The following is a 56709-nucleotide window of genomic DNA, read 5'->3' as shown; positions in this document are numbered from 1 at the left end:
ACATAACTCCAGGACTTGCAGTTATTCTTGTAGGAAACGATGCAGCAAGTGCAACTTATGTTGCAAGCAAAGCAAAAGCTTGTAAAGATGCGGGAATTTATTCAGTTGTACATGAAATGCCAGATAGCATAACTCAAGAAGAGTTACTTCAAACTATAAGTATGATGAACAATAATCCAAAACTTGATGGTATTTTAGTACAGCTTCCACTTCCAAAACATATAGATACAACAACTGTTTTAGAAGCAATTAATCCACTAAAAGATGTTGATGGTTTTCATCCATATAATGTTGGAAGAATGGTTTCTAACTTAGACTCTTTTTTACCAGCAACTCCATTTGGTGTTATGAGAATGTTTGAAGAGCACAATATTGAATTAAGCGGGAAAAATGTTGTAGTTATTGGAAGTAGCGATATTGTTGGAAAACCTATGGCATCTCTTTTAATAAATAAAAAAGCAACAGTAACTGTTTGTAATAGTAGAACAAAAGATTTAAAATCTCACACTTTAAAAGCTGATATTGTAATTATTGCTGTTGGAGTTCCATATTTACTAAAAGAGGATATGATAAAAGATAAAGCAATTGTAATTGATGTTGGAATTAATAGACTTGAAACTGGTAAGCTTGTTGGTGATGCTGATTTTGAAGGACTTAAAAATAAATGTTCTTTTTTAACTCCAGTTCCAGGAGGAGTAGGACCTATGACAATTGCAATGCTTTTAAAAAATACTATAAAAGCTGCAAGACTAAGAGATAAAAGAGAATCAAAATAGATGTTAAGAAAAATTTATAACTGGTCATCTTCTTGGACTGGAACAATTATAATTGTATTATCAATTATTTTTTTTATTGCACAAGCATTTGTAATTCCAAGTGGTAGTATGAAAAATACACTTTTAATTGGCGATATGCTTTTTGTTAAAAAATTCTCTTATGGTATTCCAACTCCTACAATTCCTTGGCTAGAGATTAAAATTTTGCCAGATTTTAACAAAAATGGTCACTTAATAGAGGGTGAACGACCAAAAAGAGGAGATATTGTTGTATTTAGGTATCCTCATAATCCAGATATTCACTATGTAAAAAGAGCTGTTGCAACAGAAGGTGATACAATTTTTATAAAAGATAAAGCAGTTTATCTTCATCCAAAAGAGGGAAACTCTTATGTAATTCAAAACTTTAAAGATTATGAAATAGTTGATATAGATAACACTTTGTTTGTAAAAAATCCATACTCTAAAGAGTTTAAGGGAATTCATAATGACCCTGAAGTTACAAAATATACAAGCTCTTATAAAGAACTTTTTGAAAAATCAAAAACAGTAATTGCAAAAGATGAAACATTTATGATGGGAGACAATAGAGATCACTCAAATGACTCAAGATTTTGGGGAAGTGTTCCATATAAATATATAGTTGGAAAACCTTGGTTTGTATATTTTTCTATTGATGATGATTATAAAGTTAGATGGGATAGAGTTTTTAAAACTGTTGATACTCTACAAAAAGAGGCAACAGGTGAGATAAAAGAGAGAAGTAAAGAGGGAATTTATTAATATGAATTATTATATTGCAAGTGATCATGCTGGAGTTGTATTAAAAGAGTTTGTTGTAAATCTTTTAAAAAAAGAAAAAATAAACGCAGTTGATTTGGGTCCAAAGACAAATGATAGAGTTGATTATCCTGATTTTGCAAAATTAGTTTGCGAAAATGTACAAAAAGATAGAGGCTCTTTTGGAATTTTAATTTGTGGAAGTGGTATTGGAATGAGTATGGCTGCAAATAAATTTGATGGTATAAGAGCGGCTTTGTGTCACAATATTTATAGTGCAAAAATGGCTAGAAATCACAATGATGCAAATGTTTTATGTCTTGGTGAGAGAGTTTGTGGAGAGGGACTTATTGAAGAGATAATTAAAGCTTGGCTTTCAAACTCTTTTGAAGAGGGACGGCACACACAAAGAGTTGAAAAGATAAATAATCTACTCTCTTGTAGAGTTTAGTTTAAAATATAAAAGGAAGCACAAAATGGCTGATTGGCAAGTATATTTAATGATGACTATTATAGTTGCAGCAATGCTTCTAGGAAAAAAACTTATGTTTTTTGATAAAAAAGATGAGGACAAGAAGTGATAAACCCCAAAATTATAGAGTATATTTACTCAAGTGCATCTATTCAAAGATGGAATGACTATCCAAGAATGGTTGAACTTGTAGAGCTTGATAAACAAGCTCACAAGTTTGTTATAGCATATTTTATAGCAAAATTAGAAAAAGATATAAACTTCACACACTTAATCGAAGCTGGTATTTTTGAGTTTTTAAGACGAGTTGTTGTAACTGATATTAGACCTGATGTTTTTAGAAAAGCTTTGCAAAAAAAGTCAAATGAGATAAACTCTTGGGTTGTTGAAAAACTAAAAATTTCACTTCAAGATATTGATGGTGGAAATTTTTTACAAAAGTTTGAAGCATTTTTAAATGACTCATCTATGTACAAAAAAGAGAGATTTATACTTAAAGCTGCTTCATATTTATCTACAAAATGGGAGTTCTCAATTGTATATCAAACAAGTCAATTTTTAAGTGATATAGAGGAAGTTAAAAAAGCTGTTGATGCTGAAATTGAAGATTACTATGAACTTGTTGGAGTTCAAAAAATTGCTTTAAATAAAAAGTTAGCAAAAATTGTTGATTTAAGTGGAAGATTAAGATTCCAAAAACGATGGGCTCAAACTCCAAGAATTCCTGAAACTTCAGTTTTAGGACATATGCTTACAGTCGCATTTTTCTCATATTTTTACTCGATTAAACAAAAAGCTTGTGATACTAGAGTTCAAAATAACTTTTTCACAGCACTATTTCACGACCTTCCAGAAGCACTTACAAGAGATATTATAAGTCCTGTAAAATATAGCGTTGATGAGCTATCAGATATTATTGCTGAGTATGAAGTTGCTAAAATTGAGGATGATATTTTACCAAATGTTCCAGAGTCTATTCAAAAAGAGTTCTCTTATATTTTAGGAATTAGTGATGGAATAAAAGAGGAGTTCGCAAATAAAGTTAAAATAGATGGAAAAATTTGTGAAGTTGAAGATATCAATAAATACAATCTTGATAAATATGAAGCAATAGATGGAAAAGCACTAAAACAGTGCGATAAACTATCTGCTTTTGTGGAGGCTAGTTTATCAATATCTCATGGTATAAAATCAAAAGAGCTGATAAATGGTAAAAAAGAGATTTTAAAAGGTTTAAAAGAGATAAATGGGGTTGATTTTAGACAAATTGCTCTTGAGATCGATACTGAATTTGGAAGTAATGGTCAAGTTCAAACTACTCTTGATTTTGATTAAATTTAAAATTTTTAAAGGAAAAATATGCAAATTATTGTAGGTATTGCACTTTTTATTGTTATTGTTACAGTTATAATTTATAAAGTAAATGATAAGTTTGAAAAAAGAGAGTTTTTAATATTTTTAGCTATTACATTTTTTGCAATTTTAGTTGTTCTGTTTTATGAAAACTACTCAAAAAATCAACTTCCTACTATGTTCAAAAAGAAGTATGAAAAAGAGAAAAATATTGAGATTAGAAGTTTAGATAGTGAACTTTTAAACAATAAAGTGGTATCAAGTAAAGATAAATTTATCTATAAATTTACATATACTATCTCAAAAGATGACTCTGATTATCTATGTGCTATGAATAGTGTAGAGATACATAAAATAAAAAATGAGTTTATATTTATTAATTTTGATGATATAAAAGAAGAGTGCATCAAAAAATGAGAAAAGCCACAAAAGCTGATATAGAGATTATTAAAAAAGCTTTTATAGAGAACTATAGCGATGCTGTTACAGAGCTTAATTATAGAAATGATTATGAATTACTAATAGCAATAATTTTATCAGCTCAATGTACAGATAAAAGGGTAAATTTAATAACTCCAGCTTTGTTTGAAAAGTATCCAACTGTTTTTGATTTAAGTTGTGCAAATCTTGATGATGTAAAAAAACTTATAAACTCTTGCTCTTTTTTTAATAACAAAGCACAAAATATTATCAAAATGGCAAGAAGTGTTGTTGAAAATTATGGAGGAAATATTCCTCATGATACAAAAGAGCTTATAAAACTTGCGGGTGTTGGAAATAAAACTGCAAATGTTTTTATGATTGAGTATAAACAAGAAAATCTTATGGCTGTTGATACTCATGTTTTTAGAGTTTCTCACCGCTTAGGTTTAAGTGATGCAAAAAATGTAGAAAAAACCGAAGAGGATTTGGTAAAAAAACTAAAAGGTGATGATTTACATATTTTTCATCAAGCTATGGTTTTGTTTGGAAGATATATTTGCAAAGCTATTAAACCCGATTGCGATAAGTGTTATTTTCCAGAAGTTTGCAAAAGTAAAAGTGGATTTAAGCCTAGTTAATATTTCCACTTTCTATTACATTTTTTAAAATTTTTATAGCCTTTTCATACTCAAAATCATCTATCTCTTTTTCTAAACTGTTTAAAATAGATGAATCTTTTGTTAGTATAAATAAATTATCATATAAAATTTCCAAATCATCTTTGCTTAACATATCACTATCTTCTAATTTTTTTATAAAATTTTTTATAACTAAAACTGATTTATTCTTATCAAATTTATCACTATTGATAATTTTATTTGACTCATCTTGAAATATGTTATCTAAAAAATTCAACTCATTTTTTATATTTTCAATTTCATCTTTTAGTATCTTTATATCATTTGGATCAATTGATACAGCTCTTTTAAATTTATTATCAATTTTTACACAAATTTCAAAAAGCCTATTAGCACCAATATTTCCACTAAGTCCCTTTAAACTATGAACTAAAATTTTTGCTTTTTCATTTGAATTTAAAAGATACTCAATAATATCTTTAAAATACTCTTCAAGCTCTTCTGTAAATTTTCTTAAAATCATCTCAATTTTTTTATTATCAGAGATTTTATTTTTTAAAACATTTAAATCTAAAATATTATTTAAAGGTTTATTTTTTATAGTTTTATACTCAATCTTAAGCCCTTTTAATTTTTTAATATATTTGATTAAAACATTATATAAAATCTCTGTATCTATTGGTTTTAATAAAAAATCATCCATTAAAACTTCATTCGCTTTTTCTCTATCTTCTATTAAATTTGAAGCTGTTAATGCAACTATTGGTATTTGTTTATCAATTTCTCTTATTTTTTTAGTAGCATCAAATCCACTTAAAACTGGCATTTGTAAATCCATAAGAATTAAATCAAATCTATTTTTAGAGAAAAAATCAACTGCTTCTTTTCCATTTTTTGCCAAAGTAACTTTTATATTTGCTTTTTCTAAAATTATTTTTATGAGCTCTTGATTGGTAATATTATCTTCAGCAACCAAAATAGATATATCTTCAAAAATTGGATACTCAATGATTTTTTGATTATCTTCTTCATTTATCTCAACATCAACTATAAAATAAAACTCACTACCTTTTCCCAATTCACTCTTTAACTCTATTTTTGTATTCAATATTTTTGCAATATTTTGACAAATAGCAAGTCCTAAACCAGCACCAGAATAATCTCTTGTATTTGAAATATCTGTTTGAAAAAACTCCTCAAAAATTCTATTTTGAAACTCTTTTGATATTCCAATTCCAGTATCACAAACACTAAATCTTATTGTTGCAGTATTGTTAGATAATTCAACTAAACTAATATCTAATTTAATAGAACCTTTATTTGTAAACTTAAAAGCATTTGATAAAAGATTTGATAGGATTTGAAGAATTAAGGCTTTGTCACTTATTATCTCTAAAGGTAATTTTTCATCTATTTTTATCTCAAATTTATTATCACTATTTATTGCAAGTTTTATATAAATATCTTCTATATCTTTTTCTAGCTCTAAAAAAGAGAATATATTTTTCTCTATTTTTATAGATTTATCTTCAATATTTGCAAGAGTTAAAACACTTTGTATTGTATTTACCAAAATATTTGAAGAGTTATCTATTTTTTTTAAAAGTTTATATTGATTTTCATCTAAATTTGTATCAAAAAGAAGCTCTGTAAAACCAACAATCGCATTTAATGGTGTTTCTTAATTCATGACTTATATTTGCAAGAAATTGAAGCTTTAATCTATTGATATTTTCAAGTTTCTCTTTTTGATGCTTTAATTTTTCATTTACTCTTAACTCTTCAGTTATATCTTCAAAAGTAACAACAACTTCAATATTTTCAAAATCTTCTTCACCATCTATTTTTTTTGCAAAAACTTTAAAAATATGACTCTCTTTAAAATTTACAATTTTAGCAAGATGATTTAAATTTGGATTTTTTAAAATATACTCTACCCAAGTTATTTCACCCATTTTTGTTTGTAAAAATCCATCCTCTTTTACAAAATGGTCACAAATACAGTTATAATCTTTTTTAAAATCTTCTACTGTATTGTATGAAAAGAAATCAAGAAATGCTTTATTTGCCGTTATTAACTGTTTTCCATTTGTAACAATCAAAATATTTTTTTGAGAGTTTAAAATTTTCTCTATTTTTTCTGTATGGAGTTTAGTTTTTTTAAAAAATATTTTTTTAAAAAATTCCATCATATCTCTTTTATTAAAAAGTTATCTCTACTTTTTTGTTTAACTTCATAAAGAGCTTCATCGGCACTTTTCATAATTGAAGCAATACTTAAATCATTACTACTTTTATATAAAACTGCTCCTAAACTAATTGTTAAATAAGGAGCTATTTTTGAAAATTTATGCTCTATATTTGCATCTCTTATTGCTTTTACAAGTCTATTTGAGATATATTCTAGCTCTTTTAATTCTATATCTGAAAGTAAAATTACAAACTCTTCTCCACCATATCTTGCTACTAAATCATCTGTTCTATCTAAGGTATTTAAAATTGTATTTTCTAAAGTTTTAGCAACTATTTTTAAAGCTTCATCACCTTTTCCATGACCATAATTATCATTATAAGGTTTAAAAAAATCTATATCTATCATCATAAGTGCTAAATTTATATTTTTTATGCTACTATCTTTATAAACTTGATTTAATCTCTCATCAAAATATCTTCTATTTTTAATATTTGTTAATCCATCATAGTTTGATAATTTTTCAAGAAGTTCAGTTTTTTGTTTTAGTTTTATCTGATTTTTAACTCTAGCTTTTATTATAACTTTACTAAAAGGCTTTGATATATAATCAATTGCACCAAGATTTAATCCATACTCTTCATCTTCTTCGCTATTTTTAGCACTTACAAAAATTATTGGAATATTTTTTGTTTTTTCATCATTTTTAAGATTCTTGCAAACTTCATAACCATTCATTATTGGCATCTCAATATCTAGTAAAACCAAATCTATATCTAATTTTTTACAAAGTTCTATAGCTTTTTCACCAGTTTTTGAAATTTTGATATTGTAATCATCTTTTAAAATATCGCTTAGCATCATTAAATTTGTGCTCATATCATCTACTATAAGTATAGTAGCCCTACTCTCTTCTACCATCTAGTCTCCAAATTTTTATATAAAGTGTGTAGTATCTAATAATAACTTATTATAGCAAGTAAGCAATTAATAAAAACTTCTTAGATAATATATTTTCTTATAATTTATAGTTATAAATCCTTAATCTTAGCAATCTCATCTCTTAATCTAATTGCCTCTTCAAAGTTTAATTCGCTTGAAGCTTTTTTCATCTGCTTATTAAGTTCAACTAATAGTTTTTTTCGCTCTGCTGCTGGCATTTTTTCAAGTCGTTGTTTTTTTAGAGCAACTGTATCATACTCTTCAAGCTTAAGATTCTCATCAAGTTTTCTTTTTGTTGATTTTGGAGTTATGTTGTTTTTTATATTGTGCTCTTCTTGAATTTTTCTTCTTCGATTTGTCTCATCAATTGCAAACTGCATAGAGTCTGTTATCTTTTTAGCAAAAAGTATTACTCTACCCTCTTCATTTCTAGCAGCTCTTCCAATTGTTTGAATAAGTGAAGTACGACTCCTTATAAACCCTTCTTTATCAGCATCTAAAATTGCAACAAGTGAGGTTTCAGGAATATCAAGCCCCTCTCTTAAAAGATTTATTCCAATTAATACATCAAAAGTTCCAACTCTAAGCTCTCTTATTATTTGATTTCTCTCAATCGCATCAATTTCACTATGCATATATTTTACTTTTATTCCTAAATCTGCATAATAACTAGCTAACTCTTCAGCCATCTTTTTAGTTAAAACTGTAACTAAAACTCTTTGATTTTTTGCAACAGTTTTTTTAATCTCATCGTGAAGTTTTTCAACTTGAAACTCACTATCTACTATCTCAATAACTGGATCAAGAAGTCCTGTTGGTCGAATTATCTGTTCTGCTACAACGCTACTAAGTTCAAGTTCAAGCTCATTTGGAGTTGCGCTTACAAAGATATAATTAGGAGCTTTATTTATAAACTCATCAAATTTAAGTGGTCTATTATCCAAAGCACTTGGAAGTCTAAATCCATACTCAACTAAAACCTCTTTTCTACTTCTATCAGCTGCGTGCATTCCACGAAATTGAGGAAGTGATACATGAGATTCATCAACAACAAGTAAAAAATCCTTATCCATTTGAGCAAAATAATCTAGTAAAGAGTATGGAGTTTCACCTGGTTTTAAACCTGTTAAGTGTCTTGCATAGTTCTCAATTCCTTTACACATTCCAGTTGCTTCAATCATCTCTAAATCAAACTCAACTCTTTGTTTAAGTCTTTGATACTCTACAAGTTTTTGCTCTTTTTGGAAAAAATCAAGTCTGCTTTCAAGCTCCTCTTCTATCTGTTTTACAGCATTTGCAAGATTTTCTTGTGTTACAACAAAGGGATTAACAGAGTAGATAATCACCTCTTTTAAATCTTTTATTTTTGTATTTGTCAAGTACTCATGCAAAGTAATGCTCTCAACCTCATCACCAAAAAACTCAACTCTTAAGAACTCATCTTCATAATAGGCTGGAAAAATATCAATTACATCGCCATTTACTCTAAAATCAGCTCTATCAAAAAACTTATCATTTCTTTTATAACCCATCTCTATAAGTTTCAATAAAAACTCTTTTTGAGAGTATGAAAATCCAACTTCAACTCTTTGAACCATCGCTTTATATTCACTTGGATTTCCCAAACCATAATTTGCAGATACTGATGCTATTACAATTACATCATCAAAAGATAGAAGTGATGCAGTTGCACTAAGTCTTAATCTTTCTAACTCATCATTTATTGAACTATCTTTTTCAATAAATAGATCACTTCTTGGAATATAAGCTTCAGGTTGATAGTAGTCATAATATGAGATGAAATATTCAACATGATTATTTGGAAAAAACTGCTTAAACTCTGAGTATAACTGAGCTGCTAATGTTTTATTGTGAGTCATTATAAGTGTTGGTTTTTGAACTCTTTCAATTACTTTTGCAATAGTATAAGTCTTTCCACTTCCAGTAACTCCTAAAAGTGTGTTGTACTTATTGCTTGCTTCAATACTTAAGCTTAAAGCCTCTATTGCCTTTGGTTGATCACCACTTGGAAAATAATCACTTACTACTTCAAATTTTGCCAAAATAAAATATCCTTTTAATCTTCTAATTTTTCATTTAAAAATTTACCATCTTTAAATCTTGTAAAACTCTTTTGACAAGCTAAAGATGGAATATTTATATACTCTTGATCTCCTATTTTGTAAGATTTTGCTTGATGAAAGTGCCCCTCTATAATAATATCTTCTTTATAGTTTTTTACTCTTTTATTTGCCAACTCTTCAAAATAGTCTAAAGTGTGACAAATATTTTTATTATCAAGTGCTTTTTCAATTCTTTTGCTTATAAAAAAGTTTATATCAATAAAATTTAAAAATTTAAGTAGAGAACTATTTCTAATAACCTTGCAATACAAATTATAGTGCCAATTAACAAAATTATCTCCATGAGAGATAGCTATTTTTTTATCTTTATAGTTTAAAATTAAAGGTTGTTTTTCTCTTTTTAGAACTTTTATATTTGGAAAAAGTGTTTGTAAGTTATAATCATGATTTCCCTCTAAATAAAAAATTTCATGATTTTTTGAAAGAGTGTTTATATTATCTATTAAATTTTGATATTTTTTTACAAAATATCTTGACTCACCAGAGATAAAATCAAAATTATCTCCCATTAAAAAAATTTGATTAGCCTCTATTTTTTGGCTTATCAAATCTTCTAAAATAGTCTTAAACTCTTGATTTTTTAAATTGTAGTGTGAATCTGCTATAAAAATGGCTTCATCTTCTAAAAATAGCTTCAAACTATAGCTCTATCTCTTTATAAAATATTGCATAAACCTCAAAAGTTTTATCTCCACCTGGAAGCTTTGCAGTAAACTCATCTCCTTCAACTTTTCCCATAAGTTGTTTTGCTAAAGGTGAATTAAAAGATATAAATCCTTTTTCAACATTTGACTCAACTCCACCAACAATAGTATAAGTAAACTCTTCATCACTTACTACATCAAATAGTGTAACAGTTGATCCAAAACTAACTCTATCATGTGGTAAAACAGAAGGATCTACAATAACTGCTTTAGAGATAATATTACTTAATTCAGCAACTTGTACATCTATTAGTTTTAGTTTCTCTTTTGCACTATGATACTCAGCATTCTCCTTTAAATCTCCCAATTGTCTAGCTTCATCAAGAGCAATAACAGTTTGGGGTCTTTCGATGCTTTTTAAATAGTCCAACTCTTTTGTTACTTTGTTGTAACCAGCAAGCGTCATTGGCTCTTTATCCATATCATAACCTCTTTTAATAAATATTTTTGTGTTATAATAGCCAAAAATTTGTAAAGAAGATTTAAATATGCAATATAATAGAACAAAAATGCTTTTTGGAGAAGAGGCTTTTAATAAATTTCAAAATACAAAATTAATACTTTTTGGTGTTGGAGGAGTGGGAAGTTTCGCACTTGATGCTTTATATAATACTGGTATTACAGATATAACAATAGTTGATTTTGATACCTATGAACCATCAAATCAAAATAGACAATTGGGAAGTCATGGAAATATAGGAAGAAAAAAAGTTGAAGTTATGAAAGAGAGATATCCAAATGTAACTCCTATTTGTGTAAAAATAACACCTGAGTGGATTGATAACTTTGATTTTTCATCTTATGATTATATTTTAGATGCAATTGATGATGTAACTCCAAAAGTTCATTTGATAAAAAAATATTTTACAAAAGTAATAAGTACAGGTGGAGGAGCAAAAAGAATTGACCCTCTTCAAATTACTTATGGCTCTATTTGGGAGACAAAAAATGATAAATTTATAAAAAAAGTAAGAGAAGAGCTTAAAAAACAGGGTTTCAAAAAGAAATTTAAAGTTATTTATTCAACAGAGACTCCACTTTGCATCGATAAAGGTAGTTTTGAAGGAGTAACTGCTAGTTTTGGGCTTATGATGGCATCTGTTACTATTCAAAAAATAGTAAGAAAGTTAAATTTAGTTAAAGATAGTCAAAGTAAAAAATTTATATAATATCCAACATTCTAAATAAAGGATCTACATGGGTGGTATTGGTGGTAGTGTTGAACAGATGACACAAGGACATTTACGAAATGTTCAGCAATTAGCAGTATTTTACACTGGTCATAATAATATTTACGCAATAAATATAGCAAAAGTTAAAGCATTTATCATAACAGAAGAAGTTGCTATAAATGATACTCCAAAAGATACAAACATCATAGCAGGAATAGCTACAATTAGGGGTGAACCTGTTACTTTAGTAAACCTTGATGCTTGGCTTGGACTTAAACCTCTTGAGATAAAAGATTACAAGTTAATTATTTTTTGTGAGTTTAATCATAAAAAAATAGGTTTTTTAGTTAAAGATATGCTTGATATTGTAGAGAAAACAACTCAAGAGTTAAGACATACAGAAGAGACAAACTCAAAAATTACATATACAACTTATGTAAAAGTAAACAACAAAGATGAACTTTGTACAGTTTTTAATGCTGAGCAACTTTTAAGAGATATTAAGTGGACAGATGATGGTGGAAGAGATATCAAAAAATATGTTGAGGGGAGAATTCAATCATCTAAAAAAATACTTGCAGCAGAGGATTCAGCAGTTGCAAGAGAGGTTTTACATAAATTCTTTTCTCAAATAGAGGTTGATTATGAGATATACTCAAATGGTGGAGATCTGCTTGATAGAATTGAAGATTTAGATCCTTCAAAAATAGGTTTAATCGTAACAGATATTGAGATGCCTGGAACTGATGGTTATCAAGTTGCATCATTTATTAAAAATAATCAAAAATATGAGCACATACCTGTAGTTGTAAACTCATCTATGACAACAGATGCTGTAAGAGGAAAAATGGAGAGAATTGGAATCGATGGATTTGTAGGAAAAACTGATATAAATTCTCTATATAATCTTACAAATAGACTCTTAATAAGATAGTTTTTATCTTATTACTTTAAAAGCCAAAGATTTTAATCTTTGGCTTTTTTTATTTTAATTATCTTTTAACCAATCTTTAAAATTATCAATTTGAATTTGAGTCTGTTTTGTAGAAGTTCCACCAAAAGAGTCTCTACTATTCATAGAGTTTTTCAAATTTAAGTATGAAATTATCTCTTCATCAATATTTTCAAGCTCTTTTGTGCTGTTTCTAATCTCATTAATATTTAACTGGCTAATATCTTTGTTTAATCTATTTGCTTCCTGTACAAGCTCTTTTGTAATATAATAAGCCGTTCTAAAAGGCATATTTTGTTTTAAAACTAAATAATCTGCTAAATCAGTTGCAGTTAAATGCCCTATTTTACAAGCATTTTCCATAATATCTACATTTACTTTCATAGTTTTAATAACTTCATTTAAGATATTTAATGATATTTCAATAGTAGCAACTGAATCAAAAACTCCCTCTTTATCCTCTTGTGTATCTTTATTGTATGCCAAAGGAAGAGATTTCATAACTGTTAAAAGTGATATTAAATTTCCATAAACTCTTCCCGTTTTTCCTCTTAATAACTCAGGTACATCAGGATTTTTCTTTTGAGGCATAATAGAGCTTGTAGTTGCATACATATCACTCATTTGAACAAATCTAAACTCATAAGATGACCAAAGAATCAACTCTTCAGAAATTCTACTTATATGCATCATTGTTGTACTTATGTTAAACAATAATTCCAGTGCAAAATCTCTATTTGAAACACTATCCATAGCATTTTGTGTTGGTCCATAAAAACCTAAAAGTTCTGCTGTTTTAAATCTATCAATATTATGAGGAGTTCCTGCAAGTGCTGCACTTCCTAGTGGTGAATAGTTGTTTCTATCATATGATGATGCAAATCTTTCAAAATCTCTTTTAAACATATTTGCATATGCCATCATATGGTATCCAAAATTTATAGGCTGTGCGTGTTGTAAGTGAGTCATTCCAGGCATTAGTGCAGTTGTATGTTTTGAAGCTACATCTACAAATGTTGATATTAGCTCTTTAATTTGAGCTTGAATTGATTTTGTTTTCTCTTGAACATAAAGTGTAAAATCTGTACAAACTTGGTCATTTCTACTTCTTGCCGTGTGAAGTCTTTTACCAGCATCTCCGATTATTTGTGTAAGTCTATTTTCAACAGCCATATGAATATCTTCATACTCTAAAGAGAATTTAAATTCTCCTTTTTCAATCTCTTTTAAAACTTGTAAAAGCCCACTCTCTATCTGTTTTTGTTCATCACTTGAGATAATATTTTGCAAAGCCAACATTTTAGAGTGTGCAATAGATCCTTTTATATCTTGAGAGTATAACTCTTTGTCAAACATAATTGAAGCATTAAACTCATCTAATAGTTTTGCATTTGTATTTTTTAATATCTGATTGTTTTGTTCTGTCATATTGAATAATCCTACTTTTTATTAGGGGTTTATTATATCATAACTGATATAATTTTACTTACGAAAATTCAAGGGTATCCTATATGAACAATATCAAAGATATTACAAAAAACACTCTAGAGGCACTAAGAGAGAAAAAACTTCAAGTAACTCCCGAAAACTATTTTTTAGAGTTTAAAAATCAATCAAAACTTTTAAATGGTCACACTGAAGAGATAGCTATATATGAAAATAGTTTAAAAAATCTAACAAAGGATGAGAAGAAAAAATTAATAGATGAATCTATTTTTAAAATTATATCAATACTATCTTCAAGAGTTACAAACGATGAACTAAAATTACTTATTGCAACTTTTAATGATCTTTTAACTCCTGCTATTAATTTTGAGTTAAAAGAGGAGATTGAAAATTTTATTTTAGAGTCTTTAAAAAACCCAAAAAATGTGACTTCAAAAGAGTCAATATTAAAGATCAAAGAGTTTGCAAAAGAGCGAATAAATGGTGATAGAAGAGTATTAAAAGAGAAAACAAATGATATTATAAAATTAACCTCTTTAATGAGTAGATACTATGACAAAGCTTTAAATGATAGTAATAGTTCAAATGAAGATATTAAAAAGATAAAAGAGGATTTAGTATCTTTAGATATATCTGATTTTTCAAAAAGAGAGTTAATCTCTGTTCAAAAAAGATTAATAGAGACAATTTATAAGCTTGAAAATTCACTTTTAGAAAATAATCGAATTTTATCAACAAATATAGATAAAGTTAAACTTCTTCAAGCACAAATAAATGATCTTGAAAAAGAGCTTCAAGTTGCTAAAGAGGAGTATTTATATGACTTTTTAACAAATATTTTAAACAGAAGAGCTTATGAAAATGAAGCAAAAAAGATGGAGAAACAGTTTTTTATATTTGAAACTAATTTTGCTATTGTATTTTTTGATATTGACCACTTCAAAAAGATAAATGATGCTTTTGGGCACTCATGTGGAGATGAGATATTAAAATCATTTGCGCAAATTCTAAAAAATCTTACAAGAAAAGAGGATATTATCGCTAGATTTGGTGGAGAGGAGTTTGTTGCACTTATAAATTTTAGGGATAAAATTGAAGTAAATAGATATATAAAAAGAGTTAAAAATGCTTTTTTAAATAGAGTTTTTGTTTATAAAGATAATAAAATAAATATAACCTTCTCTGCTGGAGTTACTTTTAGAAACAACTATGACTCTATTGCACAAGCTCAAGAAAAAGCTGATAGTCTACTTTATGAAGCAAAGCATCAAGGTAGAGATAGAGTTATTTTTGATGATGGAACTGTTATTTAAGTTTTATTATGACCAAAGCTGAAGCTTTGGTAAGTTTGCAACTGCTTTTAAAATATCTGTTTTTGAAACAATTCCAACTAAAGTATCACTCTCATCAACTATTGGAATAGCATCTATTTTTAAATCTAACATTATTTTTACCACATGTCTAACATCTGATTGAGGATCTGCTGTTATAACTTCAGGCAAATATACATCATCTATTTTTCTATTTAAAATTGTCTGAGTATCATCTAAGTTATTCATTAAAAGAGTTAAAATTATATTTTTATTTACAATTCCAATAATCTTTTTCCCAAAATCTGTAACTGGAACTTGTGAAATTTTTTTATCTTTTATAAAATAGTATATCTCTTCTATTGTTGAATCTTTTGTAACATGAAAAACATCTTGCGTCATAATATCACCTATTTTATAAACAGGCTCCAAAGTATCTAATTGAGCTATTTTTTTATAAGAGTTTAGAAACTCTTTTTTCTGCTCTTGGCTTAATTGACTAGAAAAATCTTGAATTAATCCCTCTTTTGGTTCAAATCTAATTGGCTCTATCTCTTCAATAGTTTTAAGATTGTATAAATTGTCACTTGTACTTCTAAATCCTACCGTTCCATTGTTATATATTGCAAACATTTAGACCCCCAAAAAAAGTTTTTTATATTGTAACAGATTATTATAAATTTGTTATCAAACAGGTAAAACTCTAATATTTTCATCAATTTTACTTTGTAAAATTGACTCAATTGCATAAAGTGTTCCCATACTTCCAGCACTACATCCACTACAAGCACCCAAATATCTTATATATAAATCGTAGTGAGGAGCTGATTCAACCAACTCTAATACTTCCATATTTCCACCATCCATAATAAGCATTGGTCTTACATCATCATCTAAAACATCTTCTATTAATTTAATTCTCTCATCTTGTGACATATCTATAAAACTTTTATTCAAATAGCTAGGTTCGTTTGTTTTTTCTTCTTCAATTTTTTTTCTTGTTTGTTCTAAAATATCACTTAAATATATCTCTTTTTCTTCAAGACCACCCTCTTTTGCACATGATTTACAAAAAACTCCAGCGTGTGTATATTTTTGTAACTCTTCAATAGTTTTTATATCATGCTCTCTTATTAAATTTACAACTTCACCCAAAGTTGTCCTTGCACAGTCACAAATTATATAATCAGAGCTAAAATCATCAATATTTCTAATATTTGCATTTAAAGCAACTTTCTTTAACACAACAAAATTTAAAAAACCATTATGAAGCTCTTGAATATCAATTGCTGGAATTTGTGGTTCATCTCTTAATGCAAACTCAACATCTGTTTTAAACATATTTGCAACTTTTTCAAGAGTTTTTCCAATACAAAGCTCTATCATCATATCATTTAAAGCAACTATAACTCCAGTTGCAAATGATTTAAATTTTGCGTCAAATACTGTTTTATCTTTTGTAATTGCAAAATATACTCTTAAAGCATCACTTCCGTTTGATTCAAAATCAGCAACAACCAACTTGCATCCAAATTTTGTTGCATCCTCTTTTGTAATCTCTCCAAAGTGTTTTGGACTATTAATTCTATCTTCTATTTTTTTTGAGTAATTTTTCATATATTTTCCATTATTTTTATTTATTTAAAAAATTTTTGTATTTTATTTAAATTAGGATAAATTTTATCTTAATTTAAAATCGCCATTTTATCGTATTTTTAAGCAAAAAAATTGCTTATTTTTTTACTTTATTAGGATTTATGCCTTTACATTATATACTTATTTCGATATTATTCCAATTAGGATAAAAACTGTCCTATTTAAAATCAAATAAATTTTACGGAGAAGTCATGAGTGAAAACCAACAAATACATGACATTATAAACAGTGATTATAAACTTGGCTTTGAAACTTTAGTTCAAAGCGATACCTTTGCAAAGGGTTTAAATGAAGATGTTATAAGAGCTATTAGTGCAAAAAAAGAGGAGCCTGAGTTTTTATTAGAATTTAGATTAAAAGCTTATGAGAAGTGGCTAAAAATGGAAGAGCCAACTTGGGCTAAATTAAATTATCCAAAGATAGATTATCAAGATTATGCATACTATTCAGCTCCTAAAAAAGCTCTTGGTTCTTTAGATGAAGTTGATCCTGAAATCTTAAAAACTTATGAGAAGTTAGGAATTCCACTTGAAGAGCAAAATATGCTTGCAGGTGTTGCAGTTGATGCTGTTTTTGACTCAGTTTCAATAAAAACAACTTATCAAGATGAGCTTGAAAAATTAGGAATTATATTTTGCTCAATTAGTGAAGCAGCACATAGATTTCCAGATCTTGTAAAAACATATTTAGCAAGCGTTGTTCCTGTAACTGATAACTATTTTGCCTGTTTAAATAGTGCTGTTTTTACAGATGGAAGTTTTGTTTATATTCCAAAAAATACAAGATGCCCAATGGAGCTTTCAACTTATTTTAGAATAAATGCTTTAAATACAGGACAGTTTGAAAGAACTTTGATTATTTGCGATGAGGGAAGCTATGTTTCATACAATGAAGGATGCTCAGCTCCAAGCAGAGATGATAGACAACTTCACGCAGCAGTTGTTGAGTTAGTTGCACTTAAAGATGCTCATATAAAATACTCAACTATTCAAAACTGGTATCCAGGTGATGATGAAGGAAAAGGTGGAATTTTAAACTTTGTTACAAAAAGAGCTTTATGCAAAGGTGATAACTCAAAAGTATCATGGACACAAGTTGAAACAGGTTCAAGTATAACTTGGAAATACCCTTCATGTGTTCTTCAAGGTGATAATAGTGTTGGAGAGTTCTACTCTGTTGCAATTACATCAAGAGCTCAACAAGCTGATACTGGAACAAAGATGATTCATTTGGGTAAAAATACTAAATCAACAATTATCTCAAAAGGAATTTCAGCACTTAAAGGTGTAAATATATATAGAGGACTGGTGCGAGTTGGAAAAAATGCACAAAATGCTAGAAATATCTCTGAGTGTGACTCACTTTTAATTGGAAATAAGTGTCAAGCTCACACTTATCCATATCATGAGATTAGAAATAGTAGTGCAAATATTGAGCATGAAGCAACAACATCAAAAATTTCAGATGAACAGCTATTTTATCTAAACCAAAGAGGAATAGATGAAGAGGATGCTATTGCTATGATTGTAAATGGTTTTTGTAAAGAGGTTTTAAAAGAGTTACCAATGGAGTTTGCTGCTGAAGCAAAAGAGTTATTAAGTATTTCATTAGAAGGAAGTGTGGGTTAAATTATGAGTAATAAAGATACATTGTTAAAAATAGAAGATTTAAAAGTAAGTATAAATAGTAATGAGATTTTAAAAGGATTAAATTTAGAGATAAAACCAGGTGAGATTCATGCACTTATGGGTGTAAATGGAGCTGGAAAATCAACTTTAGTTAAAACTTTAGCAGCTCACTATGACTGTGAAGTTGTGGGTGGTAAAGTTACATTTAAAAACAAAGATTTATTACAAATGGATGCATCACAAAGAGCAAATGAGGGAATTTTTATGAGTTTTCAATCTCCTGTAGAAGTTCCTGGTGTAAATAATAGCTACTTTTTAAGAACAGCTATGAACGCAAAAAGAGCTTACGAAGGAAAAGAAGAGCTTGATGCAATGCAGTTTTTAAAACTTGTAAAAGAGGAGACAAATAAGTTTGATATTGATAGAAAACTATTACAAAGAGATTTAAATGATGGATTTAGTGGTGGAGAGAAAAAAAGAAACGAGCTTATTCAACTTTTAATGCTAAGTCCTGATTTAATAATGCTAGATGAGATTGATAGTGGACTTGATGTTGATGCTATTAAAATAGTTGCAAATGTTATAAACTCTATGCTTGATGGTAAAAAATCTATTCTTATGATTACTCACTATGATAGACTTTTAGAGCTTATCAAACCTGATTTTGTACATATTTTAAGTGATGGAAAAATTGCTAAAACTGGAGATTATAGTTTAGCTTTAGAGCTTGATAAGAAAGGTTTTGAAGCATTAGGAATAAAAAATGCAGATAAATAGTATAAAAAATCTAAAACTTCCTTCAAAAAAAGATGAAGAGTTTTTAAAAATAGATTTTGAAAGTTTTTTCTCAAAAAATTTTGAAAATATAAAAATAAATGAGTTTGAACTAGAAGATTTATCTTCAAAAGAAGATAAAAACTCTTATAAATCAATTTTATTTGATATTGCAAAAAGTTTTACAAGTGATCAAAAAGTTTTAAAAATAACAAAATCAACTCAAAAACCAATTGTAATAAACCACACAAAAAAGGATTTTGACTCTTTAAATATAAGTTCACTTAAAATTGAAGTTGAAAGTGGAGTTAAAGCATCTATTATTGAGATTTTTTCACTAGAAAATAGTGCAAATTTTATAGCAAATAGAGAGCTTGTATTAAAAGAGAATTCATCTTTAGAGTATGCAAAAATTGATAATCTAAACAAAGATTCATCAATGATTTTTTCAACAAATGCAAAGTGTGAAGATGATTCAAATTTAGATATTTATAACTTTAATATTGGTCTTGGATTTTGTTTAAATAACTATGAAAATAGTTTAGATGCACAAAATATAAACTATAGTTTAAATGGATTAAATAAGTTAGAAAATAGTTCAAATAGCTCAACTTTGGTAAAAACTATTCACAACAACAAAAACTCAACAAGTAACATAAACTACAAAAATAGTTTAAAAGATAACTCAAGAGCTGTTGTAAAAATCACTTCAATTGTAAATGAGAAAGCACCACATTCAAAAGCTTTTCAAAACTGTAACTCAATTTTATTAAGTGATAATGCTGTTGTTTTTGCTCAACCACATTTAGAGATTTATATAGATGAGTTAGAGGCTAGTCATGGAACTACAACTGGAACTTTAAATAAAGATCAACTTTACTATCTACAAAGTAGAGGTATTAGTAAAGATGAAGCTTATGATATGCTTTTAGTTGCTTTTGAAAGTTCAATTAAAGATAGCATTAAAGATGAAGAGCTTAAAAATTTAGTAGAAGAGTATTTAAAATAAGATGTATAAAAAAGATTTTCCATATTTTGCAAACTCAAATAGCGTATATTTGGACAATGGATCAACAACTCAAAAACCACAAAGTGTAATTGACTCAACTGTTGAATACTACACAAAATATTGCTCAAACACTCACAGAAGCAGTTTTGGTGATGCAAACAGAGCCACAAGTGAGTTTGAAAATACAAGAGAGTATCTACAAAAATTTATAAATGCAAAGAAAAAAGAGGAGATAATTTTTACAAGTGGAGTTACACAAAGTATAAATTTCATAGCCTCTTCTTTTGGAAAAAAGTTTAAAAATATTATTATATCTAGCCTTGAACATCATGCAAATATTGTACCTTGGCATTTACAAGGAAGAACTTTAGCAAATGGTCTTGAAGTTGTAAATTGTAATGAGAATTTGGATTTTGATTTTGAACATTTTGAAGAGCTTTTAAAGGCAAATCCAAACTCTTTTGTAAGTGTTGCTCATGTTACAAATGCTTTTGGAAAAGTTCATGATATTAAAAAGATTATCTCACTAGCTCACTCTTACAATTGCCCTGTTTTAATAGATGGAGCTCAAAGTTTAAGTAGCTTTAAAATAGATGTTCAAGAGCTAAATTGTGACTTCTTTGCAATCTCAGCTCACAAAACATTTGGTCCAACAGGAGTTGGAGCTATTTATATAAAAGAGAAGTTTTTTGATGAAGTTGAGCCTTATATTACAGGAGGTGCAGCTATAAACACGGTTGATTTTAAAGAGGGAAGCACTTTTTTAAACTCACCTTATAAATTTGAAGCTGGAACTCAAAATATAGCTGGTGTGATTGCTTTTAAAGAGGCTTTAAAATATATTGAAAATATTGGATATGAGACAATACAAAATAGAAAAAAAGAGCTTTTAGAGTATCTAAATAGTGAGTTAAAAAAGCTTCCTGATATAGTTTTTTACAACGATTTAAAAGATTGTAGTGGAAGTAGAAGTTTTAATTTCAAAGGTATTATGCACGATGATATATCGATTTTACTTGATAAACTAAAAATATCTGTTCGAGTTGGTCATCACTGTGCACAACCTATTATGAAAAAACTAAAAATTAAAGGAACTATTAGAGCTAGTTTGGCTTTTTATAATGATTTTGAAGATATTGATAAACTAATTAGTGCTTTAAAAAGAGCATTAAGTATGCTAAAGGATTAAAAAATTATGAGTATAAAACAAAGAGTTGAAAATATAAAAGAGGATTTAGATTTTTTTGATGAAGAGTTGGCTAAATATGAATATATTATTGATTTAGGAAAAAAGCTACCTACTTTTGATGAAAAAAACAAAACTCCTGAAAACTTAGTACATGGTTGTACTTCTCAAGTTTGGTTGATTTGTGAAAAAAAAGAGGACAAACTATTTTTCAAAGGTACTAGTGATGCGATAATTGTAAAAGGTTTGGTTTATATTATTTTAGAGATTTTTTCAAACTCTACAATTGAAGAGTTAAAAAAGATTGATATGGATATTGTAAGAGAGCTAGGTCTTAGTGAAGTTATAACTCCAAATAGACAAAGTGGAGTTATTGGAATGATTAAAAAAATAAAAGAGTATGCTCTAAAAGCATAAAAGCCTATATAAAGGATAAAAAAATGAGTGGAATTTTTGATAAAGAGAAGATAAAAGAGAAGATTATAGAGAATTTAAAAAAAGTTTATGACCCTGAGATTCCTGTGGATATTTACAATCTTGGGTTAATTTATAGTATTGAACTAGAAGAGCGAGAAAACTATCTGTTTTGTGAGATAGATATGACTCTTACAAGTCCAGCTTGCCCTGTTGCTGATAGTTTGCTTGAGCAGGTGCGATATGTGGCTATGGCTGTTGATGAAGTTGATGAAGCAAAAGTAAACTTAGTGTTTGAACCTGTTTGGGAACCTCATATGATGAGTGAAGATGCAAAAGAGATTATGGGTGCTAGTGGAGCTGCTATTTCTTGGTAGGTTTGAAACTTTTTGTTTCAAGCTTATTTTTTAATTTGAATCAACTTAGAAAGTTGTTTTAGCTGAACTAAATCTAATTTATCTTTTTCTCTATTTGTAGAAGATTTATTTATAATCAAATCATTTAAACACAAACAATAAGTTTCTAATCCATCAAAATCTACTTTATTTTTATTATTCCAAGCATCTTCAAAATTAAGACCGTCTATATCGGTTAAAATATCTATTCTATTTGGAGCATTTCCAATTTGTATAACACTATTTGATTCTAAAAAATCATCAGGTTTTAATTTAAAAGGTACACCAAATTCATCTAAAGCATTATATATTTTTATAGCATTTTCTTTACTTTTTTCAACCCATAAATCTATATCATATGTAGCTCTTGAATATCCTAATTTTGACATAGCAAAAGCACCAGATATTAGATACTTAACTTTAAATTCATTAAAAATTTCTATTATATCTTTATAGTCATCTGTTAAATACATTATCTATCTCTTAATGATATTTTTCTAATAATATTTTTATCAACAAACAAAGGTGCAACCATTTTATTTTCATTTTCCCATTTTTTTATTGACATAGAGTACAGCAAATCCCAAGATTTTTTACAATCTAATTCAAAATGAAAACTGTGATGATTTAAAGAGTGTAAAGGAATTTTTGTAATAGTTATTTTATCTCTTCTATTTAATGCTCTTTGTTCTCTTAGTGTCATTTATTTTCTCTTTTTTTCTATTTTAAATGTATATTATAGCATAAATTAAATTTGATGTGATATAAAATAAAGGTGGGACAGCTTAGAGCGAAACATTGCAAAGCAAGTGTTGAGAAAAGTTCCACTTCCCCGAAAAAGGCAAAAAAAAAGCTTGAGCAAAAAGCTCAAGCTTTGCAAAAGAGATAAGGCTAAGCCTTATTTCTTAAATTCTTAGAATTTATAGTTAACTTGTAGTCTTCCAGAGTTTTGTTCAGCTCCATCAAAATCTTGTTGACCATATCTAATATATCCATCTAGGTTTTTAGACATTTTATATGTTAATTGTGCAAAATACTCATCTTGTTTTGCAGTTCCAGTAGTTTCTGTTGTTAATTTATCTTTTCCTAAAGCAGATTTAGCAACATCATACTCTAATTTATTATAGTTAAAAGATAGATTTAAGTTATCTAAAATATCAGCACCTAAAGTTGCTTGTAGGAATTTAGCATCTGCTTTTCCTAAAGTGTTTAATCTCCACCCTAAAGAAGCATTTTGTGCATCTGTATCAAGAGCTGTTAATCCACCCTCTTCATCTGTCATAGAGTAAGCAACTCTAGCATTAACAATTCCAACTTTACCATCAACAGCAACTCTTAAAAGAGTGTTAGTATCATCTGAATTATCTAATTCTAAAGATACATATCTTACTTCGTATCCAATTTTTGCATTTTCAGCTAAATCAGCTTTTCCATGAACAGCAAGTGCATAAGTATCGAATTGATCGTTTGCATTTAAATACCAAGCTTCTGCATTTACAATACCATAGTTAGCTTGTAGAGTTGCAGCATAGATATCTTCTGAACCAGAAAGTTCTAAAGCTCCATTATCAGTTTTAGCTGTATCTATATTTGTTTGATTAAAATATGCAAGTCCTAAAACAAAGTTATCAACAGCAGTTACAGAGAAAATTCCTGTTCCAGTTTGCTCACCACCGTCATTGTCAGTTGCAACAGTCCATGGAGTAGCAAGACCTTGTTTACCAACATTTACAGTAGTATTTGGAATTACATTAACACCAAAGTAAGCGTGTGCTAAACCAACTTCTGGTTTTAAATCGTTTTTTGTATCTTTATCACCTTTTACTTTATCCATAGAAGCAAAGTCGTTACTACCTTTTAATCCTGGCTCAGCTACATTAAATCTTGTATTAAATTTAACATAGTCATTTACTTTTGATGATAAATTTAAGTTAATTTTATATTTATTTGCATTGCTTGTTTCTTTACCAGTTTTATCATCTCCAAAGTTATCATATCTATATGTAACTGTTCCTGATACATCTACATCTTTAATAGCTTCTTCAAGTGGTTTCGCGTTTGCACTTGTAAGACCTGCAACTGCAACAGCTGCAACTAAACTTAGTTTTGTGAATTTTTTCATTGTTTTTCTCCTAAAATCTCGAAATTAAAGTCGATTTACAAGAAGTTATTAACTTATTGTTTACCGTGGCGACCATTTTATATGAGTTAAATTTAAAGTTTTCTTAAAGTTACCGTATAGTTACACTATTTTTAGCTTTTTTAATAATTTTTCAATTTATAGAGAGTTTTTAGCAATATCAAACAATTTTTCTATCAATAAAAAAGAAGAAATTTTGAGTAAAATAGTCTAATATGTTGGAAAATTTTTCAAAAAAGGCAAAAGATGAAAAAGATAAATAAGGTTTTAATAGCAAATAGAGGGGAGATAGCTCTTCGAATTATTAGAGCTTGTAAAGAGCTTGAGATAAAAAGCGTTGCAATTTTCTCAGAGGTTGATGTTGAGGGTGTTTGGGTAAGAAAAGCTGATGAGTGCTATCCAATACTAGGAGATGTAGTTCAAGCGTATTTGAACTATGACAAAATCATATCTATTGCAAAAAAAGCGCAGTGTGATGCGATTCACCCTGGATATGGATTTTTAAGTGAAAATGCAGATTTTGCAAGAGCTTGTGAAGAGAATGGAATTATCTTTATTGGTCCTAAGCCTGAGCATATTGAGCTTTTTGGAGATAAGATGGCTTCTAAAGTTGCTATGAAAAAAGTTGGAGTTCCTGTACTTGAAGGTACTGATGAGCCAATAAGCGATATAGCAGAAGCTTCTAAAATAGCTAAACAGATTGGATTTCCTGTAATTATCAAAGCTGCTTTTGGTGGTGGTGGAAGAGGAATGAGAATTGTAAAAAAAGAGGAAGAGTTTAAAGAGCTTTATGAAGCTGCTACAAATGAGGCTAAAAAATATTTTGGAAGAGGTGAGACATTTATTGAAAAATATGTTGAAAATCCAAGACATATTGAGATTCAAATTATTGCTGATAAGTATGGAAATGTACTTCACCTAGGTGAGAGAGATTGTAGTATTCAAAGAAGACACCAAAAGGTTATTGAGATTGCTCCATCGCCACTTTTAAGCAGTAGTGCTAGAAGAGAGCTTTATAGAATTGCTACAAAAGCTATGTTCAAACTTGGATATGAGAGTGTTGGAACTGTTGAGTTCTTGCTTGATCCTGATGATAATATCTACTTTATTGAGATGAATACTAGAGTTCAAGTTGAGCATCCTATTACTGAGACTATTACAGGAGTTGATATTATTCAAAGAATGATTCAAATTGCTGAGGGCGATAAGATGATTTTCTTACAAGAGGAGATTAACTTTAGAGGTTATAGTATTGAGTTTAGAATAAATGCTGAAAATCCACTAAAAGGATTTATGCCATCTGTTGGAACTGTTGAGAAGTATCTTACTCCAAATGGTCCAGGAGTTAGACTTGACTCTGCACTTTACACTGGATATAAAATTCCTGCAAACTATGACTCTATGGTTGGAAAGCTTATTGTTTGGGCACTTGATTGGGAAGGTTGTGTAAAAAAAGCAAAAAGAGCTTTAGATGAGTTCTATATTGAAGGTTTCCCTACAAATATTCCACTTCATAGAGAGATAGTTAGAGATGAGGATTTCAAAGCTGGAAGATTTACAACTAACTATTTAGATAAGAAGATGGATATATTTACACTTCATAGTGAAGATAATATCAAAGAGGAAGAGGCAAAGGTTGAAAATCTTAAAAAACTGATTTCTACAATTAACTCTAAAAATATCACTACTAGACACTAAAAAAAAGAGCTTTAAGGCTCTTTTTTTAAAACTTTTTAAAAAGTTGTGAGTGAGTTCCTATTCTTAAAAGCTGTAAGCTAGTATCATTTATAATATAGATTACAAGCAAATCTCCACTTATATGAAACTCTTTTGTATCTTCCCATTCTCCTAATAAAGAGTGATTTCTTGCCTCTTTTGGTAAATCTTTTTTATTTAAAAGTAGTGAAATATATAAAAATAGTTTTGATGAGTTTGTTGAGTTTAACTGGGCTTTTTTCAAATCTTTTGTAAATGTTTTGTGAACTTCTAATTCAAGCATCTATAACTCTTTTTTTAAATCATCTAAACTAACTTTTTTCATATTTTTATTTGCTCTTGCATCTTTTATCGCTTCTAAAGTTTCCTCATTTGGAATTTTTATTTCAAAAGGTATTCCTCTTTGTAAAACACTTTGAGTCAAAAATATATTAAAAGCTTCACTTAAACCTAAACCATACTGCTTAAAAATTTCTTGAGCTTTTTGTTTTGTTGTTGAATCAAGATATACATTTGTTCGTATTTTGTTTGAAGTTGTAGTCATTTTATCTCCTTTTTTTGGAATAATAACACACAATGTGTGTTTTGTCAATAATATTTTGTTAAATAAAGCTTCATAATAGTAGAATTCCAAAAAAAATTTAAGGCTTTTTCGTGTCAATATTTCTAACTTTGCTTGGAAAAATCATACCTTTGTATTTTAGTGTTTTTCTGGGTTTTTTAACAACTTATAAACTTAAGTGCGACAAAGAGAGTGTTGCAAAGATTTTATTATATATTTTGGCTCCTTTGATAGTTTTAAATGCAACTATTAGTGTGAAACTTGATATGCAAGTTCTTTTTTTGCCACTATCTTTTTTTGTTTTTAGTACCGTTTTGGCATTTTTTTTGCTCTTTATTTTTAAAAAAATATATAGTGATAATACGGCAAATTTATTAGCATTTAGCACAAGCACTGGAAATACTGGAAATATAGGAATACCTTTGGCTATTTTGTTTTTAGAGCCAAGATTGGTTGATATTTTTATCTTCTCTATTTTGGCCTCTATTTTATATCAAAATTCTGTTGGGTATTATATTACTGCTAAGGGAAATTTTAGTGCAAGAGAGAGCTTAAAAAAGGTTTTAAAACTTCCTGTTGTATATGCTTTTATTTTGGGAATTGTTTTAAACTTAAATGGTCTAAAAATCCCTGAGATGCTACTTTCTTATAGTGAGTTTTTAAAAGGAGCATATGCGATTTTGGGAATGATGCTAATTGGAATGGGAATGGAGAATTTCAAATCAACTAAAGCTTTTGATATAAAATTTATATCATTTACCTTGCTTATTAAGTTTGTTCTTTGGCCAGTTGCAACTTTGATTTTTATATATTTGGATAAAAACTTTATTCACTTTTTAGATAGTGATTTTTATATGATTATGTTTTTATTTAGTATTGTTCCTTTGGCTGGAAATACTGTAACTGTGGCAACTATTTTAAATGTGAAACCTGAGAAGATGTCTATGGCTGTTTTTGTTTCAACTATTGTTTCGCTGTTTTATATCCCTTTGGTTTTGTATTTGTATATTTATTAGATTTTAATCTATATTTTAGAACAAAATTAATACTATAGTTTTTTAATTAAAACTTTTTAGGAGTTTATATGCACACTATAAAATTGAATATTCCAGATAGTTTATACATAAAATTGGCAAATAAAAAGATAGATATAGAGTCTGCTTTTGAAGAGTTGCTTTATGATTTAGTTGATGATGGTTATAGTTCAATATCAAAAGAAGATGCTGATAAAAGAGTTAGTGATGCTGTTTCAAAATATAAAAAAGGTGAGCTTAAAACTGTAGCTTATGAAGATGGTACAGATAAGATAGACAGTTGGCTTAAATCTATTCAATGAAAATTATAAAAAATATATCTTTTGATGATAATCTTTTATCAATTTTAAAATATATTTCAAAAGATTCTGTATCAAGAGCTAAAAACTTTAAAAATCAACTAGATAAGAAAATAAAAAATATTCCTAATATGCCTTTTAAAGCAAGACAATCTATACATTTTAATGATATTTTTGTAAGAGATTTAATTTTCAAAGGTTATACAATTCCTTACTTAATAGATGAAGATTTAGATCTTATTGTTATACTTGATATTTTTAAGTGGCAGATTAGATAAGTAATATTCAATTTATTTTAATTTTGTAGTGCTAAAATCTTTGATTAACTTAATACAAGGATGTAGCTTATGTTTTTATCAAACAAATTTGACAGATTTCAGTTGGATGCAATAGATGAGGCTTTTGCTGTTGTGCATTTTAAACCAAATGGAACTATTTTAAAGGCAAATAAAAATTTCTTAAATATTATGGGCTACTCTTTGGAAGAGATAAAAGGGGAAAATCACAAAATCTTTTGTGAAGATAGCTTTGTAAAAACTCCTCAATATAAAGAGGCTTGGGATGCTGTTAATAGAGGATTATCTATAAGTGCTGATGTTAAAAGAGTAAAAAGAGATGGTAAATTTGTATTTTTTAAAGCTACTTATATGCCTATTAAAAATAGTCAAAAAAGTGTTGTAGAGGTTGTTTTACTTGCACAGGATATTACAAAAAATAGATTAAATGATTTATACTTTAGAGGTCAAGTTGATGCTATAAATAAGTCTCAAGCAGTTATTGAGTTTGATATGCAAGGTAATATTTTAAATGCAAATAGAAACTTCTTGGATACTATTGGGTACTCAAAAGATGAGATTGTTGGGAAGCATCACTCAATTTTTTGTGAAGAGTCTTATAAAAATTCAAATGAGTATAAAGAGTTTTGGAAAAAACTAAATAGTGGTGAATTTGATAGTGCTGAGTATCTTAGAATTGGAAAAAATGGAAAAGAGATTTGGATACAAGCTACATACAACCCTATTTTTGATTTAGATGGAAAACCTTTTAAGGTTATAAAATATGCTACAGATATAAGTTTGAAAAAATTTGCTATGTTTGAAGTTGGTAAAAAAATTGAAGATTTGACACAATCTTTGCAAGATTTAAAAAATGCTTCAACAACAATGGTAAAAGAAGCAGATGTAAGTATGAAAGGCTCTCAAGAAGTTAGTGTATCTATTGAAGAGCTTGATGCTGCTGTTTTAGATTTGTCAAAAAAAATAGAGAATATGCTAAGTTCAATTACAGATATCTCAAATACAACATCTGAGAGTGAAAAAATAGTTCTTGAGGCAAAAGAGCAATCAAAAGAGAGCTCAAATGCTATGCTAAAACTAAATGAGGAGTCTATAAAAATTGGAGATACTATTGAGGTGATTTCTCAAATTGCATTTCAAACAAATATTTTAAGCCTAAATGCTGCTGTTGAAGCTGCTACTGCTGGAGAGGCTGGAAAAGGTTTTGCAGTTGTTGCACAGGAGGTGCGAAATTTAGCAACTAGATCAAATGAGGCTGCTAAAAATATAGATGAAGCTATAGGATTAATTCAAAACTTAGTTAAAAACTCTTTGGATTCTATTCATAAAATTGATGATAAGATAGAGAATATCAGCAAAATATCTTCAACTATCTCAAACTCTGTAAGAGAGCAACAAGTTATATCAAATGAGCTTGCATCAAATGCTTCACAAACAAGTCAAACTCTAAATCAAATATCACAAAATATGGTAAGAGTTTCTTCAAGTACACGCAATACAGATAAAGAGGCAAAAACTACTCAAGAGAGTTCTAATGAGTTGATTGAAATCTCTAATGAATTAATTGAAAAACTAAAAGTGCTTAATTAATTTAAGCACTATGTTATTTTAAAACTACCACTTTATAGATAATTGCATAAATAAATCCAATAGCAAGACCTATAAAGTGAGCATACCAAGCTATTGGAAGTCCAATAAGTAGTGGAGCAACTGAGATTAGTAAAATCCAAGTAACAATAGCTTTTCTTTCATCTTTTACAAAATATGCGTAAAAGCCTAAAATAGCACATATAGCACCACTTGCACCTACTAAATTTACTCCAATATCTAAATAAAAGATATATAAAAATGATAAAAGAGAGGTTAAAATACCTGTGATAAAATATAGTGCTAAAAAATTTTTGCTTCCAATGAATCTCTCTATCATATTTCCAAACTGCCATAAAACAAACATATTCATAGCTAAATGAGCAATTCCACCATGAGCAAAGATGCTTGATAGTGGTTGCCAGTAAAATTCGCCTATTAGAAAATAGATATTTAAGCCCATCAAAATAGAGCCACTTTGAATAGTTGTTTGAAAAATATAGGCTATTATAGTTATTGCTATTAAAACATTTGTGGCTGTAAATTTTTTTTGCTCTATAAAGTGCATTTAAACTAAAGCCTCTTTTAAAACATCTTCAATACTATTTACAACTTTTATCTCTAAAGCCTGTTTTACCTCATCTGGAATATCATCTAAATCTCTTTCATAGTTCTTTTTAGGAATTAGAACTTTTTTGATTTTTGCTTTGTAAGCAGCTATTAGTTTCTCTTTTAAGCCACCAATTGGTAAAACTTTTCCTAAAAGTGTAAGCTCTCCTGTCATTGCAACATCTGCTTTGATTTTTTTGTTACTTAATGCTGAAGCTATGGCTAATGCCATTGTTATACCCGCACTTGGTCCATCTTTTGGTGTTGCACCTTCTGGTATATGAAGATGAATATCATATCTTTTGTATATCTCACTTGGATCTAGTTTTGTATTCTCCTCTTTCTCTTTTGCTGTTTTTGGAATTTGATTTTCATCTATTTTTAAAATGTTGTTGTCTATTAGATGTTTTACAACTGCATAAGAGATAAATGAAGACTCCTTCATAACATCACCTAGATTTCCAGTAACTTTTAAATCACCCTTTCCTTTTAGTTTAATTGTCTCTATTTTTAAAATATCTCCACCAACTGCTGTCCATGCAAGTCCATTTGCAACTCCTACAACATCTACTTTATCGGCTGATTCAATCTCAAAAATTGGATTATCTAAATACTCTTTTAAATCTTTTGTACCTATTGTTACTTTTTGAATTGATTGGTCATTTAAAATCTGTTTTACAACTTTTCTAAATAGTTTTGAAAATACTCTTCGCAGATTTCGCACCCCTGCTTCTCTTGTATATTTTGAGATAATCAAATCAATAGTAGCCTTACTTAAAGATACTTCCTCTTTTTTAAGACCATGTTTTTCAAGCTCTTGAGGGATTAAATAATCTTTTGCAATATGGTATTTTTCATTTGGAGTGTATGAGTTTAACTCTATAAACTCCATTCTATCTCTAAGTGGTGCTGGTATTTTTCTTATATCATTTGCTGTTGATACAAATATTACTTGCGATAAATCAATAGGAAAATTTAGATACAAATCTCTAAATTCATGATTTTGTTCAGGGTCTAAAATTTCAAGCATCACAGCAGCTGGATCACCTCTGTGATTTGCTCCTAATTTATCAATCTCATCTAAAACAATAACTGGATTCATCTTTTTTGCATCAATTAACCCTTTTACAAGACGCCCTGGCATTGCTCCTACATATGTTCTTCTATGACCTCTTAGCTCATTTACATCTTCCATTCCACCAAGAGCAACTCTTACAAGTGGTCTTTGTAAAGCTTTTGAAATAGAGTTTGCTAGTGAAGTTTTACCAACACCTGGAGGTCCTACAAAACATAAAACTGTCCCTTTTGACTCTAAATCTTTTATATTTCTAAGCTCCAATAGCTGTTTTACTGCAAAATACTCTGCAATTCTTTGTTTTGGTTTTTCTAGCGAGTAGTGATCTTTGTTTAACTGTTTTTCAACACTTGCAACTGAGATTTTACTATTTGAATACTCTCCAAAAGGTATATCTAAAACCATCTCTACATATGTTTGAAGAAGTGAAGCATCTGGAGAGTCTGGATTTAGGCGGCTTAGTTTATCTATCTGTTTTTTTGTCTCTTTATAAGCCTCTTTACTCATAAACTCTTTTTTTGCTTTTAGTTTCTTTTTGAAAGATTTTATCTCTTCCTCTTTTTGATTGTCAGTTCCAAGCTCTTTTTGAATAGCTTTTATCTGCTCTTTTAAGAAGTAATCTTTATGAGTTTTCTCTATTTTTGAGTTTACTTTTTGAGTTATCTCTTTTTGAATTTTATATGACTCTATTTCGTTTTTTACATACTCAATAATATCTATAACTCTTTGTTCTAAACTCTCATTTGAGTAGATTTTATAGGCTTCCTCTTTTTTTAGTTTTAAAACAGATGAGATTAAATCAGCAACTCTTGAAGCATCTTCATTCTCCTCTATTGCTTTTATTAAATCTGTTGGGAATTTGTTGTTTAGTTTTGCTAATTTTTTTACACTATCAAGCAGAATATTTACCAATGATTTTAGCTCTATATCATTTTTAAAACTATCTTGAACTAAATCAATAGTTGCAAAAATTTTTGAATCAAGTGAAAAATTAACAACTTTTGCTTTTGATATTCCTTGAAATAAAACTTTTATTTTACCCTCAGGTAGTGAGACTTTTCTCATAACATTACCAACAACTCCAATGTTATAAAAACTATTCTCTTCTCTTGTTAACTCTTTTGAAGGTTTTGAAACAACTATCATAATTGGTTTATTAAACTCAATAGCGTGTTCAACTGCCTTTATATTATCTTCTGTACTTAAAAAAAGTGGTGTTATCATAAATGGGTATAAAAAAATCTCATCTTCTATAACCAAAGGTACTGTTTGTGGAAAATTATCATAATTTGATAACATATTTCATATCTCCTTAAAATTTCTATATTCTATATTTTTATTCAAATAAACTTCTAATAAATGGTGTTTTTGGCTTTTCTATATCATCTATATGGTGCCAAGATTGTTTTGATTTTTCTAAATAAAACAAAGATGCTTCACTCTTATCTCTTCTTGTATAAAGCTCTGAAATCTCTTTGTCCATTAAAGCTCTTGCCATAAGAAGTCTTGAGTTTATACTATTTACCAAAGGCAAATATTGTGAGTTTTTATATCTTAATTTAAACTCTTCAACTAAAACTAAAGTATCATCTATTAGCTGTTGATCTCTATTTGGCATCTTAAATCCCATAAAGTTTGATTTTATCTTTAAATATCTAATATAATCAACATCACTACTTAAAGTAAATCTTTTTAAATACTCATCTAAATAGAAGTTTGCAAGGATATATTGCTCCTCTTGCATATGAGCATTTACCAAAATCAAAATTGATGGTTTAATTAAAAGTGAATTTCTATGCTCACTTTCAAGTGATATAAAAGTATCATCAGCAGCTTCTAAATCGCCCATTGAGATATCTTTTAATAGTTGATTGTACCAATAAGTATCTGGCTTGTTATACTCTTTTTCACTCTTTGATGAACAAGCATTTAAGATAAATATTAGTGAAAAAACATATAAGATATTTTTTATCTTTAATTCTTTTAGCATCTATAATTCCTTAATTTTAAAGCAAATATATTAGCTAAAAATGGTTTAAACTATATATAGAACATTTTTTTGGTTATAATGTAGCCAAAATTTTTGAGGTGTGATTATGAAACTAACTTTAATTGGAAATGGAATTATGGCTCAATCACTTGCTATTGGACTTGTAAAAAAGTATGAAGTAGAGATGATTGGAAGAGAGATTAATAAATTACAACAGATAAAACAAAAAATCCCACAACTTGAAATCAAAGAGTTAAGCGATATAGAAGATATTAGTGGAAAAAATATTATATTTTGTGTAAAACCTTATGCTTTAGAGAGTGTTTCAATTCGACTAAATGGAACGGCAAACTCTTTTATATCTATTTTAGCTGGAACTAAACTTGAGTATTTAAAAAAACAGATAAGTTCAAAACATTATGTAAGATCTATGCCAAATATTGCAGCTAGTGTTCAAAACTCAATGACAACATTAACAGGAGATGTTGAGATAAAAGAGATGGCTATTGATATTTTCAACTCTATTGGAGAGGCTATTTGGGTAAATAGTGAAACTCATCTTGATATAGCAAGTGCTATTAGTGCAAGTGGACCTGCATTTTTAGCTTTGGTTGCTGAGGCAATTTCTGATGGTGCTGTTAAAGTTGGTCTTGATAGACATATGGCTCAACATTTAGTTCAAGGACTTTTCTCTAGTACATCATCACTTCTAAAACACTCTCACGCTGCAATTATAAAAGATAGCGTTATGAGTCCAGCTGGAACAACAGCTGCTGGATATGCAAAACTTGAAGAAGCAGGAGTTAGAAATGCTTTTATACAAGCAATTGAAGGTTCGTTTAATAAATCACAAAAGATATCTGAAAAGTAGTTTTGCACTAATAGAGGTTTTAATCTCTATTGTGCTTTTGACAGCTATTTCTTTAGCTCTTTTTAAAACTACAAGCAACATCTCAAATAAAGGCTATTTTTCCACTCTTTTGGAGATTGAAAATAGCTTAGAAAAAAAAGATTTCTCTAAATTTAAAAAATCAAACAAAACTCTTAAAGTATTAAAAAATAACAGCTTTGAAGAGCTAAACTTAACTCTTTATGAGTATAAAAATAGTGATTTAAAGGTTGTTTTTTATGAAAAATAGTTTTGCTTTATTTGAATTTTTAATTGCTTTAGTTTTAAGCTCTATTTTATTGATTCTTACATCTTATGTTTATAAAAGTGTTGTTACTTTTAATAAAAACAATCAAAAGTTAGCTATAAAAGAGTTATCTTTAAATAGTTTAAGAGCTTTTTTGGAAAAAAATAGAGAATCTTTATTTGAATTAGAGTTTAAAAATAGCAATTTATACTTTAAAAATGAGCTACTATTTTTAAATTTAGATAGTTTTTCTATAAAAAAAGAGAGCGGGTTTTTTATTATAAATCTAAGAACTTATGATAGTGAAAATATTGTTTGGTATATAAAAGAGTTATGAAAAAATCATATATTCTGTTTTCAACTTTAATTATTGTTGTAATATTTAGTTTTGTTGCAAAAAATATTTTAGAGACAAATGCTTTAAAAAGTAGAGTTGTAAATGAAAAACTACATTTTATTCAAGCGAAATCTCATCTTATCTTTTTGGAAAACTATCTTCTATCTATGAGTCAAAGCGAACTTGATAACTTTTCAAGTTTACAAATAGATGATAATGATTTTTTACTAACTATTAAAAAATATGATGATACTACTAAAAAATATTTTCTAGTAGTATCATCTTCTAAATTTAAAGTAAGAGTTACAAAAACTATCTACTTATAAAATCACATCTAACACTTTTTTTGCTAAATCTAAAGCTTTACTTCTATGAGAGAATTTTTGTTTAACTTCAAAATCCAACTCTCCTAAAGTTTTTGAAAAGTTTTTTGGAATAAATAGTGAATCATATCCAAAACCGTTTAATCCCACCTCTTTATTTGTTGCAAATCCGTGCATAAATCCATGAACTGTATATGTGAAATCTTTATAAATTATTGCTATACAAGCTGTATAAAAAGCTGCTGTTTTTTCTAAATTTAGCTCATTTAATTTTGAGATTAATTTTTCATTATTCTCTTTATCACTTGCATTTAAACCAGCAAATCTTGCACTATAAACTCCAGGAGCGTTATTTAAAATAGGAAGTGATATTCCAGAATCATCTGAGATAACTATAAAATCTTTTTCACCTTTTTCTTTTAATTTCTCATTTACAGCACTAGCTTTTAAAATTGCATTCTCTTTAAAAGTAGTTCCAGTTTCAGGAATATCAAACTCTCCTAAAACTTCACTATATGCAACAACTTTGTTATTTGGAAGAAGTTTTTTAAACTCCTCTATTTTTCCTCTATTTGCACTTGCTAATACTATCTTCACTATCTATCCTTTTTATTAACTTCCATATTAAAAGCTATCTTAGTATATAATCAAAGTTTTAATTATAATATATTTAGGATTATGTATGTTTAAATCGGTTATGCCATTAAGTTTTATTATTGCTCTTAGATTTTTTGGGCTTTTTATTGTTCTTCCAGTTATCTCTGTATATGCTTTTAGCCTTGAAGGTGCAAATGCTACATTAGTTGGAATTGTTGTTGGTGGTTATGCTTTAACTCAAGTTATTTTTCAAACTCCTTTTGGAATTATGAGTGATAAGTTAGGTAGAAAAGGGACAATCGTAACTGGACTTTTGCTTTTTGCTATTGGTTCTTTTATTTGTGCAATTGCTGTTGATATTTTCACTTTAATGCTTGGAAGACTTTTACAAGGAGCTGGAGCTATTGGGGCAGTGGTAACTGCCATGATAAGTGATGTTGTAAAAGAGGAGCAAAGATCAAAAGCAATGGCTATTATGGGTGGATTTATTGGTATCTCTTTTGCTCTTGCTATGGGTTTAAGTCCGCTTATTAGTGGAATGGCTGGAGTTCCTGCACTATTTTATATAACTATGGTTTTATCTTTAGTTGCTATTTATATATTAGTAAAAAAAGTACCAAATCCTCCAAAAATAACGCACTCTTATAATGAAAAATTAAAATTAAAAGATGTTTTAGGAAATGCAAATATAAACAAAATGCACCTTACAAACTTTTTACAAAAAGCTTTAATGACATTTGCTTTTTTGGTTATTCCAATTATTCTTACAAAAGTTTATAGTTGGGAGATTAAAGATTTATGGCAAGTTTATATTCCATCTATGATTTTAGGACTTCTTGCTATGGGACCAGCTGCCGTTTTGGCTGAGAAAAAAGGAAAATATAGAGAAGTTTTACTAATAGGAATTTTGTTTTTTATAATCTCTTATTTGGTTATTGGTTTTAGTTCAAGTGCTTATGTTTTCAGTGTTGGGGTTGTAATATTTTTTATTGGGTTTAATATGCATGAACCAATTATGCAATCACTTACAACAAAATTTGCAAAAGTTCATCAAAGAGGTAGTGTTTTAGGAGTTTTTAACTCTTTTGGATATTTAGGGACATTTTTTGGTGGAGTTTTTGGTGGTATTATGCTTGATAAGTTTAGTTCTTATGAGCTTGAAAACTTCTCATTGATTGTTGCAGTTGTATGTGTTTTATGGGCTTTATTAATAGTTTTAATGAAAAATCCATCAAAAACAAAAAATGTTTATCTAAGTTTAGATGAGTACAAACTTGAAAATAGTCAAAGATTAAATCAAAATGAGAATATTATTGAGTGGTATATCAATAATAGTGAGAATATTTTAGTAGTAAAATATAGTGATGATAAGATTAGTGAAGATGAGATAAAGGCAATTTTAAACCCTTAATCTCATATTGACAATCAAAAATATATTCTATAAAATAGAGTTCAATTTTTAATAAGGATGTTCTATGTCAAGTTTTACTTTTGATATAAAAAATATGAATACTCAAGAGAAGTTTTTGATTATGGAAGAGATTTGGAGTAGTTTAAACTATGATGATTTAGAAAATTTAACTCCAAATTGGCATCTAAATGTTTTAGAAGAGAGAGAAAAACAAAATAATTTTATAAGTATTGAAGAATCTAAAAAAGCATTAAGAAATCTTTTAAAATGAATATAAAAATTTTGCTTGAAGCACAAAATGATATTGCAAAAGCTATGTTATTTTATGAAAATCAAAAAGAAAATTTGGGTAACTATTTTTTAGATTCTATTATGTCAGATATTGAATCTTTATATATTTACTATGGAATTCATTTTAAAGTTAAAGACTATTTTAGAGTTCTTTCAAAAAGGTTTCCATTTGCAATTTACTATAAATTTGATAAAAATTTTATCTATATTTATGCAGTCTTAGATTGTAGGCAAAATCCAACACTATTGAACAAAAGATTAATAAAATAAAAAACTTAAAATAGTGAGAATATTTCAGTAGTAAAATATAGTGATGATAAGATTAGTGAAGATGAGATAAAGGCAATTTTAAAGTAGATAAATCTTCTAAAAAGAAGATTTATCTTAGACTCTTAAGTTCAGATTCTATTTTTTCTAACCTTGTTTTTACCTCTTCAAGAGCTTTTTTATTCTCTTCAATTACATTTGCTGGTGCATTTGCAACAAATCTCTCATTTGAAAGCATTCCATTTAATTTATCAAACTCTTTTTGTGCTTTTTCTTGTTGTTTTTCAAGCTTTTCAATAATTGGTTTCATATCAATTTGAGAAGTTGGAAGATATACTTCTAAATGATTTGAAACATCTGTTATAGCATTCTCAACTTTTGAATTTACAAACTCAATATTTTCAACTTTTGCTAATTTTTCTATAAATGGTTTAGCAACATTTGTATCAATATTTCTATCAAGTTTTATATATGCTTTTTCAATTTTACTATTTCCCATATCTATTAGAGTTTTTGCTCTTCTTATACTTATAATTGCCTCTTCAATAATAGAGAACATCTCTTCAATATTTTCATCTTTTTTAATATCTTTTGGGAAGTTCATAATCATTAATGAGTCACCATTTTCAAGTGTTGTTCCACTTAATTTATGATATAAGTAGTCTGAAATAAAAGGCATAAATGGACTAACCATTTTTAATGTCTCTTTAAATAAGCTACCTAGTTCTACAATAGACTCTTTAGAAGCTTTTGAGTACTCAATTCCCCAGTCACAAAACTCCATCCAAACAAATCTATAAAGCGTACTTGCTGCTTCATTAAATTTATAACTATCAAGTGAATTTCTAACCTCATCAACAGCATGGCTAAGTCTGCTTTGCATATAAAGCCCAAGAGGAGTTTGAATATTTATATCTTTTAAATCAGGGAATCTATCAACATTTAAAGTTAAAAAGTTTGAAGCATTATAAAGTTTATTTGTAAAGTTTCTAAACTGCTCAAGATTTTTTTCACCAAGTTTTATATCTCTTCCTTGAACTGCTAAGTATGCTAAAGTAAATCTAATAATATCAGCACTATGAGTCTCAACCATATCAAGAGGATCAATTACATTTCCTTTTGATTTACTCATTTTTGCTCCATGCTCATCTCGAACTAATGCGTGCATATAGATATCTTTAAATGGAAGTTGCCCCATAAAATGCTCTCCCATCATCATCATTCTAGCAACCCAGAAGAACATAATATCAAATCCAGTAATTAGTAAAGAGTTTGGATAGAAATCTTTTAAATCATTTGCACCAAATGTTTTTTGCATTTGACCATTATTTCCCCAACCAAGTGGTGAAAATGCCCATAAAGCACTACTAAACCAAGTATCAAGTACATCTGGATCTTGATGAATATCTGATTTACCACATTTTGGACAAGCTTTTGGTTCATCCTCTTTTGTTGCCCATTGATGATTACAGCTATCACAATAGAATACTGGAATTCTATGTCCCCACCAAAGTTGTCTTGAAATACACCAATCTCTTAACTCATCCATCCAAGCTCTATATGAGTTTAACCAGTGACTTGGATGAAATTTAGCTTCACCTGCATAAGTTTTTTCAATTGATTTTTTTGCAACCTCTTTTTTTACAAACCACTGTTTAGATATATATGGCTCAACAATATTTTTACATCTATAACAGTGCCCTACTTGGTGATTATGCTCTTCAATCTTTACAATAAATCCCTCATCTTGAAGTTTTTTAACAATCACGGGTCTTGCTTCTAGTCTTTCAAGTCCTTTAAACTCTCCACAATAATCATTTAAAATACCTTTTTCATCAAAGCATTTTATAAACTCCAAATTGTGTCTAAGCCCTACTTCATAGTCATTTGTATCGTGAGCTGGAGTTACTTTTACAACACCTGTTCCAAAACTCATATCAACATAAGAGTCTGTAATTACTTTTATTTTTCTATTTGTTAAAGGTAAAACTACCTCTTTTCCAACAATATTTGTATATCTCTCATCATCTGGATGAACCATTATTGCTGTATCACCAAAATATGTTTCAGGTCTTGTTGTAGCAACTGTTACAAAGCCACTTCCATCTGCAAAGTGGTAGTTCATATGATAGAACTTACCATTTACCTCTTCGTGTTCAACCTCAATGTCACTTAGTGCTCCATCGTGAGTACACCAATTTACCATATAGTTATTTTGAGTAATCATACCCTCATCATAAAGTTTAACAAAAGCCTCTTTTACAGCCTCTTTTAAACCCTCATCCATAGTAAATCGCTCTCTACTCCAAGCAGGACTAACTCCTAGTTTTCTCATTTGATGAACTATTGTTCCACCACTAAACTCTTTCCATTTCCAAACTCTATCTACAAAAGCCTCTCTTCCTAAAGCCTCTTTTGTAGTACCCTCTTTTAAAAGTTGTTTTTCAACAACATTTTGAGTTGCAATCCCAGCATGGTCAGTTCCTGGTTGCCAAAGAGTTTTATACCCATCCATTCTTTTATATCTTGTAATAATATCTTGCAATGTAAATGTAAGTGCATGTCCAATATGTAAGCTTCCTGTTACATTTGGAGGTGGCATCATAATTGCAAAATTTTTATTTGGCTCTTGAATTGATCTGTTTCCATCAATCTCAAAATAACCTCTATCTTCCCAAATTTTATAAAAACTATCTTCTATCTTTGATGGTTCGTACTTTTCACTCATAAATAATCCTAATTGTGTTACTAAAATGGCGTAGATTTTATCTAATTTTTGCTTAAGAGAGCGATAACTTGCGATTTCAAAAGCTTTTTGATAGAATCACAACTATTATTTATTTAAGGAGAGTAAATGTTTAAAATATTTGTAGGAAGTGTTGTTTTAGCAACATCTTTATTTAGTGTAGATTTACAACAAACAGGTGTTGAAGTAAAACTTGATGGTGGTAAAAAAGTAGTTATAAAAAGAGAAAATAGACCAAAAGAGTGCGAAAAAGTGGCTTTTGATCCAAAAGATATCTTTGGTGGTATGCATGAAGCTTCAAAGAGTGTTCCACAAAATTGTAAAAGAAGTTTTGTAACATATTTTGGAAAAATTGCACCTATGAAAGCATCAGAAAATATTGAAACTTACGGTGAATTAGAGGTTTTAGAGTTTATAGAAAAAGCAAAAAAAGATAATAATCTTTTATTAATTGATTCAAGAACTGAAAACTGGTTTTATCATGAGACAATTCCAAGTGCTATAAATGTTCCATATATTTACACTAAAAAATCTCAATATCCAGATGAGTTTGAAGAGGCTTTAGAGATTTTTGGAGTTAAAGTAAAAAATGGAAAATATGATTTTACAAATGCAAAAACTCTATTAATGTTTTGTAATGCTGCTTGGTGTGGACAAAGTCCTGAAGCTATGAAAGAGCTAATAGCTATTGGATATCCAGAAGAGAAAATGAAATGGTATAGAGGTGGAATGCAATCTTGGTTAAGTCTTGGACTTACAACAATTAAACCATAATTAAAGCTTGGATTAAATCCAAGCTTTAAGCTAAAATTTCCTCAAAAACTTCAACTATACTTTTATCAAGTTTTCCATCTTTTGACTCTTTTTTTAAACTCTTTATAGACTCTTTGTGATTATTAGACTCTTTTAAATCGTTATATCTAACTAAACAAATAAGCAATCTATCTTTAAAGCTTAAATCTTTTGCTAGTAAACCAAAAACTCCAGTTCCATCAAGTTTTTCTTGCGTTTTATAGCAAAGTGAGCAAATATCACCAAAACCCATAATCTGATTTAAAACTCTTTTAGTATGGTATGAGTAGATCTCTTCTATGCTTTCATATTTATATAGTTTTCCAATATTATATAAACTTGAAGCTATTAGAAATATCTGTTTATCTTTATGTTCAAAATTGAAATAATCTGCAAGAGTTGAAGAGTATTTTAAAATTTGTGAATTTGGATTTTGAAGTTTATGAAATATTGTTGTCATCTTTAAAATATCTTCAAAATCTAAAGCTTTTGTAAAATCTGCTAGATTTGAGTAGATAAAGATTAAAATCTCACTATCATTTTGTAAATCAAGCCAAAAAGATAGTTTTTTTGAAATATCCAAAAAAGTCTCTTTTAATCTATCTTCTATATTTAGATTTTTTACAAACTCTAAACAAGAGAGTTTTTTATTTAAAATATCATCTGAAAAATCAAAGTTTTTACAGATAGTTGAAGATAGATTTACAATATCTAAAAAAGTTTTATCTTCTAAATGTGAAGAGTTTAAAAAATCAAACTCTTTTATATCATCTTTTTTTAAATCACAAATCAAAGAGTAAGAGCATAAATCTGATAGTTTCTCTGATGAAAAATCATATTTTAAAGCTAAATTTAAAGCTATGTAAGCAACTTTTTTACTATTTAAAATCTCACTAAAAGCTAATAAAAAGTTGTTTAGATTAAATGCAATTTGTCGTTTTTTATCCATAAATTTTCCTAAATTAAAATTACTTATATAAAAATAATAATACAATATTACCTTTGATTATATTATAAAGGAATTTATATGTTTAAAAAGATTGCTTTTTTAGCACTTATTTGTACATTTAGTTTTGGTTTTGATTATAAGTTAGAGCCAAAAAAAGTTGCAGATGATATTTGGTGTTTTATTGGAAAAACTGAAGTTCCATCAAAACAAAATGGTGGATTTATGGCAAACTCTTGTTATATAAAAGCAAACAGTAGTTATGTTTTAATTGATACAGGTGCAAACTATAACTTTGCGAAACAAGCATATGAAGCTATGCAAAAAATAGAGAATTTAGAAGTTAGTACAATTATAATTACTCATGAACACGATGATCATTGGATGGGGAATAGCTTTTATAAAGAGAGATTTAATAGCACAATTTATGCTCCTAAATCTATAAATGAAAACTATGATGAGAGTTCAAAACCTAGAATTTTTGAGATTTTAGATAAAAATGAGATGAAAAATACAAAAGTTATAAAAGCTGATAAAATTGTTGAAGATAAAACAACTTTTGAAGTTGGAAATAAAGAGTTTGAAATATATGCACTAAAACAAAAAGCTCATACAGACAATGATTTAATAATTTATCTTCCAAAGCAAAAAGCTGTTTTTGTTGGTGATATTATAATGAACGATAGAATTACTTCAAATAGAGATGGATCTGTTATTGGAACTTTAGAGGCTATTGATTTTATTGAGTCTTTATCATGGGATACTTTAGTTGCTGGTCATGGAGATAAAACTGGAAAAAATTCATTAAATCATACTAAAAAATATTTTACTCTATTAAAAAATAGAGTTTTGGAAGCTATTGAAAATGGTGTTGAAGCTGGTGAAATTACAGAAGTTGTAACTATGGATGAGTTTAAAGATATAGCTATGTTTGATGAGTTAAGTAGTAGAAATGTTTTTGATGCTTTTAGGGAGTTGGAGTTTTATTAATAAAAACGGAAAAATCCGTTTTTATTAGCAAGAGTACATAGTTTTAAATTCAAACGGTGTAGGTCTTGCTTCGTAAGGCCAAACTTGAGTTGAGAATTTAAAGTGCTGATAAGTATCAATCATCTCTTTAGTAAATACTGGTCTTAAAAACTCATTATGTCTTATAAGTGCCTCTAAAGATCCTCTTAATGTATGAGGCATTTGAGGAATATCTCTCTCTCTAATCTCATCTAAAGATAGTTCAAACAGATCATCATCCATAGGACCAATTGGCTCATATTTGTTTTTAATTCCATCAAGTCCTGCCATTAGCATAGATGCAAATGCTAAATATGGACAAGCTGTTGAGTCTGGGAATCTCATCTCAACTCTTGTTGATTTTTCACCTGCTCCATAAGGAATTCTACAAGATGCACTTCTGTTTTGAGAAGAGTATGTAAGAATTGAAGGTGCTTCAAATCCTGGAATTAATCTTTTGTAAGAGTTTGTAGATGGGTTTGTAAATGCTGCAAGTGCTCTTGCGTGTTTAAAAATACCACCAATATACCATCTTGCTATATCACTTAAATTTCCATATTCACCCTGTTTGTAGAATAGATTTTTTCCATTTTTCCAGATACTTTGGTGAACATGCATTCCACTTCCATTGTCTCCATAAAGAGGTTTTGGCATAAATGTTGCAGATTTTCCATTTAAGTGAGCTACCATTTTAATAACATATTTTAATTTTTGAACATTGTCACTAGCTTCAATTAAATCTCCATAAACAATACCAATTTCGTGTTGTCCTTGAGCAACTTCATGATGTCCTAAAACAACTTCTAATCCAACTTGCTCTAAAACTTGCATCATTTCAGCTCTTAAATCAACACCATTGTCAATAGGAGCTACAGGGAAATATCCACCTTTAAGTCTAGCTCTATGACCTATATTTCCACCTTCATAGTTTTTTGAATCATTCCACTCACCATCTTCGCTATCAACTCTGAAATATGACTCATTTACGCTATCTATAATTTTTACATCATCAAAAATAAAAAACTCATTTTCAGGTCCAAAATATGCAACATCTCCAATATTTGCCTCTGCTAAATACTCTACTGCTTTTTTTGCAATAGATCTTGGGCATTTTTCATACATTTTATCTTTATAAATATCATAAACATCACAAATAACAATTATTGTACTATCGGCTGTAAATGGGTCTAAAAATGCTGTTGGAACATCTGGTTTTAATATCATATCTGATCTATGAATTGGTTGCCATGCATCAATTGATGAACCATCAAAAGGCATTCCATTTGCTAGTAAATCTTTGTTTACAGCTTTAATATTATAAGTTACATGGTGCCAAGTACCTTTAAGATCAGTAAATCTAAAATCTACAAATTTAACTTCGTGTTCACTACAAAAACTAAAAAACTCTTCTATACTATTTACAAATTTTCCCATTTTTAACTCCATAAAATTTTAAGTTGCCATTTTATCTAAAACTCTATTAAATTCATCTCTTTTTTATAAAAAGTAACACACTTTTTATAGCCAATCTCTTTTACCATCTTTACAGCTTCATCATATCCAAAACCAACATTCTCAACACTATGAGCATCTGAACCAAATGTTATGTTAATTCCTAAATCAAAAGCCTCTTCTAAAAGCTGTTTTGATGGATAGAGTTCATTTATTGGTTTTCTAAGTCCTGCTGGATTTACCTCTAAAACCATATTTGATTTTTTTATCTGTTTTAAGGTATCTTTTGCAATTAATCGTATATCTTTTTTTGGTAAAAATTTAAAAACTTTTATCAAATCCAAATGTCCAACTATTTGAAAATAGTTTGTTTTTGCCATAGCCTTTATTGCTTCAAAGTAATCTTCCCAAATTTTATCTATATCAACATTTTTATAAACACCAATAAATTCAGGATTATCAAATCCCCACATCTCATTTTTATTTTGTAAAAAGTGAACTGAACCTATTAGATAATCAACATTTGCATTTAAAATCTCATCAAGCATAAAACCATTTAAAAAATCAACTTCATAGGCTAATAAAACTTTGATTTTATCTTTATATTTCTCTTTTGCTTCATTTACCCAAGATTCATAAAGAGTTCTATCTTCTATTTTCATTCTATATTTTGGATCAAAATTCATAGGTGCATGACACGCAAATCCATACTCATCTATTCCTAATTCTATTGCTCTTTGTACATACTCTTCAACACTTCCAGTTGCGTGGTTACAAAGTGTTGTGTGATTGTGTAAATCTACTCTCATACTAAAATTCCAGCTCCATCTATTTTTTGGCTTCTATCTTTTGCATAAACTCTTTGATTATCTCTTAAATCATATTTCCAAATTGGTGCATTTTTTTTAAAATCTTCTACAAACTCATCTATTAACTCTAAAGCAACTCTTCTTTGAGGGCTACAAACACCAGCTATGTATGAGCTTTCATGATTTTTTACATCTCCAATGCTGTGAGCTAGAAAAACTATTGCATTTTTAGTTTTTGCTTTTTCTTGCCAAGATGCAAACCATTTTTTCAAAATTGGTTCATAAATATCAAAAGATAGCCCATCTATACCATTTTCATCTCTTACAATACCAACAAAAGTGATAAAGGCACCATAATTTAGGTTTTTATACTTTGCGTACCAAGAGTTATGAATTTTTTCTATCTCTAAGCTTCCTTTGTGAAGTTGTAAATCTTGTTTAAACATAATCAACCACCACAAACAGGAGGAAGTAAACTTACTTTATCTCCACTTTTTAATTCAACATCTTTTGAGCTAACTAAACAATCATTTATAGCAACTGCACAAGTCTCAAGCCAAGAAGATACTTTCTCATCATTTTTCAAAATATCTGATAACTCTTTTAAGTTTTTAATATCTAAATTGATATCTTCTTTATTTATTGGACCTAAGAATTCAATTTTTACCATCTCAACACCTTTTTATAATCATTTTTGTACTATTATAGCCACTTTAAATTAAAACAATTAAGGCAACAAAGCTATGATATTCTCAAAGATTGATTTTATAAACCTATTACCTTTTCACATTTATATCAAAAAAAATATAAAATCAAATCAACTTAAATCAAGTATTGAGTACAAAAAATCTTATCCATCGAAAATTACAAATAGTTTTAAAAAAAGAAAAACGCATAGTGCTTTTATCTCTTCAATTGGTTCAAGAAATGAGAAATTTTTGGATTTTGGAATTATTGCAAGAGATTATGTAGATTCAGTTTTAATCTTACCAAATAGAAAAAATAAAGATGATTTTCAATCAAAAACTTCAAATGCACTAGCAAAAGTTTTAGAGCTAGATGGTGAAGTAATTATTGGGGATAAGGCTTTAAAGTTTTATCATGACAATAGAGGTGAAGATTTTATAGATTTAGCCAAAGAGTGGCAAAATAGATACAATCTTCCTTTTGTATTTGCAGTTTTGTGTTATAACAAATATGAGAGTAGATTAAAAAAACTTACAAAAGATTTTGATAAAAGAAAAATAAAAATTCCTCAATATATTTTAGAGCAGTACTCAAAAAGAAGTGGTATTTCAAAGAAAAATATCTTGGATTATCTTACAAAAATTGATTATGATATTGGATATAAAGAGAAACGAGCTTTAAAACTATTTTTAAAACTTACAAAAAACAAGGGGATAATTTGAGTATATTTGATGCAATTTGGCTAGGAATCATAGAGGGAATTACAGAATTTCTTCCTATATCTTCTACAGGACACTTAATAGTTTTAAGTGAGTTTTTAAAAATTGAACAAAACAGTGTAAACAAGGCTTTTGAAATTATCATTCAATTTGCAGCAATCATGGCTTTGGTTTTTATTTATCCATCTAAATTTACATTTAAACATATAAATTTATGGATGAAAATTGCTATTTCATTTTTACCTATAGGAATTGTTGGATTTTTATTCTCAAGCCAAATAAAAGAGCTATTTTCTATAGAGATTGTAGCTTGGATGTTTATTTTTGGTGGAGTTATATTTTTAATAGTTGAGAAGTTTTATGATGAGAATAAAAAACATATAACAGATGTTGAAGATGTGAGTTTCAAACAAGCTTTTTTTATTGGTATTGCTCAAATAGCTGCACTAATTCCAGGAACAAGCCGTGCGGGAGCTAGTATAATTGGAGCTATGATTGTGGGGTTAAATCGAAAAGCAAGTGCTGAGTTCTCGTTTTTACTTGCTGTTCCTGTGATGTGTGCTACCACTTTTTATGATGTTTATAAACACCATGCAGAAATACTTCAAGATGGTAATTTTTTAAATCTTGCTGTTGGTTTTGTTGTCTCTTTTTTTGTTGCTTATTTGGTAATAAAGCTATTTTTAAAGTTTTTAGAGAGATTTACTTTTGTGGCTTTTGGGATTTATAGAATTATTTTTGGGGTTTTGATACTTGTGTTGTTTTGAAAAATGATTTTTTAAATATTTAACTCTTTTTATTTATTATAAAATTTTCTTACTCAAAATCTCTACTAGCTCAAATACTCTAGTTGAGGGATTGTCATTTTCTGGATTGTGTGAACCTGCATAATTTTCAAGTAATTTTTTTGCATTTTTTATTGCTGTTTCTTGTAATTCTAAAAGCTCATTAAAAATAAGTTCTGTCATCTCTTTTGTTTTTATATTTTCTTTATTTAGTTTTGAAAAAGTTGTAAAATTTTTATCTTTTAATTTTTTGATAACTTCTTTTAGAACATCATCTCTACTAATAGCCGTATCTCTATAAACAAAATGTAACAAATACCAAATCTCAAAACAATCATTTGAATATGCAACTTCAACTTTTTTGCTTTTTGCCTCACTCAAAGCTTTCAAAAAATCATCTTTTGGATGTCCACCACCATTTACTCTAGCGATATCTCTATCAATTACAATCCATCTATGTTCAAAATCTTTGTAGGTTTTATCATCTTTTTTATGATTTAATAAATCTTGTAAGACACCTTTTGGGTTTACATGCTCATGTTTTGCTATTACTAAAGAGTCTTGAGTAATTTTTTTATCTTCTATTAATTTTTTTATAATCATCTTAAAATAGTTTGGAGAAGATATTTTATCTTCACAAGCTATTAATACACTTTTTACTTGCTCTTTGATTTGCTTTTTTCTTTTAAAATCATCTTTAGATTTTTCTTTATTATCTGTATACAGTTTTTTTCTAGCCATTTAAAACTCAAATTCCCCAATATACGGAACTGCTCCATATTTACCTTGGATATAGTGCTTTTCAAAATCATCACTTGCTCTTACTCCTTTAATCTCTAGCATAGAATACAAATTCGTAGAACCATATTTATCTTTTTGCGTAAACCAAATTTGCTCTCTTTTAAATATAGTTGGCTTTAAAAGATTTGTATCGTGAGTTGTAAATATTAGCTGAGCATTGTTTTTATTTATTTTTTCATCATTAAAAAGTTTGATTAAATGCTTTGTTAAAATTGGATGCAAACTACTATCTAACTCATCTATTAAAAGTATTTTTCCATTTTTTAAAGTATCTATTACAGGAGCAGAGATTTTAAAAAATTTCTTTGTACCAAATGATTCATCTTTTTCTAATTCAAAAGTCTCAAGTGCAATAAAATTGTTTTCATCATCAAAAACCTTATGAGAAGTATTTATACTAATAGATTTTACACCACCATTTTTTAGTATCTCTTCTTTTAAAAAATCTGGTAATGGTACTTTTGAAATCTCATCAAAGTGAATATCATCTTCTTGTAAATCGATATTTTCTATTCCTATATCTGCTGTTTTTACTAGATTTACTATCTCTTTCTTAAACTCTTCATCTTCCATTTTTCTAAGTGTAAAGTTCATATAGCCGTTGCTATCTGTACCATCTAACATATTGAAATTTGAAAACCATTTTAAAATAGATTTTGATATAGTTGAATTTGCTAACCTATCACAAACCCATAAAAAAAGCTGATTTTGTGCAATATCTATTTTTTTGTTTGATTTATCAAAAAATCCATAACCCTCTTTGAATTTTTGATTGTTTACATAATCTTCTTCATCTATATCTCTATAAAAAAGTTTTGCTTCTTTGCCTTTTTCATCTTCAAATAACCACTCACTATATATTGTTGTGCTATCTAGTTCAAAACCATATCTATATTTTTTTTCATCTATAAAAAAAACCATCTCAAAACTACTAGAAGACTCTTTTGTGCTAGTGTTAAGTTTAAAAGGAGAGTGTGGTAATATATCTGTGGATTGGATAATCTTATATTTATTTAAAACTAAAGTTCTCATAAAACTCATGGCTTTTAAAATATTTGTTTTTCCACTTGCATTTGCACCATATATCACAGATGTTCTAAGTAAATTGTAATCTCTAATAGAAAAAGAGTTTTTATCTTCTTTTGAACTATCTAGCATACTAAAAGTTGCTTTCTCTTTGATAGATAAAAAGTTACTCACTGTAAATTGTAAAAACATATTATAAATCCTAATTAAATTTTAGAATTGTAGCAAAATAAACTTTATATTTGTAATTTTTTTACAAATATAAGATTTATTATTTTAAAATTAACAAAAAAAGAATTTAATAAGTTGTTCTATTTGTATTTTGTTTAATAAAATTCAATAAAAAAACTAAAAATATTGAAATAATAAATCCACTTACAAAAGCAACTGCAACTATTAATTTTTTCTTAGGTTTTACTGGAAAATCGTTTGTGATAATCTCTCCGACTATTTGAGTATTTTTATAATTATGTGGTAGAAGTAATGATTCTGCTGTTTGTTTACTCTCTTCAAGTTTATATAATGTTGTTGTTAATAACTCATCTTTTTTACTCTCTAGCTCAAAATTTTGAATAGTAATAGTATTTATAGAATTTGTAATATCTCTTTTTTCCATAAGTTTTAAAGCAGCTAATGATGGATTTAAGCTATCAATTTTTTTTAGATTTTCATCAACTTGTTTTAATTGCTCTTCTAAACTTTTTAAATTTTTAATATTATTCTCTATTTTTTTATCAATTAAAGCCACAGATTTCGACTTAATATCAGAAATTTGTAAATCAATATTTCTTAACTCCATCTCTTTTTGTTTTTTAATATCATCAAGAATTTTTTCATGCTCATTTTGAACAAAATTCAAAACTCTTAAAATCTCATTTTTCGCCTCTTCATTTGAAGTAGCTTCACTTTTTATCTCTAAAAAGTTTTTTAAACCTTTCATAACACTTATATTTGAAATTTGTGAAGTTCTATCTTTTTGATTTTTTTCCATATCAATAAAAAGAGTTGTTAATTTTTTTGTAACAACAGATGCATCATCTACTGAATTTTTTGTGGTGTTATTTATCTTATACTCACCAATTTCAACTAAAGCTTTTGCTTCATAAATTGGAGTTTTACTATAAGCATAAACTCCAGCTAAAATTGTAATTACCAGAGTAAATAAAATTATAAAAAGCTTTTTCTCCCAAATAATTTGAAATAACTCTCTTAAATCTATCTCATCTTCTTGTATATATCTATTCTCTTGCATCTATTTTGCCACCATTATTAAAATATAAAAAGCTGATGCAAAAATTGTAAATGTTACAAGCGAAGCATAAAAATAAAGTTTCTGTTTTTTGTGCATATAAATCCCTATTTTCTTTATTGTCTAGAATTTATTTATATTTTCTAGTTTAAATTCTTGAAATATTATAATTTTCTTGCTTTATTATCCATTATTTATAGAATTATCTTGTTATAGAAGAAATTTGATTGTTAATATTCTTCTCAAAAGGTAAAAAATGGAAATACACGAAAGAATAAATTTATTATTAAAAGAGAAAAATCTATCAAAAAAAGAATTTGCTATAAAACTAAGAAATTTAGAGCCAAAATTAAATAATACTTTGGAAATTCCATCTGAAAAATCAATTTATGCATATTTAAATGGAAGAGTAAGTATTAGAATAGAACTAATCCCATATATAGCAGAAGTTTTGGAGATACCTGAGCAGTTTTTATTTGATGATAGCAGTCGTGCTAGAAAGATATTTTTAAAGCATATATTAAAAGATATTTCAAATGAAGAGAAAGAGTTGTTAAAATCAAAAATATGTCCAGAACAAAATCAAAAAATTAATATTGCAAAAGATAGATTCCACACTATAAATGATTTGTTGGTATATGCTCCAGAGATATTTTTGGAAAATTTGGAAAATACTTTAAAAAACTACAAAGATTTAACTTTGAAGTTTACAAAATAGTTAATTATTTAAAATATCATCTACAATTTTTTCTACACCATTTGGTTTAATAAACTCTTTTAAACCAGTGCTGATTTTTTCTATATTGCTATTTAAGCACTCAAAAAAGTAGTTCTCATCTAGCTCATCTTCACTTTGCAAGAAGCATAAGTTTTTTTCAGACAAAGCTTTTGCGTTGTAGTATTGATGATTTTGTGCTGCATATTTAAAAGGTATGAAAAAAGTTGGAAGATTGTTTGCACAAAGCTCAAAAAGTGTTGAAGCACCAGCTCGGCTTACACAAAAATCAGCTTGGTTCATTTTTTCTAAAATATCTTTTGTAAAATCAAAAACATCTGCATTTATTCCTAACTTCTCATACTCACTTTTTACTCTTAAAAAGTCATTTTTCCCAGCTTGATGAACTATTTTTATACCCATTTCATTTAGTTTTGGTGCAACTTTTAAAGCAAAGTTATTAATTGCAACTGCTCCTTGAGAGCCACCAAAAAATGCAACAGTTTTTATCTCTTTTCTCACTCTTCTTTTTTCAAAAAATTTACTATCAACTGGATAATCTTTTATTGGTGAAAAATCATGAAAAGATGAGTAAGCTCTTTTTGTATATTTTAAACTGATCTTATTTAAAGCCCCAATTTTTGAGTTTTGTTCATGTAAATATAGATTGCAATCTTTTTTAAATATAGTTGCAAGTGAAGCAGCAGCTGCACTAAATCCACCAACAGATACAACCTTTTTTACACCATACTTTTTTAAAATCTTAAGACAAAAGATAGCTTTGTAAAATATATTTAAAAGTGAAAAAATCTTAGCTACTCCTCTTTTATTCACAACTCCACTTGTATTTAAAAAAATCTTCTCTTTTAATCTATCATCATTTTCAAACCAAAACTTATCTTGCCCATAACTTGAACCTATAAAAACAACTTCAAAACCTCTTTTTTTGAACTCAGATATAAAAACATCAGCAATTTTTAAATGTCCGCCAGTTCCTCCACCTGTTATTACAACAACTTTACTCAAAACTCTCTTCCTTTGTTTTAGACTCAAGACTCTCTTTTTTTGCACATCTGCTTATTGATAAAACCAAACCTATTGCAAAAGATGTTGCAAGAAGTGATGAACCACCATAAGATAACATTGGAACTGCTATTCCTTTTATTGGAATTAATCCTGAAATTCCAAAAGAGTTGATTAAAAAAGAGAATATCAACATCAAAGCAATTCCTGTTGAAAATAGATAAAAAATCTTATTATCTACATTTTTAGCTATTTTAAAAATTCTATAAACAATCGCGAAAAATATTATTAAAATTAAAACAAAACCAAAATATCCAAGCTCTTCAGTAATTCCAGCAAGTACAAAGTCTGTATGAACTTCACTTAAAAATCCCATTTTTATCTCGCCAAAACCAATACCTTGACCAAAAAAACCACCATTGTGAATTGCATTTAAAGATTGCATAACTTGATATGGTTCAGGAAGATTCTCTACTCTAAAATATTTTTCAGCAGATGCTGGAACAATTGATAAAAAAGTATCTTGAACCATCGCCCACCAAGAGTGAAATCTATTTACCCTATGTGGAGCACTTATTATTAAACCTATAAATCCAATCAATCCTACTAAAACTAAAATAAGCAATAATTTCAAAGATCTATTCGCAAAAACAATTAAAACTCCCATAACAGCTGCCAAAAGTACAACTTGACCTAAATCTTTTTGAAAAAATGCAACAAACACAACAACCAAAAAGAATATCATAAAATATGGAAACAGAAGCATAAACTCACTTACTAAAGTAGTTTTTGGTTTATCAATTACTTTTCTATAAAATGACCAAGATAAAAAATATATAAACCCTACTTTAAAAAACTCAACAGGAGATAAAGAGAATCCTGGAAGCCTAATCCATCGATTTGCACCTCCTGAAGCTGTCACTAAAGATGATGGTAATATTGGCATTAAAAACATTAAAATAAAACCTATAAAAAATAGACTCATTCCAAAATATCCAACTAAAAAATTTGGATTCAATTTTGAGAATATCCACATTATAAATATTGCCAATATAGCAACTACTCCTTGTCTTAATGCAAAATGAAACTCATTGTAAGAGTACATCTCTACAGTATAAACAGATAAAGAGTAAGAAAATATAGTTCCTATAGTAATCAAAATTGATACTAGTATAAAAAGTATATAATCAGCATCTCTTAGACCACTACTAGAAATTAGATTGTTAATTGGGGTTTTAATATGTTTTTGGATAAAATTCATACTTTGATTATATAATATTATGGATAAAAATGACTTCAAATATAGATTTTAATACTTATAAATTATCTGAACTAAAAAAGAAATCAAAAAAATTTAGTATCCTTATTTTTTTCCTCACAATTCCACTATTTATTGTAGCTTTCTCTATTTTTAATACTATAAAAGATAATAGAAAAATTCCAAGAATCGCACAAACCAAAAATGAATTGGCTGTTAGAGGAAATATTATTAGCCAAGATGGTTTTAATTTAGTATCATCAAAAAAGCTATATAAAGCTGTAATTGACACTAGATATTTAGATTTTAAAAAAGAGGAGCTTTTTTTAAGTCTGTTCTCTATTTATAGTGGTTTAGATTATAGTGAATTAAAAAAAAGATTGAGTGCATCAAAAAAAAGACCTGGGAATTTGGTTTTATCATATAGTATTGATTCAAAAGCTGCAAAAAATTTAGAAGAGTTGGATTTAAAGCTCAACTCTTTAAAAGTTTTTGTTCCAATAAAAGGTGATAATAGTTCAATTATTAGAAGATTAGAGATTAGTGAAAGTGGGGAGAAAAGAGATTTTAGATATGAAGATACTCTATCGCCAATTTTAGGATATGTTCAAAAAGAGGAAGATGAGCAGGGTAAAACTAGATCTTTAGGAATAAAAGGTTTAGAAAATTTTTATAATGAAAATCTAAATGATTTAAATAATGGTATTTTACAAGGGTATAGAGATATTTCAGGATATCTATATTTTGATAAAAATTCAACTACAACTCACGCAATAGATGGATATAGTTTAAAACTAAATATTCCTTTAAAACTTCAAAAAAACAATGAAGCAACTTTAGATAAACATAAAATAAGAACGCAAAGTGATGAGATTATGCTTGCAATTGTAGAAAATAAGAGTGGAAAAATCTTATCAATGGCTTCATCAAATAGGTTTATACCAGATAATATAAAACCAAATGAGATACCAATTTTAAATGTAAATGCTGTTGAATACCAATTTGAGCCAGGTTCAGTTATAAAACCACTTTCAATATCATTGGCTCTTGATAAAAATAGAGTTAAAAAAAATGAATCATTTCCTAGTTCAAACATACCAAATAGAAAAAGACAATATGTTATTGGAAACTATACAATAAGAGATAGCCATAAATTTGATGATATTATATCTTTAGAAGATACGATTATCTACTCTTCAAACATAGCTACAATACAAATTGCTCAAAGAATTCCAGCTTATGAGTTCTATGAAGGTATGAAAAGTTTTGGTTTTACTCAAAAAACTGGAATTGATCTATCTTATGAAAAAACTGGTGCAATGCCACCTTTAATTAGATTTGCAGCTGGAGAAAAAGAGAACAAAGATAATATATTTAAAGCAACAGTATCTTACGGTCAAGGAATGACTGCTACATTTATGCAACTTGTAAAAGCATTTACAATATTTAGTAATGATGGTTTTATGTTAACACCTTATATTGTTGATGAACTTATAAAGGCAAACAGAGTTATAAAAGAGCCCTTTAAAAAAGAGCCTATTCAAGTATTATCAAAAGATACAACAAATTTTATGAGAAACCTGCTAATTAAAACAGTTGAAGAAGGAACTGGAAAAGGTGCAAAAATTGATGGTCTTGAAATAGGTGGAAAAACTGGAACTGCGCAAATTGCAGGTGGAGGAACTTACATAAAAAAATATATATCATCATTTATTGGTTTTGTAAATGATGATAAAGGAAACTCTTATACAATAGGAGTAACTGTAATTAACCCAACAACAGATTCATCATCTTATTATGCCTCACAAGCAGCTGTTCCAATATTCAAAGAAACAATTCAAAACTTAGTAAAATTAAACTACTTGTCACCTAAAAAAGATATAATTTCAAAAAATTAATTTATAAAGGATTTTAATGAGTACAAATAGATTTGGTCAAGAACTAAAAGAGTATAACTACACAAAAGAGGAACTTGCAAAATTTAATTATGCTAAATTTACTACAAAAAATGGAGAAATTTTAATAAAACTTTTCAACCATGAGACTCCAAATACAGTTGCAAATTTTGCTACTTTAGTAAATGATGGTTTTTATAATGGTTTAAATTTCCATAGAGTTATTCCTGGTTTTATGGCACAAGGTGGATGTCCAGATGGAACTGGTATGGGAGGTCCTTCTTGGGCAATTAAGTGTGAAGTAGATGCACCAAAACAAGTTCATAAAAGAGGAAGCCTTTCAATGGCACATGCAGGAAGAGATACAGGTGGAAGCCAATTTTTTATCTGTTTTGTACCATGCCCACATTTAGATAAAAACCACACAGTGTTTGGAGAGATTGTAGAAAATAGTGTTGATAGTTTTAAAAATTTAGATGCTATTAAACAAGGTGATAAAATAATCTCAATTGAGATATTAGAAAAAATCTAATTATTAGACTAAGATTAAATCTTAGTCTAAACATCTAGATGATAAAAACATATCACTTAGAAGAGTTATTAATATTTTTATCTTTCATAGCGTTATTGTTGTTAGATTTAGGATAAGAAGGTTTGTTTATTTTATCCTTTTTTTTGTCAGAATCAATTTGAGCTTTAATATTGTTAATTAAAGTAGAACCGAAACCTTTAACATTTTTAAGATCATCAGGATTAGAGATAG

General features: G+C 28.1%; 63 protein-coding genes and 1 pseudogene (1 of these 64 only partly in view). 34 read left to right on the top strand and 30 right to left on the bottom strand.

The genetic code is table 11. The annotated features are described in order from the left end of the window. The 6 genes from folD to nth form a co-directional block, all read left to right on the top strand. Positions 1-776, top strand: the 3' portion of a protein-coding gene (folD, locus tag CRU94_RS07595; RefSeq protein ID WP_129106183.1) for a bifunctional methylenetetrahydrofolate dehydrogenase/methenyltetrahydrofolate cyclohydrolase FolD. The gene continues 85 nt to the left of window position 1, outside the view; only the last 776 of its 861 coding nucleotides appear in the window; its start codon lies off the left edge, out of view; it ends in the stop codon at positions 774-776. Next, positions 777-1559 (top strand): signal peptidase I, encoded by a 783-nt coding sequence (gene lepB / locus CRU94_RS07590; RefSeq protein WP_129106182.1) that lies wholly within the window; start codon positions 777-779, stop codon positions 1557-1559. 1 nt (position 1560) lies between these two features. Next, positions 1561-2007 carry a ribose 5-phosphate isomerase B gene (rpiB, locus tag CRU94_RS07585; protein WP_129106181.1) on the top strand — a complete coding sequence of 149 codons (447 nt, stop codon included), beginning with the start codon at positions 1561-1563 and terminating at the stop codon, positions 2005-2007. A 126-nt stretch (positions 2008-2133) separates the two neighbouring features. Further along, complete coding sequence (locus CRU94_RS07580; protein WP_129106180.1) at positions 2134-3363, top strand: HD domain-containing protein; 1230 nt, start codon at positions 2134-2136, stop codon at positions 3361-3363. Between the two features lie 24 nt (positions 3364-3387). Beyond that, complete coding sequence (locus CRU94_RS07575) at positions 3388-3798, top strand: hypothetical protein (protein ID WP_129106179.1); 411 nt, start codon at positions 3388-3390, stop codon at positions 3796-3798. After that, positions 3795-4442: an endonuclease III gene (gene nth / locus CRU94_RS07570; RefSeq protein ID WP_129106178.1), complete on the top strand. Its 648-nt coding sequence runs from the start codon at positions 3795-3797 to the stop codon at positions 4440-4442. The genes CRU94_RS07575 and nth overlap by 4 nt, the downstream gene beginning before the upstream one ends. Here the strand turns inward: nth and CRU94_RS07565 are convergent. The 7 genes and pseudogenes from CRU94_RS07565 to greA all read right to left on the bottom strand — a co-directional run bounded on the left by CRU94_RS07565 (position 4435) and on the right by greA (position 10844). Next, positions 4435-6015, bottom strand: coding sequence for a response regulator (locus CRU94_RS07565; RefSeq protein ID WP_129106177.1), 1581 nt, complete (start codon positions 6013-6015; stop codon positions 4435-4437). The genes nth and CRU94_RS07565 overlap by 8 nt on opposite strands. 12 nt (positions 6016-6027) lie before the next feature. Beyond that, positions 6028-6105, bottom strand: a pseudogene (locus CRU94_RS09810) (hypothetical protein); the annotation flags it as partial. Beyond that, positions 6077-6631 (bottom strand): hypothetical protein, encoded by a 555-nt coding sequence (locus CRU94_RS07560; protein WP_129106176.1) that lies wholly within the window; start codon positions 6629-6631, stop codon positions 6077-6079. The gene CRU94_RS07560 and the pseudogene CRU94_RS09810, both read right to left, overlap by 29 nt. Then, entirely contained in the window at positions 6631-7554 is a 924-nt protein-coding gene (locus CRU94_RS07555) for a diguanylate cyclase domain-containing protein (RefSeq protein WP_129106175.1), read from the bottom strand. The genes CRU94_RS07560 and CRU94_RS07555 overlap by 1 nt, the downstream gene beginning before the upstream one ends. Before the next feature lie 110 nt (positions 7555-7664). Continuing rightward, positions 7665-9638: an excinuclease ABC subunit UvrB gene (gene uvrB, locus CRU94_RS07550; RefSeq protein WP_129106174.1), complete on the bottom strand. Its 1974-nt coding sequence runs from the start codon at positions 9636-9638 to the stop codon at positions 7665-7667. 14 nt (positions 9639-9652) lie between these two features. Next, positions 9653-10357 carry a UDP-2,3-diacylglucosamine diphosphatase gene (locus tag CRU94_RS07545; protein ID WP_129106173.1) on the bottom strand — a complete coding sequence of 235 codons (705 nt, stop codon included), beginning with the start codon at positions 10355-10357 and terminating at the stop codon, positions 9653-9655. A 1-nt stretch (position 10358) separates the two neighbouring features. Beyond that, complete coding sequence (gene greA / locus CRU94_RS07540; RefSeq protein WP_129106172.1) at positions 10359-10844, bottom strand: transcription elongation factor GreA; 486 nt, start codon at positions 10842-10844, stop codon at positions 10359-10361. Positions 10845-10911: 67 nt separating this feature from the next. Here greA and CRU94_RS07535 point away from each other — a divergent pair, with 67 nt between their 5' ends. Together CRU94_RS07535 and CRU94_RS07530 are read left to right on the top strand one after the other, a co-directional pair. Further along, positions 10912-11592 carry a tRNA threonylcarbamoyladenosine dehydratase gene (locus CRU94_RS07535; protein ID WP_129106171.1) on the top strand — a complete coding sequence of 227 codons (681 nt, stop codon included), beginning with the start codon at positions 10912-10914 and terminating at the stop codon, positions 11590-11592. Between the two features lie 28 nt (positions 11593-11620). Then, positions 11621-12529 (top strand): chemotaxis protein CheV, encoded by a 909-nt coding sequence (locus tag CRU94_RS07530; protein WP_129106170.1) that lies wholly within the window; start codon positions 11621-11623, stop codon positions 12527-12529. Positions 12530-12583: 54 nt separating this feature from the next. Here CRU94_RS07530 and argH read toward each other — a convergent pair whose 3' ends face one another. Next, a complete protein-coding gene (gene argH / locus CRU94_RS07525; RefSeq protein ID WP_129106169.1) occupies positions 12584-13975 on the bottom strand; it encodes an argininosuccinate lyase in 1392 nt (463 codons plus the stop codon). Between the two features lie 83 nt (positions 13976-14058). On the opposite strand from argH, the gene CRU94_RS07520 reads away from it, so the two are divergent. Beyond that, complete coding sequence (locus CRU94_RS07520) at positions 14059-15306, top strand: GGDEF domain-containing protein (RefSeq protein WP_129106168.1); 1248 nt, start codon at positions 14059-14061, stop codon at positions 15304-15306. Positions 15307-15312: 6 nt separating this feature from the next. On the opposite strand, the gene CRU94_RS07515 is transcribed toward CRU94_RS07520, so the two are convergent. Both CRU94_RS07515 and CRU94_RS07510 read right to left on the bottom strand, forming a co-directional pair. Then, on the bottom strand, positions 15313-15936 hold the full coding sequence (locus CRU94_RS07515) for a CBS domain-containing protein (RefSeq protein WP_129106167.1): 624 nt from the start codon (positions 15934-15936) through the stop codon (positions 15313-15315). A gap of 54 nt (positions 15937-15990) precedes the next feature. Further along, positions 15991-16920: a NifU family protein gene (locus CRU94_RS07510; RefSeq protein ID WP_129106166.1), complete on the bottom strand. Its 930-nt coding sequence runs from the start codon at positions 16918-16920 to the stop codon at positions 15991-15993. 230 nt (positions 16921-17150) lie between these two features. On the opposite strand from CRU94_RS07510, the gene sufB reads away from it, so the two are divergent. The 6 genes from sufB to CRU94_RS07480 are packed head-to-tail and all read left to right on the top strand — an operon-like array spanning position 17151 to position 22347. Continuing rightward, a complete protein-coding gene (sufB, locus tag CRU94_RS07505; protein WP_129106165.1) occupies positions 17151-18587 on the top strand; it encodes a Fe-S cluster assembly protein SufB in 1437 nt (478 codons plus the stop codon). Positions 18588-18590: 3 nt separating this feature from the next. Beyond that, a complete protein-coding gene (gene sufC / locus CRU94_RS07500; RefSeq protein ID WP_129106164.1) occupies positions 18591-19364 on the top strand; it encodes a Fe-S cluster assembly ATPase SufC in 774 nt (257 codons plus the stop codon). After that, on the top strand, positions 19351-20370 hold the full coding sequence (locus tag CRU94_RS07495; protein ID WP_129106163.1) for a SufD family Fe-S cluster assembly protein: 1020 nt from the start codon (positions 19351-19353) through the stop codon (positions 20368-20370). Before sufC ends, CRU94_RS07495 begins: the two co-directional genes overlap by 14 nt. A gap of 1 nt (position 20371) precedes the next feature. Then, positions 20372-21559, top strand: coding sequence for an aminotransferase class V-fold PLP-dependent enzyme (locus CRU94_RS07490; protein WP_129106162.1), 1188 nt, complete (start codon positions 20372-20374; stop codon positions 21557-21559). A 6-nt stretch (positions 21560-21565) separates the two neighbouring features. Then, a complete protein-coding gene (locus CRU94_RS07485) occupies positions 21566-21973 on the top strand; it encodes a SufE family protein (protein WP_258237426.1) in 408 nt (135 codons plus the stop codon). A gap of 23 nt (positions 21974-21996) precedes the next feature. Continuing rightward, positions 21997-22347 (top strand): metal-sulfur cluster assembly factor, encoded by a 351-nt coding sequence (locus CRU94_RS07480; RefSeq protein WP_066161310.1) that lies wholly within the window; start codon positions 21997-21999, stop codon positions 22345-22347. Positions 22348-22370: 23 nt separating this feature from the next. Here CRU94_RS07480 and CRU94_RS07475 read toward each other — a convergent pair whose 3' ends face one another. The 3 genes from CRU94_RS07475 to CRU94_RS07465 all read right to left on the bottom strand — a co-directional run bounded on the left by CRU94_RS07475 (position 22371) and on the right by CRU94_RS07465 (position 24487). After that, a complete protein-coding gene (locus tag CRU94_RS07475; protein ID WP_129106159.1) occupies positions 22371-22838 on the bottom strand; it encodes a DUF6036 family nucleotidyltransferase in 468 nt (155 codons plus the stop codon). Next, positions 22838-23068, bottom strand: a complete 231-nt coding sequence (locus CRU94_RS07470; protein ID WP_066161309.1) for a hypothetical protein — start codon at positions 23066-23068, stop codon at positions 22838-22840. Before CRU94_RS07470 ends, CRU94_RS07475 begins: the two co-directional genes overlap by 1 nt. Positions 23069-23278: 210 nt before the next feature. Then, the gene (locus CRU94_RS07465) at positions 23279-24487 is read right to left on the bottom strand and encodes a porin (RefSeq protein WP_129106158.1); all 1209 of its coding nucleotides are present in this window, start codon (positions 24485-24487) and stop codon (positions 23279-23281) included. A gap of 264 nt (positions 24488-24751) precedes the next feature. On the opposite strand from CRU94_RS07465, the gene CRU94_RS07460 reads away from it, so the two are divergent. Continuing rightward, positions 24752-26203: an acetyl-CoA carboxylase biotin carboxylase subunit gene (locus CRU94_RS07460; RefSeq protein ID WP_129106157.1), complete on the top strand. Its 1452-nt coding sequence runs from the start codon at positions 24752-24754 to the stop codon at positions 26201-26203. 25 nt (positions 26204-26228) lie between these two features. Here CRU94_RS07460 and CRU94_RS07455 read toward each other — a convergent pair whose 3' ends face one another. Further along, entirely contained in the window at positions 26229-26504 is a 276-nt protein-coding gene (locus CRU94_RS07455) for a type II toxin-antitoxin system RelE/ParE family toxin (protein ID WP_129106156.1), read from the bottom strand. Further along, positions 26505-26765, bottom strand: coding sequence for a type II toxin-antitoxin system RelB/DinJ family antitoxin (locus CRU94_RS07450; RefSeq protein ID WP_129106155.1), 261 nt, complete (start codon positions 26763-26765; stop codon positions 26505-26507). Between the two features lie 110 nt (positions 26766-26875). On the opposite strand from CRU94_RS07450, the gene CRU94_RS07445 reads away from it, so the two are divergent. The 4 genes from CRU94_RS07445 (at position 26876) to CRU94_RS07430 (ending at position 30002) form a co-directional block, all read left to right on the top strand. Further along, positions 26876-27799 carry an AEC family transporter gene (locus CRU94_RS07445; protein WP_129106154.1) on the top strand — a complete coding sequence of 308 codons (924 nt, stop codon included), beginning with the start codon at positions 26876-26878 and terminating at the stop codon, positions 27797-27799. A gap of 68 nt (positions 27800-27867) precedes the next feature. Then, complete coding sequence (locus CRU94_RS07440; RefSeq protein ID WP_129106153.1) at positions 27868-28119, top strand: hypothetical protein; 252 nt, start codon at positions 27868-27870, stop codon at positions 28117-28119. Beyond that, positions 28116-28394 (top strand): type II toxin-antitoxin system RelE/ParE family toxin, encoded by a 279-nt coding sequence (locus CRU94_RS07435; protein WP_129106152.1) that lies wholly within the window; start codon positions 28116-28118, stop codon positions 28392-28394. Before CRU94_RS07440 ends, CRU94_RS07435 begins: the two co-directional genes overlap by 4 nt. 69 nt (positions 28395-28463) lie before the next feature. Further along, positions 28464-30002, top strand: coding sequence for a methyl-accepting chemotaxis protein (locus CRU94_RS07430; protein WP_129106151.1), 1539 nt, complete (start codon positions 28464-28466; stop codon positions 30000-30002). Between the two features lie 13 nt (positions 30003-30015). Here the strand turns inward: CRU94_RS07430 and CRU94_RS07425 are convergent, their stop codons facing one another. Genes CRU94_RS07425 through CRU94_RS07415 form a run of 3 tightly spaced genes read right to left on the bottom strand, consistent with a single transcriptional unit; the run spans position 30016 to position 33673 of the window. Next, positions 30016-30567: a rhomboid family intramembrane serine protease gene (locus CRU94_RS07425; RefSeq protein ID WP_129106150.1), complete on the bottom strand. Its 552-nt coding sequence runs from the start codon at positions 30565-30567 to the stop codon at positions 30016-30018. Further along, positions 30568-32982 carry an endopeptidase La gene (gene lon, locus CRU94_RS07420; protein ID WP_129106149.1) on the bottom strand — a complete coding sequence of 805 codons (2415 nt, stop codon included), beginning with the start codon at positions 32980-32982 and terminating at the stop codon, positions 30568-30570. A gap of 37 nt (positions 32983-33019) precedes the next feature. Next, positions 33020-33673: an outer membrane protein assembly factor BamD gene (locus CRU94_RS07415; protein ID WP_129106148.1), complete on the bottom strand. Its 654-nt coding sequence runs from the start codon at positions 33671-33673 to the stop codon at positions 33020-33022. Between the two features lie 106 nt (positions 33674-33779). On the opposite strand from CRU94_RS07415, the gene CRU94_RS07410 reads away from it, so the two are divergent. From CRU94_RS07410 to CRU94_RS07395, 4 genes are all read left to right on the top strand, one after another. After that, positions 33780-34544 (top strand): pyrroline-5-carboxylate reductase, encoded by a 765-nt coding sequence (locus CRU94_RS07410; protein WP_129106147.1) that lies wholly within the window; start codon positions 33780-33782, stop codon positions 34542-34544. 109 nt (positions 34545-34653) lie between these two features. Beyond that, the gene (locus tag CRU94_RS09615) at positions 34654-34812 is read left to right on the top strand and encodes a hypothetical protein (protein WP_164966579.1); all 159 of its coding nucleotides are present in this window, start codon (positions 34654-34656) and stop codon (positions 34810-34812) included. Next, positions 34802-35146 carry a hypothetical protein gene (locus CRU94_RS07400; protein WP_129106145.1) on the top strand — a complete coding sequence of 115 codons (345 nt, stop codon included), beginning with the start codon at positions 34802-34804 and terminating at the stop codon, positions 35144-35146. Before CRU94_RS09615 ends, CRU94_RS07400 begins: the two co-directional genes overlap by 11 nt. Beyond that, entirely contained in the window at positions 35143-35472 is a 330-nt protein-coding gene (locus CRU94_RS07395; protein ID WP_129106144.1) for a hypothetical protein, read from the top strand. The genes CRU94_RS07400 and CRU94_RS07395 overlap by 4 nt, the downstream gene beginning before the upstream one ends. On the opposite strand, the gene CRU94_RS07390 is transcribed toward CRU94_RS07395, so the two are convergent. Further along, positions 35467-36066: a non-canonical purine NTP pyrophosphatase gene (locus tag CRU94_RS07390; protein WP_129106143.1), complete on the bottom strand. Its 600-nt coding sequence runs from the start codon at positions 36064-36066 to the stop codon at positions 35467-35469. The two genes, CRU94_RS07395 and CRU94_RS07390, sit on opposite strands and share 6 nt — an antisense overlap. A gap of 85 nt (positions 36067-36151) precedes the next feature. Here CRU94_RS07390 and CRU94_RS07385 point away from each other — a divergent pair, with 85 nt between their 5' ends. The 3 genes from CRU94_RS07385 (at position 36152) to CRU94_RS07375 (ending at position 38038) form a co-directional block, all read left to right on the top strand. Then, entirely contained in the window at positions 36152-37477 is a 1326-nt protein-coding gene (locus tag CRU94_RS07385; RefSeq protein ID WP_129106142.1) for an MFS transporter, read from the top strand. 64 nt (positions 37478-37541) lie between these two features. Continuing rightward, positions 37542-37748 carry an addiction module protein gene (locus tag CRU94_RS07380; RefSeq protein WP_129106141.1) on the top strand — a complete coding sequence of 69 codons (207 nt, stop codon included), beginning with the start codon at positions 37542-37544 and terminating at the stop codon, positions 37746-37748. Continuing rightward, positions 37745-38038, top strand: coding sequence for a type II toxin-antitoxin system RelE/ParE family toxin (locus tag CRU94_RS07375; protein WP_129106140.1), 294 nt, complete (start codon positions 37745-37747; stop codon positions 38036-38038). Before CRU94_RS07380 ends, CRU94_RS07375 begins: the two co-directional genes overlap by 4 nt. Before the next feature lie 109 nt (positions 38039-38147). Here the strand turns inward: CRU94_RS07375 and CRU94_RS07370 are convergent, their stop codons facing one another. Next, positions 38148-40763 carry a valine--tRNA ligase gene (locus tag CRU94_RS07370; protein WP_129106139.1) on the bottom strand — a complete coding sequence of 872 codons (2616 nt, stop codon included), beginning with the start codon at positions 40761-40763 and terminating at the stop codon, positions 38148-38150. Positions 40764-40889: 126 nt separating this feature from the next. On the opposite strand from CRU94_RS07370, the gene CRU94_RS07365 reads away from it, so the two are divergent. Continuing rightward, positions 40890-41555 carry a rhodanese-like domain-containing protein gene (locus tag CRU94_RS07365; protein WP_129106138.1) on the top strand — a complete coding sequence of 222 codons (666 nt, stop codon included), beginning with the start codon at positions 40890-40892 and terminating at the stop codon, positions 41553-41555. A 25-nt stretch (positions 41556-41580) separates the two neighbouring features. Here CRU94_RS07365 and CRU94_RS07360 read toward each other — a convergent pair whose 3' ends face one another. After that, positions 41581-42522, bottom strand: a complete 942-nt coding sequence (locus CRU94_RS07360; protein ID WP_129106137.1) for an HD domain-containing phosphohydrolase — start codon at positions 42520-42522, stop codon at positions 41581-41583. A gap of 78 nt (positions 42523-42600) precedes the next feature. Between CRU94_RS07360 and CRU94_RS07355 the strand changes: the two genes are divergently transcribed. Then, entirely contained in the window at positions 42601-43509 is a 909-nt protein-coding gene (locus tag CRU94_RS07355) for an MBL fold metallo-hydrolase (protein WP_129106136.1), read from the top strand. 24 nt (positions 43510-43533) lie between these two features. Here the strand turns inward: CRU94_RS07355 and glnA are convergent, their stop codons facing one another. The 4 genes from glnA to CRU94_RS07335 are packed head-to-tail and all read right to left on the bottom strand — an operon-like array spanning position 43534 to position 46458. Then, complete coding sequence (gene glnA / locus CRU94_RS07350) at positions 43534-44961, bottom strand: type I glutamate--ammonia ligase (protein ID WP_129106135.1); 1428 nt, start codon at positions 44959-44961, stop codon at positions 43534-43536. 35 nt (positions 44962-44996) lie between these two features. Continuing rightward, complete coding sequence (gene hisJ / locus CRU94_RS07345) at positions 44997-45788, bottom strand: histidinol-phosphatase HisJ (RefSeq protein ID WP_129106134.1); 792 nt, start codon at positions 45786-45788, stop codon at positions 44997-44999. Further along, the gene (locus CRU94_RS07340) at positions 45785-46234 is read right to left on the bottom strand and encodes a molybdopterin synthase catalytic subunit (RefSeq protein ID WP_129106133.1); all 450 of its coding nucleotides are present in this window, start codon (positions 46232-46234) and stop codon (positions 45785-45787) included. The genes hisJ and CRU94_RS07340 overlap by 4 nt, the downstream gene beginning before the upstream one ends. Before the next feature lie 2 nt (positions 46235-46236). Beyond that, entirely contained in the window at positions 46237-46458 is a 222-nt protein-coding gene (locus CRU94_RS07335) for a MoaD/ThiS family protein (RefSeq protein WP_105939418.1), read from the bottom strand. A gap of 73 nt (positions 46459-46531) precedes the next feature. Here CRU94_RS07335 and CRU94_RS07330 point away from each other — a divergent pair, with 73 nt between their 5' ends. After that, on the top strand, positions 46532-47197 hold the full coding sequence (locus tag CRU94_RS07330) for an MqnA/MqnD/SBP family protein (protein ID WP_129106132.1): 666 nt from the start codon (positions 46532-46534) through the stop codon (positions 47195-47197). Then, the gene (locus CRU94_RS07325) at positions 47194-47961 is read left to right on the top strand and encodes an undecaprenyl-diphosphate phosphatase (RefSeq protein ID WP_129106131.1); all 768 of its coding nucleotides are present in this window, start codon (positions 47194-47196) and stop codon (positions 47959-47961) included. The genes CRU94_RS07330 and CRU94_RS07325 overlap by 4 nt, the downstream gene beginning before the upstream one ends. Positions 47962-47997: 36 nt before the next feature. Here the strand turns inward: CRU94_RS07325 and CRU94_RS07320 are convergent, their stop codons facing one another. The 3 genes from CRU94_RS07320 to CRU94_RS07310 all read right to left on the bottom strand — a co-directional run bounded on the left by CRU94_RS07320 (position 47998) and on the right by CRU94_RS07310 (position 51058). Beyond that, positions 47998-48720 (bottom strand): RloB family protein, encoded by a 723-nt coding sequence (locus CRU94_RS07320; RefSeq protein WP_129106130.1) that lies wholly within the window; start codon positions 48718-48720, stop codon positions 47998-48000. Next, the gene (locus CRU94_RS07315; protein ID WP_129106129.1) at positions 48721-49998 is read right to left on the bottom strand and encodes an AAA family ATPase; all 1278 of its coding nucleotides are present in this window, start codon (positions 49996-49998) and stop codon (positions 48721-48723) included. It abuts the gene before it with no gap. A 106-nt stretch (positions 49999-50104) separates the two neighbouring features. Then, positions 50105-51058 (bottom strand): Wzz/FepE/Etk N-terminal domain-containing protein, encoded by a 954-nt coding sequence (locus CRU94_RS07310; protein WP_129106128.1) that lies wholly within the window; start codon positions 51056-51058, stop codon positions 50105-50107. Between the two features lie 253 nt (positions 51059-51311). Between CRU94_RS07310 and CRU94_RS07305 the strand changes: the two genes are divergently transcribed. Continuing rightward, a complete protein-coding gene (locus tag CRU94_RS07305) occupies positions 51312-51773 on the top strand; it encodes a helix-turn-helix domain-containing protein (RefSeq protein WP_129106127.1) in 462 nt (153 codons plus the stop codon). Here the strand turns inward: CRU94_RS07305 and CRU94_RS07300 are convergent, their stop codons facing one another. After that, positions 51774-52796, bottom strand: coding sequence for a UDP-N-acetylglucosamine--N-acetylmuramyl-(pentapeptide) pyrophosphoryl-undecaprenol N-acetylglucosamine transferase (locus tag CRU94_RS07300; RefSeq protein ID WP_129106126.1), 1023 nt, complete (start codon positions 52794-52796; stop codon positions 51774-51776). After that, complete coding sequence (locus tag CRU94_RS07295; RefSeq protein ID WP_129106125.1) at positions 52789-54054, bottom strand: FtsW/RodA/SpoVE family cell cycle protein; 1266 nt, start codon at positions 54052-54054, stop codon at positions 52789-52791. Before CRU94_RS07295 ends, CRU94_RS07300 begins: the two co-directional genes overlap by 8 nt. Positions 54055-54083: 29 nt before the next feature. Between CRU94_RS07295 and CRU94_RS07290 the strand changes: the two genes are divergently transcribed. After that, positions 54084-55949 carry a peptidoglycan D,D-transpeptidase FtsI family protein gene (locus tag CRU94_RS07290; protein WP_129106124.1) on the top strand — a complete coding sequence of 622 codons (1866 nt, stop codon included), beginning with the start codon at positions 54084-54086 and terminating at the stop codon, positions 55947-55949. 16 nt (positions 55950-55965) lie between these two features. Next, entirely contained in the window at positions 55966-56478 is a 513-nt protein-coding gene (locus CRU94_RS07285) for a peptidylprolyl isomerase (RefSeq protein WP_129106123.1), read from the top strand. The last annotated feature ends 231 nt before the right edge of the window (positions 56479-56709 follow it).

This window comes from Arcobacter sp. AHV-9/2010, assembly GCF_004116575.1.
In the GTDB taxonomy this organism is placed as follows: domain Bacteria; phylum Campylobacterota; class Campylobacteria; order Campylobacterales; family Arcobacteraceae; genus Aliarcobacter; species Aliarcobacter skirrowii.
Note: the sequence above shows the minus strand (reverse complement) of the source record. Positions and strands in the feature narration are given on the sequence as shown.

What these genes read in the sequence shown, in the direction of transcription:
- CRU94_RS07355 (WP_129106136.1), top strand. Translation starts at nt 42,601, where the DNA reads ATGTTTAAAAAGATTGCTTTTTTAGCACTTATTTGTACATTTAGTTTT.
- hisJ (WP_129106134.1), bottom strand. Translation starts at nt 45,788, where the DNA reads ATGAGAGTAGATTTACACAATCACACAACACTTTGTAACCACGCAACT.
- CRU94_RS07555 (WP_129106175.1), bottom strand. Translation starts at nt 7,554, where the DNA reads ATGGTAGAAGAGAGTAGGGCTACTATACTTATAGTAGATGATATGAGC.
- CRU94_RS07385 (WP_129106142.1), top strand. Translation starts at nt 36,152, where the DNA reads ATGTTTAAATCGGTTATGCCATTAAGTTTTATTATTGCTCTTAGATTT.
- CRU94_RS07575 (WP_129106179.1), top strand. Translation starts at nt 3,388, where the DNA reads ATGCAAATTATTGTAGGTATTGCACTTTTTATTGTTATTGTTACAGTT.
- CRU94_RS07515 (WP_129106167.1), bottom strand. Translation starts at nt 15,936, where the DNA reads ATGTTTGCAATATATAACAATGGAACGGTAGGATTTAGAAGTACAAGT.
- CRU94_RS07415 (WP_129106148.1), bottom strand. Translation starts at nt 33,673, where the DNA reads ATGCTAAAAGAATTAAAGATAAAAAATATCTTATATGTTTTTTCACTA.
- greA (WP_129106172.1), bottom strand. Translation starts at nt 10,844, where the DNA reads ATGGATAAAGAGCCAATGACGCTTGCTGGTTACAACAAAGTAACAAAA.
- CRU94_RS07435 (WP_129106152.1), top strand. Translation starts at nt 28,116, where the DNA reads ATGAAAATTATAAAAAATATATCTTTTGATGATAATCTTTTATCAATT.
- CRU94_RS07340 (WP_129106133.1), bottom strand. Translation starts at nt 46,234, where the DNA reads ATGTTTAAACAAGATTTACAACTTCACAAAGGAAGCTTAGAGATAGAA.
- CRU94_RS07295 (WP_129106125.1), bottom strand. Translation starts at nt 54,054, where the DNA reads ATGAATTTTATCCAAAAACATATTAAAACCCCAATTAACAATCTAATT.
- CRU94_RS07440 (WP_129106153.1), top strand. Translation starts at nt 27,868, where the DNA reads ATGCACACTATAAAATTGAATATTCCAGATAGTTTATACATAAAATTG.
- CRU94_RS07365 (WP_129106138.1), top strand. Translation starts at nt 40,890, where the DNA reads ATGTTTAAAATATTTGTAGGAAGTGTTGTTTTAGCAACATCTTTATTT.
- CRU94_RS07430 (WP_129106151.1), top strand. Translation starts at nt 28,464, where the DNA reads ATGTTTTTATCAAACAAATTTGACAGATTTCAGTTGGATGCAATAGAT.
- CRU94_RS07290 (WP_129106124.1), top strand. Translation starts at nt 54,084, where the DNA reads ATGACTTCAAATATAGATTTTAATACTTATAAATTATCTGAACTAAAA.
- CRU94_RS07510 (WP_129106166.1), bottom strand. Translation starts at nt 16,920, where the DNA reads ATGAAAAATTACTCAAAAAAAATAGAAGATAGAATTAATAGTCCAAAA.
- nth (WP_129106178.1), top strand. Translation starts at nt 3,795, where the DNA reads ATGAGAAAAGCCACAAAAGCTGATATAGAGATTATTAAAAAAGCTTTT.
- rpiB (WP_129106181.1), top strand. Translation starts at nt 1,561, where the DNA reads ATGAATTATTATATTGCAAGTGATCATGCTGGAGTTGTATTAAAAGAG.
- lon (WP_129106149.1), bottom strand. Translation starts at nt 32,982, where the DNA reads ATGTTATCAAATTATGATAATTTTCCACAAACAGTACCTTTGGTTATA.
- glnA (WP_129106135.1), bottom strand. Translation starts at nt 44,961, where the DNA reads ATGGGAAAATTTGTAAATAGTATAGAAGAGTTTTTTAGTTTTTGTAGT.
- CRU94_RS07395 (WP_129106144.1), top strand. Translation starts at nt 35,143, where the DNA reads ATGAAAAAATCATATATTCTGTTTTCAACTTTAATTATTGTTGTAATA.
- CRU94_RS07485 (WP_258237426.1), top strand. Translation starts at nt 21,566, where the DNA reads ATGAGTATAAAACAAAGAGTTGAAAATATAAAAGAGGATTTAGATTTT.
- CRU94_RS07320 (WP_129106130.1), bottom strand. Translation starts at nt 48,720, where the DNA reads ATGGCTAGAAAAAAACTGTATACAGATAATAAAGAAAAATCTAAAGAT.
- CRU94_RS07530 (WP_129106170.1), top strand. Translation starts at nt 11,621, where the DNA reads ATGGGTGGTATTGGTGGTAGTGTTGAACAGATGACACAAGGACATTTA.
- CRU94_RS07285 (WP_129106123.1), top strand. Translation starts at nt 55,966, where the DNA reads ATGAGTACAAATAGATTTGGTCAAGAACTAAAAGAGTATAACTACACA.
- CRU94_RS07455 (WP_129106156.1), bottom strand. Translation starts at nt 26,504, where the DNA reads ATGCTTGAATTAGAAGTTCACAAAACATTTACAAAAGATTTGAAAAAA.
- CRU94_RS07465 (WP_129106158.1), bottom strand. Translation starts at nt 24,487, where the DNA reads ATGAAAAAATTCACAAAACTAAGTTTAGTTGCAGCTGTTGCAGTTGCA.
- argH (WP_129106169.1), bottom strand. Translation starts at nt 13,975, where the DNA reads ATGACAGAACAAAACAATCAGATATTAAAAAATACAAATGCAAAACTA.
- CRU94_RS07310 (WP_129106128.1), bottom strand. Translation starts at nt 51,058, where the DNA reads ATGCAAGAGAATAGATATATACAAGAAGATGAGATAGATTTAAGAGAG.
- CRU94_RS07370 (WP_129106139.1), bottom strand. Translation starts at nt 40,763, where the DNA reads ATGAGTGAAAAGTACGAACCATCAAAGATAGAAGATAGTTTTTATAAA.
- CRU94_RS07470 (WP_066161309.1), bottom strand. Translation starts at nt 23,068, where the DNA reads ATGACACTAAGAGAACAAAGAGCATTAAATAGAAGAGATAAAATAACT.
- CRU94_RS07380 (WP_129106141.1), top strand. Translation starts at nt 37,542, where the DNA reads ATGTCAAGTTTTACTTTTGATATAAAAAATATGAATACTCAAGAGAAG.
- CRU94_RS07330 (WP_129106132.1), top strand. Translation starts at nt 46,532, where the DNA reads ATGATATTCTCAAAGATTGATTTTATAAACCTATTACCTTTTCACATT.
- CRU94_RS07335 (WP_105939418.1), bottom strand. Translation starts at nt 46,458, where the DNA reads ATGGTAAAAATTGAATTCTTAGGTCCAATAAATAAAGAAGATATCAAT.
- CRU94_RS07490 (WP_129106162.1), top strand. Translation starts at nt 20,372, where the DNA reads ATGTATAAAAAAGATTTTCCATATTTTGCAAACTCAAATAGCGTATAT.
- lepB (WP_129106182.1), top strand. Translation starts at nt 777, where the DNA reads ATGTTAAGAAAAATTTATAACTGGTCATCTTCTTGGACTGGAACAATT.
- CRU94_RS07495 (WP_129106163.1), top strand. Translation starts at nt 19,351, where the DNA reads ATGCAGATAAATAGTATAAAAAATCTAAAACTTCCTTCAAAAAAAGAT.
- CRU94_RS07460 (WP_129106157.1), top strand. Translation starts at nt 24,752, where the DNA reads ATGAAAAAGATAAATAAGGTTTTAATAGCAAATAGAGGGGAGATAGCT.
- CRU94_RS07475 (WP_129106159.1), bottom strand. Translation starts at nt 22,838, where the DNA reads ATGTATTTAACAGATGACTATAAAGATATAATAGAAATTTTTAATGAA.
- CRU94_RS07305 (WP_129106127.1), top strand. Translation starts at nt 51,312, where the DNA reads ATGGAAATACACGAAAGAATAAATTTATTATTAAAAGAGAAAAATCTA.
- CRU94_RS07375 (WP_129106140.1), top strand. Translation starts at nt 37,745, where the DNA reads ATGAATATAAAAATTTTGCTTGAAGCACAAAATGATATTGCAAAAGCT.
- sufB (WP_129106165.1), top strand. Translation starts at nt 17,151, where the DNA reads ATGAGTGAAAACCAACAAATACATGACATTATAAACAGTGATTATAAA.
- CRU94_RS07450 (WP_129106155.1), bottom strand. Translation starts at nt 26,765, where the DNA reads ATGACTACAACTTCAAACAAAATACGAACAAATGTATATCTTGATTCA.
- CRU94_RS07520 (WP_129106168.1), top strand. Translation starts at nt 14,059, where the DNA reads ATGAACAATATCAAAGATATTACAAAAAACACTCTAGAGGCACTAAGA.
- CRU94_RS07400 (WP_129106145.1), top strand. Translation starts at nt 34,802, where the DNA reads ATGAAAAATAGTTTTGCTTTATTTGAATTTTTAATTGCTTTAGTTTTA.
- sufC (WP_129106164.1), top strand. Translation starts at nt 18,591, where the DNA reads ATGAGTAATAAAGATACATTGTTAAAAATAGAAGATTTAAAAGTAAGT.
- CRU94_RS07560 (WP_129106176.1), bottom strand. Translation starts at nt 6,631, where the DNA reads ATGGAATTTTTTAAAAAAATATTTTTTAAAAAAACTAAACTCCATACA.
- CRU94_RS07480 (WP_066161310.1), top strand. Translation starts at nt 21,997, where the DNA reads ATGAGTGGAATTTTTGATAAAGAGAAGATAAAAGAGAAGATTATAGAG.
- CRU94_RS07535 (WP_129106171.1), top strand. Translation starts at nt 10,912, where the DNA reads ATGCAATATAATAGAACAAAAATGCTTTTTGGAGAAGAGGCTTTTAAT.
- CRU94_RS07315 (WP_129106129.1), bottom strand. Translation starts at nt 49,998, where the DNA reads ATGTTTTTACAATTTACAGTGAGTAACTTTTTATCTATCAAAGAGAAA.
- CRU94_RS07425 (WP_129106150.1), bottom strand. Translation starts at nt 30,567, where the DNA reads ATGCACTTTATAGAGCAAAAAAAATTTACAGCCACAAATGTTTTAATA.
- CRU94_RS07360 (WP_129106137.1), bottom strand. Translation starts at nt 42,522, where the DNA reads ATGGATAAAAAACGACAAATTGCATTTAATCTAAACAACTTTTTATTA.
- CRU94_RS07410 (WP_129106147.1), top strand. Translation starts at nt 33,780, where the DNA reads ATGAAACTAACTTTAATTGGAAATGGAATTATGGCTCAATCACTTGCT.